Genomic DNA, 54,095 nt, shown 5'->3' with positions numbered 1-54,095 from the left:
GGCAGCGGGCCGGGGTGTGGGCGCAGATCCTCACCGGGCTGCAAGCTCTCGCCGATGCGGCCGGGCTGATCACCTGGGATGTCAGCGTCGACTCGACCACCGCCCGGGCGCATCAGCACGCCGCCGGCGCCCGGCGTGACAGCGGATCGCAGGTGCAGCCGCCGGGTGGTGTCGGACCGGCCGAGCCGGACGATCACGCGTTGGGCCGGTCGCGGGGCGGGTTCACCACGAAGTTGCATCTGTCCTGTGAGCAGGGCTGCCGGCCGATGTCGTTGCTGGTAACGGCCGGCCAGTGGGGCGACAGCCCGCAGTTCGTGGCGGTGTTGGAAGGCATCCGGGTGCCCCGGCTCGGGTCCGGGCGGCCCCGGACCAGGCCGCGAACCGGCGTAAGAAGGGCTCGGCCGGTGGTCGCCCACCGGCCTTCGACCCCGCCGACTACCGGTTGCGTAACGCTGTCGAACGGGGCATCAGCCTGCTCAAACAGCATCGGGCCGTAGCCACCCGGTTCGACAAGCTAGCCGTGCGCTACCTGGCCACCGTGCAGATCGCCGCGATCAACAGGTGGTTATGAACCCATCTTCTACTGAGCTTTTGAGGTCAGGGTCAGGGTGGTGCCAGTCCGCTGGTGGTGAGGAATCCGAAGGCGAGGGTGGGCCGGTACTGCATGCGTTTGAGACGGTTCTTGGTGATGCGGAGTAGGTCGTCGATGCCGCCGGGGGCGAGGTTGGTCATGCCGCGTTTGAGGCTGGACCACATGTTCTCGACCGGGTTGAGTTCGGGGGCGTAGCCGGGCAGCCGGTAGACGCGCAGTCAGGGTCGGGCGGCGATGAGGGCGCGCATCTTGGCGGACTTATGGGCGGGCAGTCCGTCCCAGAGCAGCACGATCGGGCCGCGTAGTTGCTGGTGGGCGGTGTCGAACAGGTCGGCGAAGTGGTCTTCGCCGAAGCCTTTCGGTTCGCCTTTACGTCCTCGGTGGACCATGGCGCGGTAGATGATGCGCGGCCGTTGTCCGGTGCGATAGGCGACGATTCCGGCGAAGGAGAGTTTGCGGCCGCCGCGGCCGGCGACCTTGACGATCGGGGTGGTGCCTCGCCGGGCCCAGGTGCGGGCCCAGGCTGGTCTCAGCGTCATGCCGGACTCGTCGGCGAAGGGCTGGTCCAGTGCCTGGATGCCGGCGCGGTTCTCGGTCACGGATGCGGCCACGACGATGACTACCAGCAGGAAGCCCAGCGTGTCTGTGACTACGCTGCGCTTACGGCCGACGATCTTTTTGGTGGCGTCGGTTCCTTGCGTCGCAGTCGGCGGGTTGGTGAATGTCTTCACGCTCTGCGTATCGATTACGGCAGCGGTGGGCTGCGGATCGCGGCCGGCTTTGACCCTGGCGAGGGCGGTCAGATCGACATTGAGATGGGCGAATATCAGCCGCCGAATAGCGGACGAAACAACACTTACCCAGAGAGGTACGTACTAGTAGATCAAGTACAAATTGAATGCCCTCTGATGTTGTATCCACAACGCGCAGACGATCATGCGGTGGCCGCACCTATTCCGGCGGATCCGAAGCTACATCACGAACGGCGGCTGCCGCAGTTAGTCACAATGAGAACCGGCCCCGTTCAGCGCTTCCGCTAGCACCGGGGCCGTTTCCCTAGCCTGTGACGCATTTAAACTTCTGCAACTTCCCGACGGGATTATGGTCGAGTCATCTCATTTTCTAAGCTTTGCGGATCCTTATAGCCTCTGATAAGCCCATAGTCGCATCACGAAGAGCATCGGCGCTGGACACCGTAGATGCAGCTCGCGAGCCTCGCGACCTCTGCCCTATCGCTGAGATTAGCACTAGCTGCATGCTGCCAGATCAAACACTCGCATCAGGGTAGTCAAAAAATGAGCCTTACTGGAGCCATTTCGAACCGTACCCTACTTGAATAAACGACCGCGGCTTACCTGAAGGAGTTAGGCGCTTCTTCTTGCGTAGCAGGTTCGCCCGGTAGAACATACCTGGAATTCCACAATCGGGTTAGCGGCGCTTCCTACCCGCTGGATGCCACAACCGGCCGATGCACCATTGGAGTCTCCAACCCGCCCCGAGGCTCCCGAGCGAAGCCAATAGTTGACGCTATAGCCATAACCGTCAGCAACGGTATCGCATGCATCAATGATTTGATGACTGTCTCGAACCTGCCCGTAGCCGCAGTCGGTCAAACCGGCCGCCCCGCAGAACTTTGGGCCGTACTCTCTGACGTCGTGGGCGTATGCGGGTGTGCCCCAGGCTAGCGTCAAAGCGCTCAAAGCAAGGCCAGTTGCAGCCGTAACGGCGCCCATTGCGGTCTTCCTCACATCTCTCCTTTAGGTCGAGATATCCATTCTGCACGCTTTAACGCGCGAACGCAGCCTAGCGGAAGACCAAATAGCCGTCAATGTATCTATTTGTGAGCTTCGTGGCACTCGGTTATGTAGCAGCTTGGCGTTGGCGGGTCCGCCGCAGCTGAGGCACTCGAGCATTCCAGCAACCGCGGTCCAGTGGATCATGTGCTCGGCCACTGCGTCGACGACCAGGACGCCGTCGGGGCCGCCGCGCCGGTCGACGACCCGCCGTACGCTCAGCCGCACGCCGTGCCGCTTGGCGAGGCGGGCTCGCTGGGCGCTGGTGTATTGCTCAGATTCAACTGGTCGTCGCAACATCGGCCTGTTAAGAGATCGTAGATGTTCGTCGAGGGCTTCGGCGGGAGTCGTCCAGCACCATCGTGTTCGACGCACCTCGGCACGGCCGCGGCTTCTTCGAAGCCCTCATCGTCGACAACCTCGACCTCGGCCGCCCGCACAACGTCGAAATCATCTTCGGCCGCAAGGTCCGCCGCGACACCCGCGGCACCTTCCGCACCGCCATCGACCGCCGCGACAACGGCGGCGTGCTGCTCAACGTCTTCTACAAACACTCCCGGATCAAGCAATACCTCAAAGACGGCCGCGCCCTGCGCATCGAGACCGTCGTCAACACACCCCGCGACCTGGGCTGCCACGCCCGGCTACCCAAGCTGGACGACCTGCAGGCCAAGGCCCGTGCCGACAACAACCGCTACACCCTCACCCCGGACGGCATCCGCATCGCGATCTTCTACACCAAGGTCTACAACCGGCTCCTGGTCCCACTCACCAGCGCCGACCAATTCCAAGCCCCACCGGACCTACGCGCCGCACTGGTCACCATCACCCGCAACGTCGACGACTGCGACCACGCCCGCCTGCCCCGCGCCGCCTGAAACTTGCCTCCATTATGAAGAAACTAGAGACCAGAGAGCGCTGGGCGCCCGGGCGTGACCTTGACCGCACCCCGCGCTGGACTGTACCTATACGGGTCGCGCGATCACATAGGGTTTCCGATGCGTCGATCCATGGGGGAACTAAATGTCGCCATCTCGCCCTGCCCTGCTCGCTCTCGCCACCGTCGCGCTGGCCGCCGGGTGCACCACGCCGGCCACCTCGCGGTCGGCCGCGCCCGCGTCCACGCCGGGCACCGAGTCCACCTCGGCGGCCGCCGCGCCGAGCCCGTCCGGCGCCCCGGCCCGGGACCAGTTGCTCGCCGCGCTGGAGAAGTCACGCGCGAGCACCTACCGGTTCAGCGTGACCGGTGACGTGCCGGACAAGCAGAAGGTCGCCGGCTCCGGCACCTTCGACCCGAAGGCGAAACGCCTCAGCGTCAAGTACAAGATCACCGGTAAGGAGACCGAGCAGAGCCAGCGGATCGTGGTCGGCACCGACCTGTACTCGCGGGAGAAGAGCAACGAGACCTGGGTGCACCTGGACCTGAAGCGGATCAAGAAGGACTCACTGTACTGGTTCGACATGACCGACCCGACCGGCCTGTCCCGGTTCACCTCGTCGGTCGACCAGGTCCGCAGCACCGGGCCGAACGCGTACGCCGGCACCCTCGACATCGAGGGCGACAAGTTCAACGACGGCTTCCTGCCGGTCGGCACCCCGGCCATCTCGGTCTGGTTCGGCGGCAACGCCCAGTTCACCGCGACCACCGACGCGGCCGGCTGGGTCACCTCCATCGGTGTGACGCTGCGCGACAGCGACGGCGCGCTGAAGATGACCACCCGGCTCAGCGGCCACGGCAAGCCCTCCGGGGTGAAGAAGCCGTCCAACTACGGCGAGGCCTGGGACTTCTACTACGACAAGAAGTAACGGCCGGGGTCACATGTCGAAGAGGTCGGCGGCCCGGGTGGCGCGCAACAGCCACCGCAGGTGCGGCTGCGGATCGTGCAGGTGGCAGGTCGCCTGCCGGGCCTCCGCCACCCGGCGGGCCGCCACCAGCATCCGCAACCCGGCCGCGTCGCAGAAGTCCACGCCGGCCACGTCGATGTGGATCTGCCGGACCGGGTCGCCGAGACCGATCAGGTCGTGCACCTGGGTCAGGTCGTAGAGCTGGGTCTGCAACGCCTCCACCGACATGGCGTCCAGGCTGCCCTGGAGGGTGATCAGCAGACGGTCGCCCTCCCGGCTGCCGGCGATCCGTGTGCCGGTCACGACGGCGCCTCCGGACGGGCCCGGATGATCGCCCAGACCAGCTTGCCGCCGCGGGCCGGCAGGGCGCCCCACGCCGACGCCGCCGACCCGACGATCCGCAGCCCCAGGCCCCGGTCGACCAGCGACGGGCCGAGCGGGCCGGGCACCGGATCACAGACCCGGGGCAGCACCAGGTCACCGTCGTAGACGGCCAGGTGCAGCGCGGCCGCCGGCCCGGAGCCGCGCGACGACACCACCACCTCGATGTCGGTGCCGGCGTGCTCGGCCGCGTTCACCACCAGCTCGGAGATCACCAGGCGGGCCCGTTCGCACAGGTGGCCCAGGCCCCAGCCGGCGCAGGCGTCGGAGACCAGTGACCGGGCCTGCATCGCGGCCGCCGGGTCCGGGGGCAGCGCCAGGTGCAGCCGGTCCGGCAGCGCGTTGCGGCCGGCCAGCGCGGCCCGGGCCTGCGACACGGTCGCGTACAGCACCAGCCAGTCCCGGGCGCCGAGACGCCGCAGCCGCCGGGCCACCGGCGCGTTCGCCGGCACGCAGACGGCGACCGCGACCGGCGGTTGCAGGGCGGCCCCCTGGGCGCACGCGGTCAGCCACAGCGGCGCGCTCACCGCGTGCGGGTCACGCAGCCGGTGCAGGTCCACGATCACCCCGGTCGGGTGCTCGGCCAGGCATTTGTCCAGCACCGTACGGGCTTGCACCGACCGTCGCCGGTCCCAGCCGCCCCACACGGACAGCTCGATGACCGCGGTGTCCGCGTCGATGACGGCCAGCACCGAATCCGCCACCGCATCGCCGGACCACCCGATCAGGTGCGGTGAACCCGCGCTCATACCCTCTTCTCCCGGAAATCAGCGACATCGATGCCGCCGCCGCAATTCTTGGATTATCCGGGAGATAGCGTCAACGGTGATTCACCATCCGCCACGATCTACAGGGCGCTCTGCAGAGCCAGCACCCCCCGGTTGACCGCCTTGATCGCCTTGCGGGCCGTCTCCTTCACGCTCGGCGTGGCGGCGGACGCGTCCTTCAGCTGGCCGAGCAGGTCGAGCACCTGGCGGGCCCACCGGACGAAATCGCCGGCCGGCATGTCGGCGTCGTAGTGGCCGCTGGCCAGCACCCGGGCCAGCGGCTCGCCACGGGCCCAGCGGTACATCGGCCAGACGAAGCCGGCGTCGGGCTCGCGGGTCAGCGACAGGCCGTGCTCCGACTCGTCGGCCGCGATCTCGCCCCACAGCTTGGCGCAGGCGTCGACGGCGCCGCTGACCGGGCCCTTCGGCACCGAGGCGCGGTCCTCGCCCTCCCGGCGCGACTCGTAGAGCACCATCGACACGGCGGCGGCCAGCTCCTCGGGGGCCAGACCCTCCCACACGTCCTGGCGCAGGCACTCGGCGACCAGCAGGTCGGCCTCCGACCAGATCCGGCCGAGCATCCGGCCGGCCTCGGTCACCTCGCCGTCGGACGAGAGGTAGCCGCGGGCGGTCAGGACCGCGCACACCTGGTCGAACGTCCGGGCGAGCGAGCCGGTGCGCCCGGCCACCTTGGCCCGCAACGTCTCGGTGTCACGGTGCAGACGGTGCCGCCGCTCGGCCCAGCGGGCGTGCTCCTCCCGCTCCGGGCAGGAGTGGCAGGGGTGCTGCCGCATCCTCGTCTTGAGCAGCGCGATCTCGGCGTCCTCCCCCGGGTTGGCGCGGCTGCGGCCGCTCCGGCGACGGTCCGGATGCCGGTCCAGGCCGGTGGCGCTGACCTGGGCGGCCAGATCCCGGCGGGCGCCCGGCGAGCGGTGGTTGAAGTTCTTCGGCACCCGCACCCGGGCCAGCACCTCGACCTGCCCGCCGAAGTCGCCGGGGCTGACCCGGCCGGCCCACCGGTCCTGGGTGAGCACCAGCGGCCGCGGCTCCCCGAACCCACCGGTCGCCGGCTCGACGACCACGGCCAGCCCGGCCCGGCGGCCCTGCGGCACCCGGATCACGTCGCCGGTCCGCAGCCGCTCCAGTGAGTCGACGGCCGCCGACCGGCGCTGCTGGACGCCCTGGCGCGACAGCGACTTCTCCCGGTCGGCGATGGCCACCCGGATCCCGAAATACTCGTCGAAGTCGCCGTGGTGGCAGGCGGCGTCCTCGGCATACGTCTCCATCGTCTCGACGTTGCGCTGCACCTGCCGGGCCAGGCCGACCACCGACCGGTCCGCCTGGAACTGGGCGAACGACGACTCCAGCAGCTCCCGGGACTTCTCCGCGCCGACCGAGCCGACCAGGTTGACCGCCATGTTGTACGACGGCCGGAACGACGACCGCAACGGATAGGTCCGCGTGGAGGCGAGCCCGGCCACGTGACGCGGGTCCACGTCGGGGCTCCACAGCACCACGGCGTGGCCCTCGACGTCGATGCCGCGGCGCCCGGCCCGGCCGGTCAACTGCGTGTACTCACCGGGGGTGAGGTCGACGTGCGCCTCGCCGTTGAACTTGACCAGGCGCTCCAGCACCACGCAGCGGGCCGGCATGTTGATGCCCAGCGCCAGCGTCTCGGTGGCGAACACCGCCTTGACCAGGCCCTTGACGAAGCACTCCTCGACCGCCTCCTTGAAGGCGGGAAGCATGCCGGCGTGGTGGGCGGCGACGCCGCGCTCCAGGCCGTCGAGCCACTCCCAGTAGCCCAGGACCGACAGGTCCTCGGACGGGATGGCGGCCACCTTGGCCGACACGATCCGGCGGATCTCGGCCCGCTCCTCCGGGTCGGTGAGCCGCAGCCCGGCGTCGAGGCACTGCTTGACCGCCGCGTCACAGCCGGCCCGGCTGAAGATGAACAGGATCGCCGGCAGCAGCCCGGCCCGCTCCAGGCGGTCGACCACCTCGGGCCGCGGCGGGGGCTGCCAGCGGCGGGCCCGGCCGCCCCGCCCGGCCCACCCGCCGGCGCGGTCGGTCAGCTCCATGCGCCGGTCCATCTCCCGGGTGTAGCGCAGCAGCTCGGGATGGACGTCGTGCTTGCGGGCCGCGTCGGCGTCGTGGAACAGGTCGAACATCCGCCGGCCGACCAGCATGTGCTGCCAGAGCGGCACCGGCCGGTGCTCGCTGACCACCACCTCGGTCTGCCCGCGGACGGTGACCAGCCAGTCGGCGAACTCCTCGTAGTTGCTGACCGTCGCGGACAGCGAGACCAGGGTGACCGACGCCGGGAGGTGGATGATCACCTCTTCCCAGACCGCGCCCCGGAACCGGTCGGCGAGGTAGTGCACCTCGTCCATCACCACATAGGCCAGATTGCGCAGCTGGTCGGAGCCGGCGTAGAGCATGTTGCGCAGCACCTCGGTGGTCATCACCACCACCGGGGCGTCCCCGTTGATCGCGTTGTCGCCGGTCAGCAGGCCGACCTTGTCGGCGCCGTAGCGGGCCACGAGATCGTGGTATTTCTGATTGGACAGCGCCTTGATCGGCGTGGTGTAGAAGCACTTGCGCTCCCCCGAGCGCAGCGCCAGGTGCACCGCGAACTCGCCGACCACGGTCTTGCCGGCGCCGGTCGGAGCGCAGACCAGGACCCCGCTGCCACGCTCCAGCACCTGGCAGGCCTCGCGCTGGAAATCGTCCAGGTCGAAGCCGACGTCGAGCATGAAATCCTCGAGGGCCGGATAGGTGGCGACCCGCGCCGCCCGCCGTCTGGATGCCGCGTACTTCTCGGCGGGACTAGTCATGACCCAAGGCTAGTTCGTGCGTACGACAATTCGCAGCACGGTATAGGGCCGCGAGGGCCACCGGGACCGGTCGGTAAGGTGCACGGCGTGCCGCTTGCCTCGAATCCTCCAAACCGTCCGGTGCGGCCCGTCGAGGCCGTGCTCTTCGACTTCCACGGCACACTCGCCCAGGTGGAGGACCCGCTGACCTGGGTGATCGCCGCGGCCGCCGCGTGCGGGACCGAACTGGACCGGGGTAGGGCGACGGTCCTGGCCGACCGTCTGACGACCGCCGGGCGGGCCGGCGGACCGCTGCCGCACCGGGTGCCGCCGCACCTGGCCGAGCACTGGGCCGACCGGGACCTGTACCCGCACAGTCACCGCGCCGCCTACACCGGCCTGGCCGCGACCGTCCACACCGACGTGGCGGGGCTCGCGGACGCCCTCTACGAGCGGCTGCTGCTGCCGGAGGGCTGGCTGCCGTACCCGGAGACCGAACCGACGCTGCGCAAACTCCACGAGGCCGGGGTGAAGGTGGCGGTGGTCAGCAACATCGCCTTCGACATCCGGCCGCTGTTCGCCGCCTGGGGGCTGGACGGGTTCGTCGACGGTTACGCGCTCAGTTACGAGATCGGGCGGATCAAGCCCGACCCGATGATCTTCTACCGGGCGTGCGGCCTGCTCGGCGTCGACCCGGAGCGGGCGCTCATGGTCGGCGACACCCCGGCCGACGCGGGCGCCGTCGACGCGGGACTGGCCGCGCTGGTGCTGCCCGCCGCCGACCCGGGCCGGCCGAACGGCCTGTCCGCGGTGCTGTCACTGGCGCTGGCCGGTCAGGCGTAACAGTCCAGGACGGTCCCCTGACGGCCCTTCTTCACCGCGTCCGCGGCCGGCGTCTCGTCCGGCGACGGGACCGCCGCCTCGGCGATCGCCTTGAGCGTCTCCCTGGCGCCGCCGAACAGCGAGGCCGCGCGGGTGGCCACCGACGGGACGCTGCTGCCGATCGAGTTCGTCATGCCCTACGGTTCGGCGCGCCCGGCGAGATCTGACCCCCGGGTCAACGGAGCAACCGGACCGCACCCGGCACACAGCTCACCTCGACCGGCAGGGGGCCGAGACGCTCGCCGTCGGCGTACCCGATGATGCCCTCCGCCTCGATCCGCACCTCGCGCGCCCGCAGCACGGTGATCCGCGGATCGGTGACGTGGGTGCCGTTGCGCAGGCGCGGCTTCAGCCGCGTGATCGCCGCGCGGCCGAGCGTGGTCGCGAAGATGACGTCGAGCAGGCCGTCCGCCGGGTCGGCGTCCGGCACGATCCGCAGCCCGCCGCCGTAGCTGGGACAGTTGCCCACCGCCACGATCTCGCCCCGCAGATGATGGACGGCGCCGTCGATGGTCACCGTGTAGTCACGGGCCCGCAGCCGGGCCAGCTCCAGCACGATCGCCAGGTCGTAGCGGCGCGGTCCGGACGGCCGGCGCATCCGGTTGGCGCGCTCGTTGACCAGCGCGTCGAACCCGCCGGCCAGGACCGCGCAGAACCATCGCCGCTCACCCCGGGCGTCGCGGGTCCGGGCCAGATCGAACCGGTGGTCCCGCTGATCACGGAGAGCCTCGGCGATCGCCTCCGCGGCCTTCAGCGGATCATGGGGTACGCCCACCGCGCCCGCGAAATCGTTGCCCGTCCCGGCCGGCACCACCCCGAAGCCCACCGGCTGCCCGGCGACCGCCTGCAGGGCCCGGTGCACCGTGCCGTCGCCACCGACCGCCACCACGGCCGCGGCCCCGTCCTCGACCGCCCGGTGGCAGGCCAGCTCGGCCTCGGCACTGCTGCCGGCGTCCAGGAGCCGGACCGTGTGCCCGGCCGCCCCGAGGGCCTGCAACACCCCCGGAAGCAGACCGCGGTGCCGGCCCCGCCCCGCCGAGGGGTTGGCCAGCACCGCGATGAAGTCGCTCGTCACAGCCGCGAAGGTACCCCCGATCGCGATCACCGCCGGTGCGGGGGTGGGTGATTCCCCGGCGCCCGCGATCCTGGTCGTCGCGGGCGGCGGGAGATCACCGCGGAGTGATCCGGCTCAGGTCATGTCGTCGAAGCGGCGTTCGATCGGCATCGGCTTCTCCACCGGCGCCGGCGCGTCGATGGCGGTGGGTGCCTCGACCGGGTCGGACGCGCCGACCGGCACCCGCTCCTCGGCGAGCGGGGAGATCGTGTCGTCGTCGAGCCCGGCGTAGATCTCCTTGCCGCGGCCCTTTCGCTTGTCGTTCAGGAACGCAACCCCGACGGCGATGAAGTACAGCACCGAGATGCAGGCCGCGAGGAGGGTCATGCCGAACGGGCCCGGGTCAGGGGTGGCGATTGCCGCGAACACGAACGCCAGGAAGACCACCGTCCGCCACCAGCTCAGCAGCCGCCGTGCGCTGACCACGCCGGTGAAGTTCAGCATAAGCAGCAGGAGCGGAAACTCGAACGCCGCGCCGAACAGCAGCAGCATGTTCATCACGAAGCCGACGTAGGAGGTGACCTCCAGTTTCGTCGGCTCGCCGATCACACCGGCCTCCATGATGAAGGAGAGGCTGTGACCGATCACGAAGTAGGCGAGCGTCGCACCGGCGAGGAACAGCGGCGTGGCCAGCGCAACGAACACATACGCCCACCTGCGCTCATGACGGTGCAAACCGGGCGCGACGAATGCCCAGAGTTGATAGAGCCAGACCGGCGCACCAACGATCAGACCCACCCACAGTGCGATCTTCAGGCGCAACATCAGCTGGTCGGTCACCGCGAGGCTGATGAACTCGCAGCTACCGGTCGCGTCCGCCGAGCTCGGCAGATCACAGTACGGTGCCTTGAGGATCGCAAAGACGTCCTGCGAGATGACAAAGCCGACGATCAGGCCGGCGACGATCCCCAATGACGCGATGAAGAGCCTGTTACGCAGCTCGCGGACGTGCTCGATGAGCGTCATGGAGCCGTCGGCGGCCTGCTGGAACTTGCTGGGTCCCTTGTTCTTCCGAAGGCTCAGTGCCATCGGCCCGGGTCAGCGGTCATTGGTGCGCTGCACCGGGTCCACGTACGGCTGGGCGGGCGGCTGCTGCGGCTGCTGGTAACCCTGCTGCTGGTACGGCTGCTGCACCTCGCCCTGGAGCGGGGTGCGGCTATGCTGCGGCTCAGCCTTCTCCGCGACGTTGTTGTCGTCGTCGACGAGGCCCTTGGTTTCCGCCTTGATGATCCGCAGCGAACGGCCGAGGGACCGCGCCGCATCCGGCAGTCGCTTCGCGCCGAAGAGCAGGATCAGCACAACAACGAGAACAATGATGTGCCATGGCTTGAGGGCGCCCATGGGAGACTCCAGTCGGTCGGATCAGGTTGCGGGGTCCATCGTACGTGTGGATCCCCGGGATGTTGCCCTCCGCATCCTTCCGGTTTCTTATGATCTTCGGAAGGTCCGGACAACGGGCCGGGAACTGCCTACCGGCGGCCGAGACCGGCTTTGATCTGCTCCACCGTCTCCTGCGCCCGCTCGGCCCGCCCCTGCACGGCGAGCATCGTCTCCTGCATCACCTCGGCCTTGGCCTGCAGGGCGAGCGCCTGCTCCTGGCGGTGCTGCAGCCGCCGGGCCGCGCGCTCCAGGACCCTCAGCCGCCCGAGCAGTCTCGTCCCGGCGACGATCATGACGATCAGCGCGACCGCCACCACGGCGATCCAGACCCACATCAGCACGCGGCCACCCTATCCGGCCGCCGGCCGGTCCGCCGCGAGGCCGTGCGGCGCGGCGTACTGGTCGAGGGCGGTCGCGGCCTGGGCACGGATCCGTTCCAGCAGCTCGGGCGGGCCCACCACGGTGACGTCACGGCCCTGCCCGGCCAGGAACCGCTGCGCCCAGCCGAGGTCGGTGACCCGCATCGTGACCAGCCACTCCGGGCCCTCCCGGACGACCTGCTCGACCGGGTAGTACTCGGTGATCCAGCGCCCGCCGCGGCCCACCCGCAGGGTGACCAGCGGCAGCTCCGGGCCGGGGTGGAAGACGCCGCCGGTGACGTCGTGCGGCACCGCGCCGACCGGCGGCGCGGACGGCTCGTCCAGCTCGGTGAACGCGTCGATCCGGTCGATCCGGAACAGCCGGGTCGCCTCGGCCCGGCGGCACCACGCCTCCAGGTAGTTGAAGCCGCCGACCATCAGCATCCGCATCGGGTCGACCACCCGATCGGTGGTCTCGTCCCGCGACGGGGTGTAGTAGGTGAGCCGCAGCGCGTTGCCGGAGGCGACCGCGGCCCGGACCTTGGCGAGCCGCTCCTGGTTCGCCGGCAGCTTGACGGCCACCGGGGCGTCCGCCAGGTCACCGGCCGCGTTCTCGATCTTGGCGAGGGCCCGCTCGATCGCGTCCCGGGTGCCGATGCCGGGCGTCTCGGCGAGCATCCGCAACGCCACCACCAGGGCGAGGGCCTCGTCCGGGTTGAGCCGCAGCGGCTTGTCCATGCCGGCGTCGTGGCTGATCGTCACGTGGTCGCCGTCGATCGCCATGTCGATCAGGTCGCCGGGGCCGTAGCCGGGCAGCCCGCACACCCAGAGCAGCTCCAGGTCCTCGCGCAGCTGCTTGTCGGTGACGGCCAGGTCGGCGGCCGCCTCGGAGATCAGGATCCCGGGCCGGGCCAGCAGGTACGGCACCAGGTTCAGCAGCCGCCCGAGCCGGTCCGCGGAGGGCGTCCGCGCGCTCATGCCGGCACCGCCGGGGTCTCGTGCCGGGTGATCATCTCTTTGAGGTGCTGGATGACGGCGTCGCGCAGCTCGGGCGGGCCGTCGGCGCGGGCGTCCGGACCGTACCCGGCGATCCGCGAGGCCAGCCAGTCCACGTCGCCGTAGCTGATGGTCAGCCGGTCGCCGTCCGGTCCCGGGGTCACCTCGGCGGCCATCCGGCGCAGCCCGGCGGCCCGGCCGGGGCGGACCGTCACGGTGGCCCGGCCGTTGCGCGCGATCGGCCCGGACGAGCGGGCCACGTGGCTGATCAGGTCCGCGCCGACGGGCGGCTCGAAGGCGCCCGGGCGGCCGGTGGCCTTGACCTCGCCGACGATGCGGGACAGGCGAAAACAGCGGGTGGCGGCCCGGTCGCGGTCGTGGCCCACCACGTACCACCGGCCGCGCCAGCAGACCACGCCCCACGGCTCCAGGCGGCGGGTGCTGGGATCGTCGACCTCGGGCACCCGGTACTTGAAGGTGACCGCGCGGCGCTCCCGGGCGGCCGAGGTGAGCGGCCCGAACGACGGGTCGACGGTCACCACCGGCTCCACGCCGAGGGTCGCCTGCGGGTCCACCTCGACGCCGGCGGCCCGCAGCTTGGCCAGCCCGGACGAGGCGGCGGCGGCCAGTCCGGCGTGCTGCCACAGGCGGGCCGCGATGCCGACGGCGGCCGCCTCGTCCGGTTCGAGAAGGATGTCGGGCAGCGCGTACTCCCGCTGGGCGATCCGGTAGCCGGGCTCCTGGTCGAAGATGCTCGCCGTACCGGTCTCCAGGGGCACGCCCAGCTCACGCAGCTCGGCCTTGTCCCGTTCGAACTTGCGCTGGAACGCCTCGTGGTCGCGTGGGTCCGACGGGTCGTGCTCGTAACCGGGCACGGTCAGGGCGATCTGCGCGGCGGTCAGGAACCGCCGCGTCGACAGGAGGCAGATGACCAGATTCACCAGGCGCTCGGTACGAGTGCGCGACACGAGTGGCAACGCTAGCAGCACCCGGTCGCGGGACTGTCAGGCGTCACTGCCCGGCGCACCTTGTAGGGTTCGCCGCATGGTGCGATGGCGGTCCGGGACGGTCCAGGCGGTGCGGCGCAGCTGGCACGGGGCCGTCGAGCTGGAGGTGAGCACCGGCGACGGCCCGCTGCGTGCCCTCGCCTACCCCGACCTGGTCGGCAGCCCGGAGCCCGGCGACCGGGTGCTGCTCAACGTCGGCGCGCTGGTGATGGGCCTCGGCACCGGAGGGTACGCGCTGGTCGTCGCCCTTCCCGACCGGCTGCCCGCGGATCCGGCCGGCGACGGCGCCACCCGCGACAACGGACACCTCGTAAAGGCCCGCTACACCCCGTTGCAGGCGATCCGGCTGGGCGTGGACGAGGAGGCGTCGCCGTACCGGGAGGTGCTGGCCGCCGCCGAGTCGATCGACGGGATGCCGGTGGTCACCGCCGACCTGCACTCGGCGCTGCCGGCGATCCTGGCCGGGGTCCACGCCGACCGGCCGGACGCCCGGGTGGCCTACCTGATGACCGACGGCGGGGCGCTGCCGGCCTGGTTCTCCCGCACTCTCGACGGGCTGCGCGGCCATCTGGCCGGGACGGTCACCACGGGGCAGGCGTTCGGCGGCGACCTGGAGGCGAGCACCGTGCACACCGGGCTGCTCGCCGCCCGGCACGTGCTGCACGCCGACGTGACCATCGTCGCCCAGGGGCCGGGCAACCTGGGCACCGGCACCACCTGGGGCTTCTCCGGGGTGGCCCTGGGCGAGGCGGTCAACGCGGTCGCGGTGCTGGGCGGGCGGCCGGTCGGCTCCCTGCGGATCTCCGACGGCGACGGTCGCGAGCGGCACCGTGGCGTGTCGCATCACAGCCTCACGGCGTACGGGAAGGTCGCCCTCGTCCCCGCCGACCTGCCGGTGCCGGACGGCCTGGAGCCCGAGCTGGCCGCCCTGGTCGATGCCGCGCTCGCCCCGCTGAGCGGGCGGCACCGCCTGGTCCGCGTCGCCACCGGCGGCCTGGACGCGGCGCTGCGGGCCGCCCCGGTCCCGCTCTCCACGATGGGCCGCAAGCTGGACCAGGACCACGGCTACTTCCTCGCGGCCGCGGCCGCGGGCCGGCACGCGGCGGCGCTGCTGGCCTGACCGGCCGCCACCTCGACCCGGTCGCCGCCCCTGCGGTCAGTCCCGTTTGCGGATCAGGGTCACCCCGTCGCGGACCGGCAGCATCACCGACTCGACCCGGTCATCGGCGACGATCAGATCGTTGAGGGCGGCCACCACCCGGTCCGCGTCGTTCGCCGGGTTCAGCACCCCGCCGCCGCGGAGCACGTTGTCGAAGACCAGCAGACCGCCGGGCCGCAGCCGGGGCACCAGCTCGGCGTAGTAGTCCGGGTAGCCGGTCTTGTCGGCGTCCACGAACCCGAAGTCGATCACCGGGTCCGGGGCGAGAGCGCGCAGCGTCTCGATCGCCGGGGCGATCCGCAGCTCGATCCGGTCGGTCAGCCCGGCACGCTCCCAGTAGTCGCGCGCCACCGACGTCCACTCCTCGGAGACGTCGCACGCCAGCAACCGGCCGCCCGGCCGCAGCCCCCGGGCGATACAGATCGACGAGTAGCCGGTGAAGGTGCCGACCTCGACCGCGTAGTCCACCCCGGTGAGCCGGACCAGCATGGTGAGCAGGGCGCCCTCGTCATGCGAGATCTGCATCCCGGCCGCCTCCGGTTCGAGCTTCGACCAGGTCTCGGCGGCCAGGTCACGCAGCACCGCGTCGGCGGGCGTGCAGTGGGTGAGAAGGTAGTCGTTGACGGCGGGATCGACGATGTCACTCATACCGCCCAGCCTGCCGCACCACCGCACGGCTCCGCTGCCCCGTCCGGCAAAGGATTCCTTCGATGCCACGACAGCCCGATTTTGATCTTCGGGGTCTCAGGACGTGATGATCAGGTAGGCCCAGCCGGCCAGAATGAGGCCGAGGACGGCGGCCAGCACCCACGTGGGGATGCGATGGTTGCCGGCACGGGCGCGCTGGATGTCGCGGTAGATCTTCTCGCGGCGGCGTTCGTGCCGGCGGGAGCGCACCTCGTGCTCGGAGCGCTCGGGTGGTTCGGGCTGGCCGGGCATCGTCATGACCCGGCCAGCCTAGCCCGCCGTGATCACATGCTGGCGATCAGCCGCTCCACCCGCTCGTCGTAGGCGCGGAACGGGTCCTTGCAGAGGACCGTGCGCTGCGCCTGGTCGTTGAGCTTGAGGTGCACCCAGTCGACGGTGAAGTCGCGCCGCTTCTCCTGGGCGTGCTTGATGAACTCGCCGCGCAGGCGCGCCCGCGTGGTCTGCGGGGGCGTCTCCTTGGCCTCGAAGATCTGCAGGTCGTTGGCGATCCGGTCGACCTGTTTGCGCTTCTCCATGAGCGCGTAGAGGCCGCGGCCCCGGCGCACGTCGTGGTAGGCCAGGTCGAGCTGGGCGATCCGCGGGTGTGACATCGGGATCTCGTGCTTGGCCTGGTAGCGCTCGATCAGCTTGTACTTGGAGACCCAGTCGATCTCGCGGGAGACCGGGTCGAGGTCGCCGCTCTCGATCGCGGCGAGGACGCGGCCCCACAGCTCGACGACCCGCTTGGCGACCGGGTCGCCGCCGCGGCGCTCGACGAACTCGGTGGCCTTCGCCAGATACTCCTGCTGGATCTCCAGCGCGGAGACCTCCTTGTTGTTCGCCAGGCGGATCTTGCGGCGGCCGGTGATGTCGTGGCTGACCTCGCGGATGGCCCGGATCGGGTTCTCCAGGGTCAGGTCGCGCATCACCACGCCGGCCTCGATCATGCGCAGCACGATGTCGGCGCTGCCCACCTTGAGCAGCGTGGTGACCTCGTTCATGTTCGAGTCGCCGACGATCACGTGCAGGCGGCGGTAGCGTTCGGCGTCCGCGTGCGGCTCGTCGCGGGTGTTGATGATCGGCCGGGAGCGGGTGGTGGCGCTGGAGACGCCCTCCCAGATGTGCTCGGCGCGCTGGGAGAGGCAGAACACCGCGCCGCGCGGGGTCTGGAGCACCTTGCCGGCGCCGCAGATGAGCTGGCGGGTCACCAGGAACGGGATGAGCACGTCGGCCAGCCGGCCGAACTCGCCGTGCCGGCTGACCAGGTAGTTCTCGTGGCAGCCGTACGAGTTGCCGGCGGAGTCGGTGTTGTTCTTGAAGAGGTAGATCTCCCCCGCGATGCCCTCGTCGTGCAGACGCTTCTCCGCGTCGACGAGCAGGCCTTCGAGGATCCGCTCGCCGGCCCGGTCGTGGGCGACCAGGTCGGTGACGGAGTCGCATTCGGGGGTCGCGTACTCAGGGTGGGAACCGACATCGAGGTAGAGGCGTGCGCCGTTACGGAGGAACACGTTGCTGCTGCGTCCCCAGGACACCACTCGGCGGAACAGGTAGCGGGCCACCTCGTCCGGAGACAGCCGCCGCTGCCCCCGGTAGGTGCACGTGACTCCGTACTCGGTCTCGAGGCCGAAAATTCGCCGTTCCATGACGAAACACTACCGGTAAGGACCGGTTCAGCGGCACCCACAACGGGCCCTTTCATGACAGCGGGGCGTGGTCCAGGCGACCACGCCCCGCGATCGTGCGAACCGACCGCTACTTCTCGGTGTCCTCCGACGCGGCCGACTCGGTCGGCTTGCCTTCGGCCGGCGCGGGCGGCGCCGCGTCGACGTCGCCCAGCTCCGCCTCCGGAACCGGCTCGTGCTCGAGCAGGGTGGTCAGCGCCGCCCCGGTGATCCGCCGGAACGCCCGGCCCGGCCGCCGCCGGTCCAGGACCGCGACCTCGAGCTGCTTCGGCGTCAGGGTGCGGGCCTGGCCGTTCTCCCCGCCGACGCTGCCGAGCGCCTCGGCGGCCAGGGCCAGGGCCACGGTCAGCTCGGCCGTCGCGTCGTGCCGCTCGCGCAGCACGTTGCCGATCGCCTCGGCCTGGCCGCCCATCGCCATGAAGCCGGGCTCGTCCATGACCGAGCCGTCGTAGGTGATCCGGTACAGCTCGTCGGACTCCGGTGAGGCGCCGACCTGCGCCACGCAGATCTCCACCTCGTACGGCTTCTGCGTCTCCGAGAAGATCGCGCCGAGGGTCTGCGTGTACGTGTTGGCGAGCGCCCGCGCCGTCACGTCACGCCGGTCGTAGCTCAGACCGACCATGTCGGCCATCCGGACGCCGCCCCGCCGGAGCGCCTCGAACTCGTTGTACCGCCCCACCGCGGCGAACGCGATCTTGTCGTAGATCTCGCTGATCTTGCGGAGGGTGGTGATGTTCTCGGCGACCAGCAGGATGCCGCCCTCGTAGGTGAGCACCACGGCCGACCGGCCGCGGGCGATGCCCTTGCGGGCGTACTCCGAGCGGTCCCGCTGGACCTGCTCGGGCGACGCGTAGAACTGCATTGCCACGGGTGGCTACCTCCTCTTTCTCGAAAAGCGCGGGTCAGCCGCCCGGGTTCTCCATACGGCCCGCGACGACCCGCTCGGCCACCGTGGTGATCTCTTCGTCGCTGAGGCGGTGGGTGCCGGACGCCGTCGCGGTCATCACCACCGGGTAGATCTTGCGGGTCACGTCCGGCCCGCCGGTCGCGGTGTCGTCGTCGGCCGCGTCGTACAGCGCCTCGACCGCCAGGTTGATCGCGTCGTCGGTGCTCAGCCCGGCCCGGTAGCGCTTCTTCAGCGCCGACTTCGCGAACAGCGAGCCGGAGCCGATCGCCTCGTAGCCGGTCTCCTCGTAGAGGCCGCCGGCCACGTCGAAGCTGAAGATCCGCCCGGCCCGCGCCGGGTCGGACGGGGACAGGTCGAAGCCCGCGAAGAGCGGCACCACGGCCAGGCCCTGCATCGCCGCGCCGAGGTTGCCGCGCACCATGGCCGCCAGACGGTTCGCCTTACCGTCGAGCGAGAGCATGGCGCCCTCGATCTTCTCGTAGTGCTCGAGCTCCACCTGGAACAGGCGGATCAGCTCGATGCCGATCCCGGCCGTCCCGGCGATGCCGATCAGCGAGTAGGCGTCGGCCGGGTGCACCTTCTTGATGTCCCGGCTGGCGATGAGGTTGCCCATGGTGGCCCGGCGGTCACCGGCCATCACCACACCGTCGGCCGTCGCGATCGCGACGATCGTGGTGCCGTGCGGCGCGATGTCCGCGGACAGGCCCGGGGGAAGCGGCCGCCGGCCCGGTAGCAGCTCCGGGGCGGCCTGGCTCAGGAACTGCGTGAAGGAGGACGTCGAAGTGCTGGTGAAGAAATCCGGTAGACGCCCGGATGGATCAAAGCCCGTCGCCACGTGGTTCCTTTCAGGTACGTGCAGTTGAAGCACAATATCCCGCCGAAGCGAGCGGTTGCGATCAACGCCATCGACATGTCTTGAGGAAATGCCGGACGCCGCCGAAACGGCGACGTCCGGTCACTTACAAGCGGACAAAACGGTCACTGACCGCCCTTTTGGACGTATCCCCTCACGAACTCCTCGGCGTTCTCCTCCAGGACGGAGTCGATCTCGTCCAGCAGGTCGTCGACGTCCTCGGTGATCTCCGCGTGCCGCTCGGCGACCTCGGGATTGGCCTCGACGGTGACGTCCTCGATCTCCTGGTCGCTGCGGCCCTTCCCGCTCTGCGACTGACCACCTGTGTCTCGGGTTGCCATGGATGCCCCCTTCTGAAGCCACCCGAAGTCCTGCACCATCGGGTTGGGAAAAACCTACCTCGCGCCTATGACGAAAAGTCCCGCCGGAACGGGTGTTTTATTACCGGCTCGTGATCACCTCGAGCAGATCCTTGGCGCTCTCACACGTGTCGAAGAGCTGGCCGACGTGCTTCTTGGTGCCCCGCTCCGGCTCCATCATGGGCACCCGGACCAGCGATTCCCGGCCCACATCGAAGATGACCGAGTCCCAGCTGGCGGCGACCACCTCGGAGGCGTACTGCGCCAGGCAGCGGCCCCGGAAGTAGGCCCGGGTGTCCTCCGGCGGCTCGTACATGGCGCGCTGCGTGTCGTCGGGGTCCAACAGGGTCTTCATCGACCCGCGGGCCACCAGGCGGTGGTAGAGGCCCTTCTCCGGGCGCACGTCCGAATACTGCAGGTCGACGAGCTGGAGCTTCGGCGAGGACCAGCCGAGGTTCTCCCGCTCCCGGTAGCCCTCCAGCAGCCGCAGCTTGGCCACCCAGTCGAGGGTGTCGGACAGCAGCATCGGGTCGCGGCCGAGCTTGTCCAGCACGTCCTCCCAGCGGTCCAGGACGTCGAGGGTCTGCTCGTCGGCGTCCTGGCCGTACCGGTCGTCGACGAACTGGCGGGCGCGCTCGTAGTAGGCCCACTGGAGGTCCAGTGCGGTGAGCCGGCGGCCGTCGCGCAGCCGCATCAGATGCCCCAGCGCCGGGTCGTGGCTGACCGCCTTGAGCTCGGAGACCGGGTCGGCGATGCCCAGCTCGCCGGTGAACACCTTCTCCTCGATCATGTTCAGCACCAGGGCGGTGGTGCCGACCTTGAGGTAGGTGGCGATCTCGGAGAGGTTGGCGTCGCCGATGATCACGTGCAGCCGGCGGTACTTGTCGGCGTCGGCGTGCGGCTCGTCCCGGGTGTTGATGATGGGCCGCTTCAAGGTCGTCTCCAGACCCACCTCGACCTCGAAGAAGTCGGCGCGGGAGGAGATCTGGAAGCCGGAGCCGCTGCCGTCCTGCCCGATGCCGACGCGCCCGGCGCCACAGTAGATCTGCCGGGTCACGAAGAACGGGGTGAGGTGGGCGACGATGTCGGCGAACGCGGTCTGCCGGCGCATCAGGTAGTTCTCGTGGGCGCCGTACGACGCGCCCTTGTTGTCGGTGTTGTTCTTGTAGAGCTGGATCCGGTGGGCGCCCGGGATGGTGGCGGCCCGCCGCGACGCCTCGGCCATCACCCGCTCGCCCGCCTTGTCCCACTTCACGATGTCGAGCGGGTTGGTCACCTCGGGCGTGCTGTACTCCGGGTGGGCGTGGTCGACGTAGAGCCGCGCGCCGTTGGTCAGTATCACGTTGGCCAGGCCGAGGTCCTCGTCGGCGAGTGCCTCCGCCGGGTCGTAGGCGGCGCCGGAGTAGGTGAAGCCCCGCGCGTCACGCAGCGGGGACTCCTCCTCGTAGTCCCAGCGCGCGCGGCCGTTGCGGTTGAGCTCGGGGCGGGCGCCGTAGGCGTTGACCACCTGGGACGACGTGACCATCGGATTGGCGCCGGGCTGACCGGGCACCGAGATCCCGTACTCCACCTCGGTGCCCATAATCCGTCGAACGCTCATGCGACCACCCTGTTCTTTAGGACCGCGCTGTCCGCCACGAGGCCAAGCCTGCTCATGCATCGAGCCTAGACGCTCTCATGGCGCTTTCCGAAGCTGCCCGTGCGCGCGTCGGCACCTTGCGTGGCGATGTTGATCATCGGGAGCCGGCGGGCGGGCGATCGGGCCGGACGCTCCACGTACCGGTGACCTGCCCAGGCCGTGCCGAGGGCACCCGCCGTGAGCAGCGGCGCGCCGATCAGCGGCCGGCCGGCGGCGTGGACGGCCGCCGCGAGGACCGGGACATAAAGCAGATAGCGCAAATAACCGACCGGGCCGGGCCACGCCGGCGGGCGCTGTTCGCTCAGCGCGTAGCCGGGCCGGGCGACTGTCGAACGAGGACGGGGCCGGAGGGAGAACCCTCCGGCCCCGTCCACCGCACGTGCTGGTTACAGGTACTGACCGGTGTTGGTGGCGGTCTCGATGGACCGGCCGGCCTCGGCGCCCTTGCCGCCGGAGACGAGGGTACGGATGTAGACGATCCGCTCGCCCTTCTTGCCGGAGATCCGGGCCCAGTCGTCGGGGTTGGTGGTGTTCGGCAGGTCCTCGTTCTCCCGGAACTCGTCGACGCAGCTGTCGAGCAGGTGCTGCAGCCGGAGCCCCTTCTTGCCGGAGGTGAGGAACTCCTTGATCGCCATCTTCTTGCCACGGTCGACGATGTTCTGGATCATCGCGCCGGAGTTGAAGTCCTTGAAGTACAGGACCTCCTTGTCACCGTTGGCGTAGGTGACCTCCAGGAAGCGGTTCTCCTCCGTCTCCGTGTACATCCGCAGGACGACGGCCTCGATCATCGCGGCCACCGTGGCGTCCCGGTTGCCACCGTGCTCGGTCAGGTCGTCCGAGCTGAGCGGCAGGTCGGCCAGGATGTACTTGGCGAAGATGTCCTTCGCCGCCTCCGCGTCCGGGCGCTCGATCTTGATCTTCACGTCGAGACGGCCGGGCCGCAGGATCGCCGGGTCGATCATGTCTTCCCGGTTGGAGGCACCGATGACGATCACGTTCTCCAGGCCCTCGACACCGTCGATCTCGCTGAGCAGCTGGGGAACGATCGTGTTCTCCACGTCGCTGGAGACACCCGAGCCACGGGTCCGGAAGATCGAGTCCATCTCGTCGAAGAACACGATCACCGGGGTGCCCTCGCCGGCCTTCTCCCGGGCACGCTGGAAGACCAGGCGGATGTGCCGCTCGGTCTCGCCCACGTACTTGTTCAGCAGCTCCGGGCCCTTGATGTTGAGGAAGTAGCTGGTGTGCTTCTCCTCGCCACGCCGCTCGGCGATCTTCTTGGCCAGCGAGTTGGCCACCGCCTTGGCGATCAGGGTCTTGCCGCAGCCGGGCGGGCCGTAGAGCAGGATCCCCTTGGGCGGGCGCAGCTGGTGCTCCCGGAACAGGTCGGCGTGCAGGAACGGCAGCTCCACCGCGTCGCGGATCTGCTCGATCTGCGAGTGCAGGCCACCGATGTCGCTGTAGTCGACGTCGGGGACCTCCTCCAGGACGAGCTCCTCGACCTCGCTCTTCGGGATCCGCTCATAGGCGTACGCCGAGCGCGGCTCGATCATCAGCGAGTCGCCGGCGCGCAACTTGGTGATCTCGAGCGAGTCGGCGAGGAACACGATGCGCTCCTCGTCGGCGTGCGACACCACCAGCGCCCGGTCGGCCGGACCACCCGACGGGTTGTCCAGGACCTCCTTGAGCAGCACCACCTCGCCGGTGCGCTCGAAGCCGAACGCGTCGACGACGTTGAGAGCGTCGTTCAGCAGGACCTCCTGGCCCCGCTGGAGCTCGTCGGTGGCGAGCGACGGCGAGACCGCCACCCGCAGTTTGCGGCCACCGGTGAACACGTCCACCGTGCCGTCCTCGTGGGCCGTCAGGAACACGCCGTAGCCGCTGGGCGGCTGGGCTAGCCGGTCAATCTCTTCCTTGAGAGTGACGATCTGGGCCCGGGCTTCCTTGAGGGTCGCCACGAGCCGCTCGTTGTTCTCGGTCACTCGGGCCAGCTGCGCCTGCGTTGCCGCGAGCCGTTCCTCGAGCTGCCGGAGGTGTCGGGGGCTCTCCGTCAACTTCCGCCGGACCAGAGCGAGTTCCTCTTGCAGAAACGCGACCTGACTCGAGAGATCGTTGACTTCCTTCTCCGCTCGCGCGGCGCGGGAGTCCGCTTCGTCGCTACGTGCCACGTCCCACCTCCCCGGGGGGCTCGAACGTCTTGGGTCAACACTAGCCGTTCGGAAACCGATTTTGACCCATGCAACACCCTCGTCACCGACTCTTGATCGATTGGTCCGACCGCACCTGAGCCGGTCGGACAGACTTCGGGTACCGTCAGCCGTCACCGGTTGTGGGAGGTAGAAGTGTCGGCTGACACTGATGAGCTGCGTGTCTGGATCGATCAGGACCTGTGCACCGGTGACGGACTCTGCGTGCAGTACGCCCCGGAGGTGTTCGAACTGGACATCGACGGACTCGCCTATGTGAAAGACCACTCCGGCGAGTTGCGGCAGGAACCGGGGGCCCGGGTAGGGGTGCCCAGGGGCCTGCTCCTGGAGGTCGTCGACTCGGCCAAGGAGTGCCCCGGCGACTGCATCCACGTGGTCCGGGCGTCCGACGGCACGGCGGTCGCCGGCCCCGGCGCCGACTGACCGCCGCCGCGCGAGTGAAGGTGAGTGACGGTCAGAGGGTGGGACGCCCGACCAGGGACGCCACCACCCGGGAGAACTCCTCGAGCCGGGCGATCTGACCAGGCCCGCCGTCGTCCAGCGTCTTGCCGAAGCGCAGCGCGTCGTGCCGCAGCGGGGCACGGCCCTCCTCCTCGCCCACGCCGGGCGGCGGCACCGCGTCGTCGACCGAGCTGAGCAGCAGGTAGACGTCGATGCTGTCGACCCGCGCCTGCCCGTTCGGAGTGCGGGTCAGCCGCCGCCGGCAGCCCACCTCGGTGACCGTGGACAGCGGCACCACCCGCAGCGACGAGGTCATCGCGCCGGCCGGGCCGTCGCCGGGCGCCACGTCCTCCCCGTGCCACAGCACCAGCCGGCTGCCGTCGCAGACGACGACCTCCTGCCACACCCCGTTCACCTCGTTGACGAAGCGCTCCAGGGTGAAGCACAGCACCTGGGCGCCGCGCAGCACCCCGAACAGCGCCTCCAGCGCCACCTCGGGATCACGCAGGTAGGCGCGGGCCGCCGAATCCAGGTCCGGGTAGGGCGACCAGTCCGGGAAGACCGCGGGCATCTCGTTGCTGCCGCCGAAGGGCGGAGAACTCATGGCTGGCGCTCCTCCGTGTCGTCCCGATCGCTAGGAACCTACCGGACCGCGATGGAGACGGTCACTCCCCCGTCGACTCCTCCCGCTGCGCGGCGAGAGCGGCCTGGGTGGCCTTGCGGATCGCGTACGCCTCCGCGCCCTTGCTGGGCTTGCGGCGCCGCGGCGGCGCGGTGACGCCGGGCGCGAGCTTGCGCGCCGACACCAGGAAGGCGGTGTGCGCGATCATCCGGTGGTCCGGCCGCACCGCGAGCCCGTCGGCGTGCCAGTCGCGGACCAGCGACTCCCACGCCCGCGGCTCGGTCCAGCCGCCCCGCTCGCGCAGCGCCTCGACCAGTTCGGACAGCTGCGGGGTGGTGGCCACGTAGCCGATGAACACGCCACCCGGGACGAGCGACTTCTCGACCATGTCGAGCGCCTCCCACGGGGTCAGCATGTCCAGGATGATCCGGTCGAAACCGGTGATGTCGTTGCCGGCCACGTCACCGTGGTGCAGATGCCACGCCGGGTGCGGGCCGCCGAAGAACGCCTCCACGTTCTTCCGGGCCACCGCCGCGAAGTCGTCGCGCAGCTCATAGCTGTGCACCTCGCCGGAACTGCCCACGGCCCGCAGCAGCGAGCAGGTCAGCGCGCCCGAGCCGGCGCCCGCCTCGAGCACCTTGGCGCCCGGGAAGACGTCGCCCATCGCGACGATCTGCGCCGCGTCCTTCGGGTAGATCACCTGCGCGCCGCGCGGCATCGACAGCACGTAGTCGGACAGCAGCGGCCGCAGCGCCAGGTAGGCGGTGCCGCTGGACGCGGTGATCACGCTGCCGTCGGGCAGGCCGATCAGGTCGTCGTGCTCCAGGGCGCCGCGGTGGGTGTGGAACGCCTTCCCGGGCTCCAGCACGATGGTGTGCATCCGGCCCTTCGGGTCGGTCAGCTGAACGCGGTCACCCGCCCGGAACGGTCCGCGGTGCGCGGGCACCGAGTCGTCGACGGCGGTGGTCGGGGTTGTGGTCACTGCTCTTCTTTCCCAAAGGTCCGTCAGGTACGGCTCGCGCGCCTCGGTTCCAGCACGGCGGCCACGTCGGCGACCCGCAGGACGCCCACGACATCCTCGCCTGCGGTCACCAGGTACTGCGCACCCGGGTGGGCCTGCAGCGCGCGGACCACCTGCTCGCCGGTCAATCCCAGCGGCAGGGCGGTCAGCGCGTCCCGCGAACGGGAGACGCTCTCCACGCTCACCCACGGCCGCCGGTCCACCGGCACCCGCTCGGCCTGCACCGGATCCACCACCGCGGTCAGGCTGCCCGCCGAGTCCGCCACCGCCAGCACCACGTCCGGCCGCGGATCCTCGGCCCGGCGCCGCTGCGCCTCACCCAGCGGCGTGCCCGCCGGGACCGCCAGCACCGGCCGGACCAGCGCGCCCAGATCGACCAGCGGGAACCGGCCGGTCATCCGGCCCAGCCGGATCGACTGCCCCGCCCCCTGCCACAGGGTGAGCACCACCAGCAGCACGAAGATCAGCCCGAGCAGGGTCAACAGGCCGGTCAGATGCAGCGTCACCACGACCGCCGCGGTGATCAGGGCCAGCACCCGGCCCGCCCAGCCGGCCGCCACGGTCGCCCGGTTGCGGTCCTTCAGGATCGCCCACAGCGCCGCCCGCAACGCCCGGCCACCGTCCAGCGGCAGGCCCGGCAGCACGTTGAAGACCGCCACCAGCACGTTGCTCACCGCCAGCTGGAAGGCGATCTGCCCGGGCACGGTCCGCTCCGGCAGCACCAGCGCGGCCGCCGTCGCCACCCCGCCCAGCAGCAGCGACACGGCCGGCCCGGCCAGCGAGACGAGCGCGTCCACCCGGGGCGCCGGCGCGTCCCGGTCCATCTCGGTCCAGCCGCTGAGCAGCTCCAGCGTGATCCGGCGCACGCCGATCCCGAACCGGCGGGCGGTCAGCGCGTGGCCCAGCTCGTGCAACAGCACCGAGCCGAGCAGACAGACCACGAAACCCAGACCCACGAGGTACGCCCAGGGCTGCGCCAACCCCAGCTCGGCCTGCGCGTAGTTCCCATACACCACGGTGACCAGCACCCCGAGCAGCAGCATCGACGCGTTCGCATGCACCGGGATGCCGGCGACGTGCCCCACCGGCCGCCCGTCGGCCGGCGGCGGGACCTGCGGTGTCCGGCTCTGCTCCACGCGATCGATGCTACGGACACGCCCGCGCGGTACCCACCCCGCGTTTTTCGTCGTACCCCTGGCCTAGCCTCTTGAGACATGACGGCGCTCTCTCCCATGGCTGCCCAGCCGGTCTCCCCACCCCCGCAGCCCGGTGACCCGGCCCCCGCCTCCGTTCCCGGCCAGGTCACGGCCGCCGACGGCCCGGCGCCGGGCGGGCGCGGCCGCCGGATGGCGGCGCCGTCCGGGCCGTCGTTGTCGCCGTCGCGGGCCGCCGACTTCAAGACGTGCCCGCTGCTGTTCCGCTTCCGCACGGTGGACAAGCTGCCCGAGACGCCCTCCGCCGACCAGGTCCGCGGCACCCTGATCCACGCCGTCCTGGAACGCCTGTTCGACCTGCCCGCCGCCGACCGCACCCCGGAGGCCGCGGCCGCGCTCGTCGCCCCCGAGTGGGAGAAGCTGGTCGCCCAGGAGCCCGAGCTGGCGTCATTGTTCGCCGCCGAGCCACCCGTGGCCGCCGGGCCGTCCGGTTCCCCCGCCGCCCGGTCGGCCGGCACACAGACCGACCCCGCGACGGACGGCGGCGTGAGCGACCCTGCGACGGACGGCGAGCTGAGCAACCCGGCGGCCGGCGGCCGGCTGAGCGATCCTGCGGCCGGCGGGCAGAGCGGCCCCGCGGCCGGCGGCCAGCTGAGTGACCCTGCGGCCGGCGGACAGAGCGGCCCCGCAGCCGGCGGCCAGCTGAGTGACCCTGCGGCCGGCGGACAGAGCGGCCCCGCAGCCGGCGGCCAGCAGAGCCCAGCAGCTGGCGGTGGGCTGATGCGTGACCCGGCGGCGGTGGCGGCCGAGGCCGACGCGACCGGCCAGGCCGCGCTCGTCGACGTTCCGTCCGGTGCCGCCGAAGCCGCGCGGATCGCGGCCTTCCTCTCCGGCGCCCGCGACCTGCTGGCCGGCTACTTCGCGGTGGAGGATCCACGTCGCCTGGAGCCCGCCGAGCGGGAGAGCCTGATCTCCACGATGATCGGCGACGAGTTGCTGCTGCGCGGCTACATCGACCGCCTCGACGTCTCCCCGGCCGGTGACCTCCGGGTCGTCGACTACAAGACCGGCGGTGCACCCCGCCAGGCGTTCGAGGGCCGGGCCCTGTTCCAGCTGAAGTTCTACGCCCTGGTTCTGTGGCGCACCCGCGGCGTGGTTCCCCGGGCGCTGCGGCTGCTCTACCTGAAGGACGCCGAGGCCCTCGACTACAGCCCCGAGGCCGGTGAGCTGGAGCGTTTCGAACGCACCCTGCTCGCCCTCTCCCAGGCGATCGAGCGCGCCAAACGCGACCGCGACTTCCGTCCCAAGCCCAGCCGCCTCTGCGGCTGGTGCAGCCACCAGAGCCTGTGCCCGGAGTTCGGCGGCACCCCACCGCCCTATCCGGAGACCGCCGCGATCACCGACCTCACTTCCGGCGCCGAGCCGGACCGGGTCGCCACCCTGCTCCGGGACGACCCTCTTGGCTGACTCCGCCCACCTCCGCCATCCGCACCCCACCGGCCGATGAAACCGCTCCGGGTGCTTCTCGCCGACGCCGCCCCACTCCAGCGGGCGGGTCTGCGAGCCGTTCTCACCGGGCCGCACGGCGGCGTGGGCACACCGGCATCGCACGGCGAGCCGGTAGGCGTCCCCACACCGGCGTCGCACGGCAGGCCGGCGGGCACGCCCACATCGGCACCGCAAGGCGAGCCGATAGGCGCATCCACACCGGCACCACAGGGCAAGCCGACAAGCGCACCCACACCGGCACAACACGGCAAGCCGACAAGCGCACCCACACCGGCACCACACGGCAAGCCGACAAGCGCACCCACACCGGCACAACACGGCAAGCCGACAAGCGCACCCACACCGGCACAACACGGCAAGCCGACAAGCGCACCCACATCGGCACCACACGGCAAGCCGGTGGACGTGCCCTCACCGGCATCACCCGGCGAGCTGGTGGGCGTCCCCGGGCTGGCGGAGATCGTCGTCGCCGGGGAGACGGGTGACGGGGCCGAGGCGGTCGATCTGGCCCGGCGGTTGCTCCCCGACGTACTGATCGTCGATGTAGCTCTTCCGCGCCTCGACGGGCTGGCCGTGACCAGGGCGGTCACCGAGGCACGGCTGGCGGTCCGGGTTCTGGTCCTGACCGAGCGCGACACCGACGACGAGGTGGTGGCGGCCGTCGCCGCCGGGGCGAGCGGCTATCTCTGCAAGGACACCCCACACGACGAACTGATCGCCGCGGTCCGGGCGGTGGCCGCCGGTGGCGCGGTGATCGCCCCACCGATCCTGGCCCGGGTCCTGACCCGGCTGGCCGGGGCGTTGCCGACGGCCGCGGACGGTTCGGCCGCCGCCCGGCTCGGCCCGCTGACCGGCCGGGAACGCGAGGTGCTGGTGCACGTGGCCCGCGGCCGGTCCAACGCCGAGATCGCGACGATCCTCGGCGTGGGCGAGACGACGGTGAAGACCCACGTCGGCCACGTCCTCACCAAGTTGCGTCTGCGCGACCGCACCCAGGCCGTGGTCCTCGCCTACGAGACGGGCCTGGTCCGCCCCGGCATCTGACCCCCGGCCCGGCCCCGCCCGGCACAGACCGACCCGTCCGGCCCGGCACAAACCGCCCCACCCGGCCCCTGACAGAGCGGCGCGTCGACCCGGCAGCTGACCGGCGCCCGGCCCGGCACAGACCGGCGCGGTTCGACCCGGCACAGACCGACCCACCCGGCCCGGCACACACCGCGCCGCCCGGCCGGCACAGACCGACCCGTCCGGCCCTGGCACAGAGCGGCGCGTCCGGCCTGGCGCAGACCGGGCCGTAGGGTGGGCCGCGGCGTGGAGAGTGGGGTGGCGACGGCTCGGATCAGGTGAGAAGGCCGGCCAGGAAGAGCGGGTCCACGCCGGTCAGTGACGTGCGCAGATGTACGCCGTCGACCGGTTCGAGTTCCAGTTCGGCCGGGACCGCCAGCACCGCCGCCCCGGCCGCCGTGGCGCTGGCCACCCCGCTGGGCGAGTCCTCGATGGCGACGCACGACCCGATCGGCACGCCGAGCAGTTCGGCGGCGGTCCGGTAGGGCTCCGGGTCGGGTTTCGGCCGTTCCACCTCGTCGCCGCAGACGATGACGTCGAAATTCTCGGCACCGAGGGTCTTGAGGGCCACCTCGACGAGCCGCCGCCCGGTGGACGTGACGAGCGCTGTCGGGATGCCGGCGGCCCGCACCGCGAGCAGCAGTTCCATGGCGCCGGGCCGCCACACCAGGCCGTCCGCGAACAGGTCCCGCACCCGCGCGCTGAGCCACGCCACGTCGGGCGCCTCGGGGCGGTCCGGCTGGCCGAGGTCCTCCCGGAAGATCCGCATGCTGTGCGCCATGCTGGTGCCGACCATGGCGAGGCGGGCGGTCTCGGAGAGCCTCCCCCCGGCGTGCACGGCGAGCTCGGCCAGGGCGATGCCCCAGATCCGCTCGCTGTCGACCAGCGTCCCGTCCATGTCGAAGAGCACCGCGGCAGGTTTCACCGGACCATTCTGGGTGGGCCGGGCGCCCGGCGCCGACCGGATGTGACGGAGCCGACCGTCACAGCCCGCAGGCGTTCAGCGAGTTGTTGTAGCCGTTCGCGAACGACTGGAACCGCTGGGCCGGCGACCCGTGCGACCCGGGCGCGAACCACGGCTGATCAGGGTCGTCGCCGACCGCCGCGAGCCCGTCGGACAGTTCCTTGGCGTCGTTCTCCTGCATGCTCAGCGCCTTCTGCCGGACCATGTCGCCGATGAACGCGCCGGACATGCAGTCGGCCTGCAGCTCCTGTTCGATGGTGAACTGTTTGCGGATGCCGAGGCGGTCCTGGATGCCGTGGGCGTACTCGTGGCCGAGCAGGTAGAACACGAACGCGTCACCGATCTGCTGGAACGCGTCGAAGGCCCAGTTCACGTCGTACGCGATGAAGTCGCCGGCCGGGCAGTAGACGGCGTTGTTGAGCGGCAGCGGCTCCCCGCCGCACGCCACCTCGCCCTCCTGCTGGTACGGCACCACCTGGCGCACCGGCTGGAAGGAGCCGCCGAGCCGCTGCGCCCAGTAGCGTTCGGCGACGACCTGGGAGGCCTGCATGTCCTTGGCGAACTCCTCGGGGGTGTCGGTGCCGTCGGGGTCGACCGAGCCGGTGACGTCGACGGTGGGCGCCGGGCCGGTCGGTTCGGGCCCGGGGGTGGGCGTGGTGGTCGGCAGGCAGGCCGCCAGCAGCAGGGCCGCCGAGATCGCGGCGAGAAGGGACATGAGCGGTACCGGTCGAACGCGCATGTGTTCCTCCAGAGCGGGGCGGTGTTTCCACGTTAGACCCGGTCCGCCTCAGGGGCTTCCCTGAGAGTTCCCTGGGTGCCTCCCCGAGGCAAATCTCCCCCTCCTCTACCCCCGCAGGGGGACGCCCGGGAGGTTTTCCGCCGCAACACTGGGCCGGACACGAACGAAACCCACAGGGGGAGACACGGTGGTGGCACCGACGAATGCCGGCGGGCCGGTGGCGGCGCGAGCGGACGCGATCTGGAAGGTGTACGGCTCGGGCGAGGCCCGGGTGGCGGCGCTGCGGGGGGTCAGCGTGGAGTTCGGCAAGGGCCGTTTCACCGCGATCATGGGCCCGTCCGGCAGCGGCAAGTCCACGCTCATGCACTGCCTCGCCGGGCTCGACACGGTGGACGAGGGCACCGTGCACGTCGGCGGCACCGAGATCAGCCGGCTGAACGACAAGGCGCTGACCCGCCTGCGCCGGGACCGGATCGGCTTCATCTTCCAGCAGTTCAATCTGCTGCCGACGTTGAGCGCCGCGGAGAACATCCGGCTGCCGCTGGACATCGCCGGGCGCAAGGCCGATCCGCAGTGGTGGGACACGGTGATCAACACGGTGGGGCTGAGCGACCGGCTCGGTCACCGGCCCAGCCAGCTCTCCGGCGGCCAGCAGCAGCGGGTGGCGTGCGCGCGGGCCCTGATGGGTCGCCCCGACGTGATCTTCGCGGACGAGCCGACCGGCAACCTGGACTCCCGTTCCGGCGCCGAGGTGCTGTCGTTCCTGCGGTCCAGCGTGCGCGAGCACGGCCAGACCATCGTGATGGTCACCCACGACCCGGTGGCGGCGAGCTACGCCGACCGGGTGGTGTTCCTCGCCGACGGCGCGATCGTCGACGAGCTGGCCGGCCCGACCGCGGAGACGGTGCTGGACACCATGAAGAAGCTGGACGGCAAGAGCGACCCGGTGATGCTCTGATGCTGCGCGCCACGCTGAAGAGCCTGCTCGCCCGCAAGTTGCGGCTGGTCCTGTCCGGTCTGGCCGTGCTGCTCGGCGTGATGTTCGTGTCGGGCGCCCTGGTGCTCACCGACACCCTCAACCGCACCTTCGACTCGATCTTCTCCGAGGCCTTCGCCTCGACCGACGTCTCGGTCACCGCGAAACCGCGGGTCGAGGTCTCCGAGATGGAGGGCGAGGAGGTCGCCGCGCCGCTTCCGGCCTCGGTGGTGGAGACCATCAAGACCCAGGAGGGGGTACGGTCGGCGACCGGCCGTGTCGACGCGGACGGGGCACGGGTGATCGCGTCGGACGGCAAGGTGCTCACGTCGTTCGGGCCGCCGCGGATCGGCTCGAACTGGACCGGCACCGACGAGATCATGGAGATGCGCGCCGGCCGCGGCCCGGAGGCCCCCGGCGAGATCGCCATGAACGCGACCACCGCCGAGCTGGCCGGCTTCACCGTCGGTGACCGTGTCTCGGTGCTCACCCAGCAGCCGAAACGGGAGTTCACCCTGGTCGGCGTCTGGGGCTACACCGGCGGACGGGACAGCATCAGCGGTGTCCAGGAGGTCGCCTTCACCACGCCGGTGGCGCAGGAGCTGATGCTCGGCGAGAAGGACGTGTTCACCTCGGTGACCGTCCGCACCGCCGACGGCGTCACGCCGGAGCAGCTGCGCGACCGGATCGCCCCGGTGCTCGGCGCCGGCTACGAGGTGAAGACCGGTGAGCAGCTCGCCGAGGACAACTCCTCGAGCCTCAAGGAGGGCATGGGTTTCTTCAACCAGATCCTGCTGGGCTTCGCCGGCATCGCGCTGTTCGTCGGCATCTTCCTGATCCTCAACACGTTCTCGATCGTGGTGGCCCAGCGGACCCGGGAGCTGGCCCTGCTCCGGGCGATCGGCGCCAGCCGCCGCCAGGTGATCAACTCGGTGCTGGTGGAGGCCGTGGTGGTCGGCGTGATCGCCTCGGTCCTCGGTCTGGCCGCCGGGGTCGGGGCGGGCGCCGGGCTGGGCGCGCTGTTCAGCGGCATGAGCGGCGGCATGGACCTGGCCCCGATCGGGGTGCCGCTGTCCGCGGTGATCAGCTCGTTCACGGTCGGCATCCTGGTGACCGTGGTGGCCGCGGTGCTGCCCGCGCTGCGCGCCTCACGGATCTCGCCGGTCGCCGCGATGCAGGACGTCGCCACCCCGGACCGGCCGCTCACCAAGCTGACCGTGGCCGGCACCGTGGTGACCGCGGCCGGGGCGGCGGCTCTGGGCACCGGGTTGTTCGCCGACTCCGGCGACGCCACGCTGTACCTGATCCTCGGCGGTGTGCTGGTCACCTTCATCGGTGTCGCCCTGCTCACCCCGCTGATCGCGCGGCCGGTGGTGTCCCTGCTGGGCCGGCTGTTCTCCTGGTCGGTGCCGGGGCGGCTGGGCCGGCTCAACTCGGGCCGCAACCCGCGCCGCACCGCGATCACGGCGGCCGCCCTGATGGTCGGCATCGCCCTGGTCACCGGTGTGACCGTGGTGATGGACTCGGCGAAGAGCAGTCTCAAGGCCGAGGCGGCACGGATCCTCAAGGCCCAGATCATGATCAGTGGCGATCAGGGCGGGCCGCGTCCGCCGACGTACGATCCGGCCGTCCTGGACAAGGCCGAGCGGATCCCCGGGGTGCGGGCGGCCGCCGGCCTCTACAACGACCTGGTGGCGGTCGGCGACGACCGGACGTACGTGGCCGCCACCGAGGACCTCTCCCGGATGGCGGAGGCCTACGGCACCACGGCCGCGAAGCTGGGTCCCGGCGAGATCGCGGTGAGCGCGCCGGAGGCCACCGAGCGCGGCTGGCGGACCGGCTCGACCACGACGATCCAGACGGCGAGGGGTGAACCGCGGACGTACACGGTGGTGAACGTCTTCCCCGAGAACGCGCTGCCCGGCAGCATCATCCTGCCCGCCGAGGCGATCAAGGGCTTCGGCATCACCCAGCCGGTCCTCGGGTTCATCCGCCTGGACGACGGTGTCGCGGTGTCGTCGGTGCTGCCGCAGGTGAAGGCCCTGGTCGCGGACAGTCCCGAGGTGACCGCCACCGACCAGCAGACCTTCGTCGACGATCAGGCCGCGGTCTTCGACCAGATCATCACGATGATCCAGATCCTGCTGGGCCTGGCCATCCTGATCGCGGTCCTGGGCGTGGTCAACACCCTGGCCCTGTCCGTCCTGGAACGCACCCGGGAACTGGGCCTGCTCCGCGCCGTCGGCCTGGGCCGTGCCCAGACCATGCGCATGATCACCGTCGAGGCCGTGGTGATCGCCGTCTTCGGCGCCCTCCTCGGCGTGGCGGTCGGCGCCGGCATGGGCAGCGCGGTCGCCCGTGCCCTGGAGAACGACGGCATCACCGAGATCGTCCTCCCCTGGGCCCGCATGGGCACCTACCTGGTCCTGGCCGCCCTGGTCGGCGTCTTCGCCGCCGTCCTCCCGGCGATCCGGGCCGCCCGCCTCAACGTCCTGGGCGCCATCGCCCACGACTGACCCGTCGGTGAACGTCCCGCGCCCACCCGGGCGCACGATCCGGCCCCGGCCCCGTGCCGGGGCCGGCCCGTTCCCGGAACACGGCCGCCCGCCACCCGGACACATCAGCACCCGGGCCCGGCCGGTCACACCCCCGGCCGGCTCCCGGAGTCGTCTCGGACCGGCTGGACCACCGATCTCCGCCCGGCGGCGCCTCGCGGGCGGGACCACGCACGGGGATCGCGGTGCGCTGCGGGACGGGGAGGATGCGGTCGGGGACGGCTTGTTCCGTACCGGGAAGGGTTGGAGGCGGAGGCGTCGCTCGGGGAACGACCCCGTCAGACCTTGCTGGGCAGGCGCCGGTGCAGTTCGGCGAGCAGGACCTCCGGTCCGGGGGACATCAGGCCCACGTCGATGACGTAGGCGAAGTCGCCGCCCCGGCGCCGCACCCGCGGAGGGCCGCCCTTGCCGGGCAGCCGGGTGGCGTAGTCCTCGGCGATCGGCGTGATCACCAGGTCGGTGAACGGGCCACGGCCGTGCAGGGCCACCGCGGCGATCCCGGACCAGGGCAGATGGACCGGCTGCCGCCCGGTGCCGGCGAAGTCGATCCCGTGTACCGAGGTGTGCAGCCAGCCCAGCCGCCGCCAGACGACCAGCATGAGCACAGCCGCCACGGTCGCCGGGACGACGAGGCTGGCCTCGAAGAAGACCACGAGGTCGGACGCCCTCGGGCGATATCCGGTGGCCATCCGGACACCGATCGTGATCAGCAGCAACGGTAGCCAGGCGGCGGCCAGCACCCACAGCGCGGTCACGTAGAACATGCCGCGGGCCTGGATGAAGCTGACGGTGTCGTCGGTCGGCCCGAGCACTTGATCCAGATGATCAGCCATATGCCGATTATGTTCTGATAAATGCTTCGTTTTCGGCGGAATAGGTCCGGGTGGTCAGCCACAGCTTGTAGATGAGCAGCAGCTCGAACGCGGTCAACAGAACCGCCGCGACCACGGTGAACGGCACGACCAGGCCGGTCAGCGGGCCGAGCACGAAGACGAACATCATGAACTCGATGCCGCTGAACACGTGCGCCCGGATCCGGTGCGCCAGCAGGAACCCGCGCACCCGGCCGAACAGCCCGAACCGGGCGCGGAAGTCGCCGTGCACGTCGGCCGGCTCCGGGCCGTCGCCGCGCATCAGCTCCCGGATCTTGCCCATCTGGAGCGCGTTGAGGTAGCGGAACAGATCGAGGAAGATCACCAGCCCGGCCAGCCCGATCCAGAACGGGTCACCGGTGCGCTGCCACTGCCCGCCGAACAGCCCGAGCGCGCAGATCACCACGCGCAGCCGGTCGAAGACGTAGTCCAGCCAGACGCCGAACACCGAGCCGGTCCCGTTCAACCGGGCGATCTTGCCGTCCAGGCAGTCGACCAGGAACGCCACGTGGAACAGCAGCGCCCCGGCGATCAGCCAGCCGGCCCGGAAGCACGCGGCGGCGCCCACCCCGACGCCGAACGCCAGGAGGCTGAGCCGGTTCGGCGTCACCCACCGCCACGGCGCGATCAACCGCACCAGGTGCACCGCCACCGGATCGACGAGCCACACCGTCCACCAGGAGTCCCGCCGCTTGTAGGTGCGCTCCCGGATCTCGTCGACCGTCAATCGGGGGGTCATGCGGGCGACATTACCGCTAGTGAGCAAGGTCGATACAGATCGTCACTCCTGAGGTGCCCGGCGCGGCCATCGGGTACGCACCGCCGCGCGCACGTAGGCTGTTCCCCATGAGTGAGTTCGACGGCCTCCCCATCCTCCGTTCTCCCGTGGCCATCGCCGCCTTCGAGGGCTGGAACGACGCCGCGGACGCTTCCACCGCGGCCGTCGAACACCTCGAGCAGGTGTGGGAGGCGCGCGAGGTCACCAGCATCGACCCGGAGGACTTCTACGACTTCCAGGTGAGCCGCCCGACGATCACGATGGCCGAGGGCGAGACCCGGAAGATCGAGTGGCCGACCACCCGGTTCACGGTGGCCAGCCCGCCCGGCGCGGACCGGGACGTGGTGCTCATCCGGGGCATCGAGCCGAGCATGCGGTGGCGGACGTTCTGCGAGTCGGTGCTGGAGATCTGCCACAGCCTCGAGGTGAACCGGATCGTCCTGCTCGGGGCGCTGCTGGCCGATGTGCCGTACACCCGGCCCCTGCCGATCAGCGGCACCGCCAGCGACCGCGAGACAGCCGAGAAGTACAAGGTCGTCCCCACCCGGTACGACGGCCCGACCGGCATCGTCGGCGTGCTGCAGGAGGCGGCCACCCGCGCCGAGCTGGACGCCCTGTCGTTCTGGGTGCACGTCCCGCACTACGCGAACAACCCGCCCTGCCCGAAGGCCACGCTGTCGCTGCTCAGCCGGATCGAGGACGTCCTCGACCTGCCGGTGCCGATGGCCGACCTGGCCGAGCAGGCCGACGACTGGGAGAAGAAGGTCCGCGCCGCCGCCGAGCAGGACTCCGAACTCGGGGAGTACGTGCGGGAGCTGGAGGAGCGGGTCGGTGACGCCGGGATCCAGCCGCTCACCGGCGACGAGATCGCCAGCGAGTTCGAGAAGTACCTGCGCCGGCGCGGAGGTTCGGCCGGCCCCACCGCCGGATCCTGGTGAGACGCCGACGGCGGGTGACCCCAGCCGGAGTCACCCGCCGTCACGGAAGACCAAAATCAGGACGACTTCTCGTAGGAGAGAACGAGGTCCTGGAAACCACTCCACTCCGCCTGGGTGAAGACCAGCGGCGGTTGCTCGGGATTCTTGCTGTCCCTCAATCTGATGGTGCCATCAATCTGGGCAACCTCGATGCACCCGGAAGTCGCACAGAACGAACTGCGCTGCCACGCCATTGTGGTGTCTTTCATCTCGCACCTTTCTGGACATGTCAGGACCCGTTGTCCTGATCCCTGCCGGGCGCTCGGGCGATACGCGCGCGCAGGTCATAGGCCCGCGCTAGGATGAGTGCCCGGCTCGCATTCTCGTCGAGCGACTGTTTCCAGAAACGCTCGAAGACATCCATGTGGAAATTTACCTCCGGCGCGTCCTCTACCATTTCGTCCCGCGTGTAGGACTCTCTATAGAGAACCGCGTCGTCGGGCGGGTCGCCACCGAGATGGATGACCGCGAATGCACCGAACATGCCCATCACCGCGCCGTCGTCCATGGGCAGCACGCGGACATGCACGTTGGGCCGGGATGCGGAGGCGGCGAGATCATCGAACTGGTCGGCGGTCGTCGACATCCCGCCCACCATCCGCCACAGCGCTGATTCATCGAAGAGCAGGCGGTACTCCGGCGCACCGTCCTGCTCGATCACCCGCCGGCGGCGGTCCAGCCGCACCTCCCGGCGGACCCGGCGCTGATCGGCGCTGAGATTGGCGCCGTACCACGCCAGGGTCGCCTCGGCGGTGGCCGGCGTCTGCAGATGCCCCGGCACCATGGTCGGCTGATACTCCCGGATGGAGGTCGCCGCCATCTCGAACTGCATCAGCTGGAGCAGACCGGACGGGAGGTGGTCGCGGTGCTCGGGGGCGGTCCAGTACCGCTCGCGGCGGGCCGTCCGCGCCTCCTCGACGAGCTCGGCGATCCGGGTCTCGTCGGTCACCTGGTACATGGTGAGAGCGGCGCGCAGATCGGTCGGCGAGACGGTCACCTCGCCCAGCTCGATCCGCTGCACCTTGGACAGCGACCAGCCGAGCTTCTTGGCGACCTCGCTCTGGCTGAGCCCGGTGCGCTCACGGGCCGCGCGCAATGCCAGACGCACCCGCCGCCTGGAGACGGCGGGCAGGTCGTCGCGCGCAGCCGACATTCAGCCTCACCAAACGCTTAAATCGTCGCGAATCGACCGTGACTGCGACCTGGCATTCTGCCGTGTCGCTTACGGCTTGCCGAAGGATACCCCAGCCCTCACCGGGCGACGGAACCACTCAGGGGCGACGAAACTCCAGGCAGCGGACCAGTCCACGGCAGAAGCCGGTGAACTCGCGCTCGTCACGGGAGGAGAAGACCTCGACCACCCGGCCGTGGTAGGTGGCCCGCAGCTGCCACCACCGGCCGGCCCGGGGACGCAGCCAGTACAGCGCGTTGACGGCCAGGACACCCGACACCAGGACCGCCAGCAGCCCGGACGCCGGCCCCACCAGGGGCACCGCGACAACCGCCGCGACCAGCGCGGACACGCCGAGGAACTGCCGGCCGGCACCCTCCGGGCCGGGATCGAAACGCACGATGTGGAGCTCCGTCATCTCGGCCACCAGGAACCGCCGGTGGCTCTCCCTGGAGACCTCGACGATCTGCTCCGTGATGACGGCTCGCGGACCCTTGTAGAAGACCGGCACCTCCCACCCTCCCCTCGGGTTCTCCCCCCGGAGAAGGACCCTCTCCGGGGAGAGAAGGCCGGGGCGGCACTCAGTTGCCGCTGAGTGCCGCCCATCCACCGACCCGTCCTTAACGTGCACTCAGTATGGGGTCCAACCGCCCGTGTCCGCCAGACTCCTGAGAGCCATATAGCTGATAGCCGAATTCACTCATGGTTTCATTCGGCGCGTCGCGTGACGACACCACCACCGCTGCCGCATCCTAGGAACCTAGCTGGAAAGGGGACGGTCATGACCATCAATCCGGGCGCCGCCGAGTTCCCGCATCGGCAGATCGCGGCTCAGCTGCGCGAACGCATCCGTCGCGGTGACTGGCAGCCGGGCGAGCGCCTGCCCTCCATCCCGGCCATGGCGGAGATGTTCGGCGTCGCGAAGCAGACCGTGCAGCGTACCGTCGACCAGCTACGGGTCGAGGGCATCCTGATCACCAAACCCGGCTCCGGCACGTACGTCCGGGGCACCCGCCGCCGCCTGAACCGGCTCTCCCGCGGCCGGTACGGCGCCCACCGCGGCTACCACGCCGACCTGGCCGCCCGCTACCGCCAGCAGCTCACCGCCGTCGGCCGGGAACCCGCCCCGCCCGAGGTGGCCGACGCCTTCGGGGTCCGCGACGGCACCGAGATGCTGGTCCGGCGGCACGTCGTACGCACCGACGACGCGACCGTGGAGGTGGGCGCCTCCTGGTTCCGGGTGACCGACGCCAGCGGCACCACCCTGGAGCGTCCCGAGGCGTTCGGCCGGCCCCTCTACCAGGAGGCCGAGGAGGTGCTGGATCGCAGGTACACGACGGCCACCGACACGATCAGCGCCCGCCAGCCGAGCCGGGAGGAGGCCGAGATCCTCCAGATCCGGCCGGACACCCCGGTGCTCCATCTGCTACATGTCGCCTTCGACGAGACCCGTAAGCCGATCGAGGTGGCGCAGGCGACCTGGCCGGGACCGATGACCACGCTGACCGAGGAGTACCGGATCCCCTCGCCGGCCGCCGACCCCGGCCCCGACCCGGGCCTAGCGCTGGCCTGACAGCAGCTCCGTCACGGTGGCGGCGAACCGGTCCGGCTCCTCCGACATCGGATGGTGGCCGGACTCCGGGAAGACCACGAGGCGCTTGTCCGGCGATCGCAGGGCGGCGTACCAGGTGGCGAACGGCTCCGCCAGACTGCGCATCTCCCGGCCGCCCTGCACGAACCAGGCCGGGATCGCCAGCTCCGGCACGTCCCGGCGCAGGTCGACGTCCTGCAGGTTCGGGTAGAGGGCGTCCCAGGCGTCCAGCATCGTCGTCATCACGTGCGCCTTTCCCAGCGGGGTGTACTCGGGGACGCCCAGGTCCAACGGCGGGCCGGCGATCCCGTACACCTCCGGGGCGTGCAGCTGGAACGGCTCGTGGTCGAAAACGTCCGGCCACGGCGGCGGGCCCTGGGCGGTCAGCCGCTCCACCAGGTCGTCGCGGCCGCCGGACCGGGCCCACGCGAGCATGTCCGCGTACAGGATCCGGTCGCTGTCGCGCAGGCTCACGGCCTGGCCGATACCCAGATAGGCCTGGTAGAGACCGGGCCGCCGGTGCGCGGCCGTGACCGCCGGGATCGAGCCACCCGAATGGGCGGCCAGCACGATCCGGTCCCGGCCGAACCGTCCGCGCAGGTGCTCGGTGACCGCGACGATGTCGGCCACCTCGCTGTCCAGGGTGAGCGGCGCCCCGCTACGGCGTTCCAGGGTGGCCACCACGAAACGCTCCTCCAGAGCGGGCAGGCGCCGCCGCAGCGTGCCGATCATCGACCCGCCCGGCGGGCCGGGCACGAACAGCAGCACCGGCGCCGCCGGGACCCGGCCGCGGATCATCACCCGCAGACCGTCGACCTCGGCCAGTTCGGCGACGCCACCGGGAATCCGCTCGGTCCGCGCCGGCACGGCCACCGCCACGGTGACCAGCGCCAGCCCGGCCGCGGCCAGGCCGAGCGGGATCCGGCGCCGGACGCCGCCGCCCCACGCCGCGCCGGCCGCCATCGGGAACAGCGCCAGCAGCCCGTGCACGCCACGCCCGGTGATCAACACCAGAGAACCCAGCACGCTCGGGTGCGGCGCGTCCACCGAGGGGCCGGTCACGCCGATCCGCGTCAGTTCGAAGGCGATGGCGTACGCGAGAGGCGCGCCCACGATCATCCAGCGGGTCCCGGCCACGCGCCCGGCCAGGACGCCCACCACCAGGCTGATCACGATCGACCAGAGGGCCTGGCCGCCGGTGAGCGGGCCGCGTGGCGTCCACAGGGCGGCGGCCACTCCCCAGGCCACGGGAACGAGGACGGCGAGAGATCTCTTCATGCCCGGCAGCATGGGACCCCGCCGTGTCCACACACACCGGACGGCGGACGGGGTCCGGGCCCTACTTTGGTAGGTGCCGGCGGCCACGCCCGTACCCCTAGGGTTTGCGGCATGCTCCTCGCCCTGCTGGTGCCGGACCCGGCAGCGCCCCGCGCGGCGTCCCGCAACCGCCTCGCCGACGCCGTCGCGATCGTGGCGGCGCTGACCTACGGCCTGGGCATGATGCTGCTCGGTGACGCCACCCGGCCCGGCGCGGCGCTGCCCTGGCCGGCCGACGTGGCGGTGGGGCTGGCCGGCGCGGCCGCGCTCACCCTGCGGCGACGGCATCCGCTCGCGGTGACGGCGGCGCTGCTGCCGTTCGGCGCGGTGTCGGTGACCGCCACCGGGCCGATCACGGTGGCGCTGTTCACCGCCGCGATCCGGCTCCGGCTTCCGGTCCTGGTCGTGCTCGGGGCGGTCAACGTCGGCACCGCCGGGGTCTACTTCGCGCTCCACGACGGCCCGGAGTTCGGCATCTGGGTCGACCTCGTGGTCCGTGGTGTGGTCACCGTGGCGGCGCTCGGCTGGGGGCTGTTCGTGCAGGCGTACCGGCGTCTCACCACCTCCCTGCGCGACCACGCCGCCCGCCTGGAGTCCGAGCAGCGGCTGCGCGAGGACCGGGCCAGACTGACCGAACGCGCCCGGATCGCCCGCGAGATGCACGACGTCCTGGCCCACCGGATGTCGCTGATCAGCCTGCACGCCGGCGCTCTCGAGGTGCGCGGCACGGTGTCGCCGGAGGAGCTCACGCTCGCGGCCGGGGCGATCCGCGGCAGCGCGCACGAGGCCCTCGAGGAGCTGCGGGCCGTGATCGGTGTGCCGAGCGGGCGTCCCGAGCCGCCGCAGCCCGGCCTCGGCGACATGGACGAGCTGGTCGGCGGCGCGCGGGCCGCCGGGATGACCGTCGACTACCGCAACGAGCTGCCCGCGGACATCCCACCGGAGGTCCTCGGCCGCGCCGTCTACCGCATCGTCCAGGAGGGACTGACGAACGCCCGCAAACACGGCACGGAGCCGGCCGCCACGGTGCGCCTGGCGGGTGCCGCCGGTCACGCTCTGCGCGTCACGATCACCAACCCCTTCACCGGTACGCCGTCCGCGCGGCCGCCGGGCGCCGGGCTGGGCCTGGCCGGCATCGCCGAACGCGTGGCCCTGGCCGGCGGCCGCGTCACCCACGGCCCGGTGAACGGCAGCTTCCGCCTGGACGCCTCCCTGCCGTGGCCGGCATGACCCCCGGGCGGCCCATCCGGCTGGTGATCGTCGATGACGACGCGCTGGTCCGGGCCGGGTTGCGGATCCTGGTCGGTGGGTCGCCGGACATCGAGGTGGTGGCCGAGGCCGGCGACGGCGCGGAGGCGGTGACCGCGGCCGGGGCACACTGGCCGGACGTCATCCTGATGGACATCCGGATGCCCCGGGTCGACGGTCTGGTCGCGACCCGCCGGATCCGCGGCCGGCCGAACGCGCCGGAGGTGATCGTGCTGACCACCTTCGACGCCGACGAGTACGTGCTGGAGGCGCTGCGCGGCGGGGCCGCCGGGTTCCTGCTGAAGGACACGCCGCCCCGGGAGATCCTGGCGGCGGTCCGGTCGGTCGCGGCCGGCAGCGCCTCCCTCTCCCCCACGGTGATCCGCCGGCTGATCGACCACGTCGCCGACCCGGAGGCCGGGACCCGCCGGGCCCGCGCCCGGACCCGGCTGGCCGCCCTCACCGACCGGGAACGCGAGGTGGCCGTCCTGGTCGGCCACGGCCGGTCCAACGCCGAGATCGCCACCGAACTGCGGATGAGCGTCCCCACCGTGAAGGGCCACGTGTCCCGCCTCCTGAGCAAGCTGACCCTGAACAACCGCGTCCAGATCGCCCTGCTGGTCCACGACGCCGAACTCCTCTGAAACCCGGCCGGGCGCGCCGCCCCCCGGCGCGCCCGGCCGGGTGGTCAGGCCGGCGTGGGGACGGGCGCCGGATCCGGGCTTGGGGAACGGCCCAGGTCGCGGGCCATCAGGCCGAAGCCGGCCAGGAGCAGCAGGGGCCCGGTGACGCCGATCGGGCCGAGGCCCAGGCCGAGGAAGGCGACGATGCCGGCCACCACCAGGGCGGCCGTCCACCAGCGGGTGGCCCGGCTCACCGCGGCGCCGACCGCCACCGCGATCAGGCCGAGCATGCTGAACACCATGGACGGCAGGGCCCAGCCGAAGGTGAAGGCGGCGAACCCTCCGAGGGTCTCGGCCACCCGGTCGGCGGTCGCGGCGTCCAGCACCTGGCGGGCGGCCAGGTCGGCGCTGTCGCCCAGCATCAGGCCACTGAAGTGGATCAGGGCGAGGACGGTGATCCCGGCCGCCACCCGTGTGAACCGGTTGGCGCGGGACGCCACGGCGAGCACGGCGGGCACGAAGAACACCCACCCGAGGTGCAGGAACAGGGCGCTGATCTGGGTCTGCACCGGCTTGGCCACACTGTCGGCGAGGTCGCCGCTCCCGTCCGGCACCGTGGCCATTCCCAGCGCGAACAGCGCCGGTGCGGCGTACAGGGAGAAGAGGCCGAACCGGCGCCGGAAGGTCCCGAAGCCGTCCCGCTCGGCGGTCGCGGCGGCAGTGGGCCGGACCAGACGCCGGGCCGCCGCGCCGTAGGCGCCGATCAGCACGACCGGGCCGAGCAGGCAGAGCGGCACCGGCGAGATGGCGAACGCCAGGTAGAGGGCGGTGCCGAGCAGGGCGGCGCCGGCCGTCCACCAGTCGATGACCCGGCCGCGGGCGGCGGCGATCGGGGTCAGCACGAGCGACAGTCCCCAGCCGATCAGGCCCGGCCACTGCCAGCCGGCCACCGTGACGCTCAGCGCGAGGAAGCGCTCGTCGACCGCCCGCACCTGCGCGTCCGGGAGGTTCTGCTCCAGGGCGAGCAGGACGAAGTCGTTGGCCATCAGCGCCGAGAACGTGGTCAGGCCGACGATCACGCAGACCCACGCGACGCGGGCCGGCACCGCGCCCCGCTCCCGGATCGGCGTGAGCAGGCCGAGCAGACCGGGTACGAAGAGCACCCACGCCCAGTGCAGCAGGATCGAGTGCGCCTGCACGGCGCCGGGATGCTGCCGGTAGATCCCGTATCCCTGGTCGTCGCCGAGCGCCGGGTCCAACCCGGTCGCCACGGTCAGGGCGATCGGCGCGGCCACCAGGCACGCCGCCGCGGCTTTCCGCCACATGATCGATTCCTCCCCCTCGTCGGTGGTACGGGCGGCAACGTTAGGGACGGCCGGACGCGGGCGTCGCCCCTATTCGGGGTGATCCGAGGTCCCCCTCGAGGGGGACGGCGGCGTCCTCCCGGGGGTGGGTTCGGCGCGGTGGCGCGGCACCGTACCTTCGACGCGTGTTGCGGGACGTGGTGCGGCGGATCAGCTGGAGTGACGTGGCCCTGGCGGCCGCGTTCGTGGTGTTCGCGCTGCTGGAGGAGTTGCTCATCCGGATGCCGGGCGGCTGGTGGCCGTTCCTGCTGGCGGTCTACGCGGTGCTGATCCTGGTGCGCCGGCAGTTCCCGCTGACGGCGATGGCCCCGCACGGCATCGTCGTGATCAACACGTTCTACGTGGAGTTCTCCTTCGACGGGGAGAAGACGGTCAACTTCCGGCTGTGGCAGGTGGTCGCGATGGTCATCTGCTCGTACGCGGTGGGCCGCTGGGTGCCACCGTCCGGCCCGGACCGGCGGGTGACCCGGCGCGGGCTGACCGGCGCGCTGCTGATCGCCTACACGGTGGTGAGCTACTACCTCAACAATCCGGGCGACCCGATGGCCGACATCTTCTTCCCGGGGACTCCGTACGTCCTGGGCATCGTGGTGGCGGCCCAGGCGCGGAAGCTGGCCGAGGCGGCGGCGGTGCGGGCCGAGTTCCGGGAGCGGCAGGCCCGTGAGGCGATCATGGAGGAGCGGGTGCGGATCGCCCGCGAGCTGCACGACATGGTGGCGCACAGTGTCACGGTCATGGTGATCCAGGCCGGGGTGGTGCGGCGGCGGATGGACGCGGAGCTGCCGGTCGACCCACAGCTGCTCCGCGGCATCGAGGAGGCGGGCCGGGACGCGGTGGTCGAGTTACGCCGTACTCTGGGGCTGCTGCGCGGCGAGGGCGGGGACGGCACGGCCCAGGCGCCGGCCGGTCTGGAGCGGCTGGAGGATCTGGTCGGGCAGGTTCGCGAGGCGGGGCTGCGGGTGACCGTCCAGCGCGAGGGCGACCCGGTGCCGCTGCTGCCGGCCGTGGACCTGTCGGCCTATCGGATCCTCCAGGAGGCACTGACCAACGTGCTGAGACACGCGCACGCGAGCCACGCCGAGCTGACCGTCGACTACCGGGCCGACGGTCTGCATCTGGGGGTGGTCAACGACGGGCCGCCGGCCGCCCCGGCGACCGGCGGCGGGCAGGGGCTGATCGGGATGCGGGAGCGGGTGACGCTGTTCGGCGGCGATCTGACCGCCGGGCCCCGGCCGGGTGGCGGGTTCTCGGTCACGGCCCGCCTGCCGGTCACCGCCCGGGAGGCCCGCCCGTGACGATCAGTGTGGTGATCGCCGACGACCAGCGGATGCTGCGGGCCGGGTTGCGCATGGTGATCGAGACCGAGCCCGACATGAACGTGGTCGGCGAGGCGAGCGACGGCGTGGAGGCGGTCGCGGTGGCGCGGCGGCTACGGCCGGACGTGGTGCTCATGGACATCGCCATGCCGCGCCAGGACGGGTTGTCCGCGACCCGGGCGCTGCTGGCCACCCCGCATCCGCCGCGGGTGATCGTGCTGACCACCTTCGACACCGACGAGAACCTGTTCCGGGCGTTGCAGGCGGGGGCCAGTGGTTTCCTGCTGAAGGTGTCCTCACCGGAGCACCTGATCACCGCGATCCGGGTGGTGGCGGGCGGGGAGGCGCTGCTCGACCCGGCGGTGACGACCCGGGTGATCTCGGCGTTCGCCGGGCGGCCGGGGCCGGAGCCGCCGCCCGAGGTGGGTGAGCTGACGCCGCGGGAGCTGGACGTGCTGCGGCTGATGGCCCGGGGGATGTCGAATTCCGAGATCGCGGCGGCGCTGACCGTGGGCGAGGCGACGGTGAAGACGCATGTGGCGCGGGTGCTGATGAAACTCGGGCTGCGGGACCGGGTGCAGGCGGTCGTCTACGCGTACGAGTCGGGGCTGGTCCGGGCCGGCGGCGGATGACGCCCCCAGAAGTTTTCGACGCCCGAGGCGCCGGTGCGGGCCTCGGGCGTTTGTCCCTGACGGTGGTGCCGGGGGTTGGTGCGGCGATCAGTTGAAGATCGGCCCAGGCGTCCGGCGCTGGCCGCCGAAGGCGTTCTGGGTCTGGTCGATCAGGCTGATGTTGATCAGGCCGTGCTGCTCGACGTAGGCGCTCTGGTCCGCCACGTTCATGGTCGCGCCGCGCTGCGGTGCGGCGTAACCAGCGGGACCGTAGGCGGCGGGACCGTAGCCGTAGGGACCGTAGGCCGGCGCGATCGGGCCGCAGCCGCAGGAGACAGGCGCCGCCTGAGCCGGGGCGGACACTGCCAGAGCCGCGCCGGTCGCCATGAGGAAGCCGCCGAGAGTCAAAGCCGTCTTACGCATGTTTCTGCCTTTCCAGTACTAGTTTTGGACAGGTTGCCGGAGACCGGCCGAACTGACGCCCGAAGCGCCATTGGCGCTTCGGGCGTCAGTCGAACAACGAATCCACTACGCGAGTGGAAACGGCATTGTCACCAGGGGAAGACGTTGACGTCGTCGCCGGCCTGGGTCTGGTTCTGGTCGGTGATGCTGAAGTTGTACTTGCCGATCTGGTTGGTGTACGCCTTCTGCGAGGCGACGTTGGAGACGTACGGCTGCTGGTAGTAGTACGGCTTGTTGTAGCCGCAGTAGGTGCTCTGGATGTAACCGCACGTCGGGGTGCTCGGGGCAGCCTGGGCGGGGGCGGACACTGCCAGGGCGGCGCCGGTCGCGAGGAAGAGCCCACCCAGGTACAGAGCCGTCTTACGCATGTCGTTTCCTTTCGGATTCGGGGTTTGGCTTGTTGTGCCAAGGAGAATCTTGGACGGAAGGACCCGCGATCGCTGGGATTTGGACGAACAACTTCTGCCATTTCACCTATTAGAGGAAAACCCCGAAACCCGGCGCGGATCTGGCTAGGGTCACGCGGGGCGTTCCTCTTCCTGAACGGCTCCCGGGTACGCGAAAGGCCCCCGTCCCAGCGTGGACGGGGGCCTTTTCTGAATGGCCTTACAAGCGCACGCCGAGAAGGGCGTCCACCGTTCGTGTCATCAACTGCGGCGCGCCGGAGTCGTCGCCGACACCGGTCAGCGCCGCCTCCGCCCAGGCGTCCACGAGAGACAGCGCGGCGGGCGCGTCCAGGTCGTCGGCGAGCGCCTCGCGGACGGCCGCCAGGAGGCCGGCTCCGGACGGCCCGGACGGCGCCGCGGCCGCCTCCCGCCACCGGGCCAGCCGCGACTGGCCCTGCTTGAGCACCTCGTCGGTCCAGTCCCGGTCGGCGCGGTAGTGCTCGGAGAGCAGACCGAGCCGGACCGCCATCGGGTCCACCCCGTCGCCGCGCAGCCGGGACACGAAGACCAGGTTGCCGCGCGACTTCGACATCTTCTCGCCGTCCAGGCCGATCATCCCGGCGTGCACGTAGTGCGTGGCGAACGGCTCCGCCCCGGTCAGCACCTCGGCGTGCGCCGCCGAGCACTCGTGGTGGGGGTAGAGCAGGTCACTGCCGCCGCCCTGCACGTCGATGGTGTCGCCGAGCAGCCGGAGCGCGATGGTGGCGCACTCGATGTGCCAGCCCGGGCGGCCGGGGCCGAGTTCGCCGCCGTCCCACACCGGCTCGCCGTCCCGGGCGCCGCGCCACAGCAGCGGGTCGAGCGGGTCCCGCTTGCCGGCCCGGTCCGGGTCGCCGCCGCGCTCCGCGGACAGCAGCGTCATCTCGTCGCGCGACAGGTGCGACTCGTAGCCGAACCGGGGCGCGGCGGAGATGTCGAAGTAGACGTCGCCGGTGCCGTCGCCGAGCTGGTACGCGGCCCCTTTCCCGATCAGTTCGACGACGTGCTCGACGATTCCCGGAATGGACTCGACAGCGCCGACGTAGTGCGCGGGCGGAATGATCCGCAGCGCCTCCATGTCCTCCCGGAACAGGGCCGTCTCCCGCATCGCCAGAACGATCCAGTCCTCGCCGTCGCGCGCGGCGCGCTCCAGCAACGGGTCGTCGATGTCCGTCACATTCTGCACATATCGGACATCGTTTCCGAGGTCCCGCCACATGCGATTCACCAGATCGAAGGTGATCATCGTGGCGGCATGGCCGAGGTGGGTGGCGTCGTACGGCGTGATGCCGCAGACGTACATCGTCGCGCTGCCGGCCGGCGTGCTGGGCTGCGCCGACGCCCGCGCCGTGTCGTACAGCCGCAGCGGGGACCGCGCGGGCGAATCCGGCAGGGTGGGTACGTCGTGGCCGGTCCATGCATCCATGAAAGGAGCCTAACCAGCGGCCCCGGACGGCACCCCGGGGCGTGAGCTAAACCTCTAGATCGGCGGCCAGGGAATAGCCGGCCAGTCGGACGGCGGCTGGGGGAACCGGGCCGCCCGCAGCAGCCGCTTCACCCGCAGCCCGGCATGCTGCACCTCGGCGACGGTCAGATGCTCCTCGAGCGCCGCGCCGAGCGGCCCCGCCAGCCGCTCGCCGAGCCGGGTGAGCACCGCCGTGCCCTCATCCGGCAGCGGCCGGCCGGTCCAGCCCCAGAGAACCGTGCGCAACTTGTTCTCCACGTGGAAGCTGACCCCGTGGTCCACCCCGTGCAGGCCGCCGGTGGCCGGATAGAGCACGTGCCCGCCCTTGCGGTCGGCGTTGTTGATCACCGCGTCGAAGAGGGCCAGCCGGGCCAGGCGCGGGTCGTCGGCATGGGCCAGCGCGAAGGCGTCGCCGTCGTCGTCGCGCGCCGCGGCCACCGGGATCCAGCCGGGCGGCACGTCGTACGCCGGGACGAACCCGATCAGCGCGGGCGCCTCCTCCGGCTCGTCGATCCAGAGTTGCAGCGCCCCGGGGCCGAGCGGCCCGTCCCGCAGGATGGTGGGCGGCACCAGATCCCACCCGGTGGCCCGGGAGACCAGGTAGGCCGCCACCTCACGGCCGGCCAGCGTGCCGTCCGGGAAGTCCCACAGCGGGCGCTCGCCGCGCACCGGCTTGTAGACGCAGCGCCGGGTCAGCCCGTCCAGGCTGATCTCGGCGCGCAGAGTGGTGTTGGAGGCGTCGACGAGACGCCCCTCGATCTCGATCCGCCCGCGCCCGAGCAACTCGAGCGCGTCGGCCTCGGCCAGCACCGACGTCGGCTCCGCCGTCACCGGTGGTAGCCGTTGTGCCGGGGACAGAGGTGACCGGCCGGGTCGAGCGGCTGGCCGCAGAGCGGGCACGGCGGCCGCCCGGCGGCCACGACCCGGCGGGCCCGGTCGATGAACGCGCGGGTCGCCTCGGGCGTGAGCCGCACCCGGAGCCGGTCCAGATCGTCGTCCGGCTCGTCGTCGTCGCTCTCCTCGTCGTCCTCGTCGTCGAGCGGGCTCCCGGAGAGGTCGGCATCCGGTTCGCCGGCCTCGATCGCCTCGATCACGACGGTGCTGGTGTCCACGTCGAAGGCCAGACCCAGCGTGCCGACGCGGAACTCCTCGTCGACCGGGGTGTCGAGCGGCTCGTTGTCGTGCGCGACCGTCACCGCGGTCTCCGGCAGCGTGACGCCGAACCGCTTGTTCGCCTCGAGGAGCAGCTCCTCCAGCTTCTCGGCGAGCAGCGACACCTGGACCTTCTCCAGCGCGACGCTGATCACCCGGCCGCCACCGCGGGCCTGGAGATAGAAAGTGCGGTCCCCCGGCTCGCCCACCGTCCCGGCGACGAACCGCTCCGGCGGCTCGAAGGCATGCACTTGGTGGGTCATGCCGACAACCCTAGCCATCCGCGGCGGTGACCGCGCGGGCCAAGGTCCCCGGTTCGCCGAGGGCGCAAACCGGCCCACGCTGCGACTATGCGGCGATCACGGAGCGTCGTCAGACACCGCCTCCGGCGCCACCACCCACGGCCGCGTCACTCTCCGCGGCCCGCTCCCGGCCATCGATCTTCGGGGGTACGAGGGAGCCCAGCTCACCGGTCTCGTTGAGGCGCACCACGAACGGCCGCCCCGCGGTGTACCGGATCGCGGTGATCGACGCCGGGTCGGCCACGATCCGCTGGAACTGGTCGAGGTGCAGGCCCAGCGCGTCGGCCACGATGGCCTTGATCACATCGCCGTGGCTGCACGCCAGCCAGACCGCGTCCGCGCCGTGCTCGGCGGTGATCTTCGCGTCCCAGGAGCGGATCGCCTCGACCGCCCGTGCCGACATCGCGGCCATCGACTCGCCGTTCGGGAAGACGACCGCGCTGGGGTGGTGCTGGACGACCTGCCAGAGCGGCTCCCCGGCCAGCTCCTTGAGCTGCCGGCCCTCCCAGTCGCCGTACCCGCACTCGGTCAGTCCCTCGTCCAGGGCCGGCTCGGCACCCGGCACCGCCAGCCCGACCGTCTGCCGGCAGCGGACGAGCGGGCTGGAGACCACCGCGGCCAGCGGCAGCCCGTCCAGGCGGGCGGCCACCCGGGACGCCTGGGCACGGCCGGTGTCGTCCAGCTCGACCGGCCGGCGCCCGGCGAGTTCCCCGGAGGCGTTCGCGGTGGTCCGGCCGTGCCGCAGCAGGAGTACGGTGGCCACTAGCGGCCCACGCCGGAGGAGTCGAAGGCCTCGGCCACGATCCGCAGCGTCCGCAGGCCGCTCTCCAGATCACCCACGTAGGGGCTGATCGACAGCGTGCCGACCCCGGCCGCCGCGTACTCCTCGATCCGTTTCCGGACCTGCTCACGGGTGCCGATGATCGAGGTGCGCTCGATGAACTCCCGGGGCATCGCGGCCGCCGCCTCGGCCGGCTTGCGGCTCAGGTAGAGGTCCTGCACCGCCTTCGCCTCGTCGGCGTAGCCCAGCCGGACCGCGAGCGCGTTGTAGAAGTTCTGTTCCCGGCTGCCCATCCCGCCGACGTAGAGCGCCGCGTACGGCCGGATCACGTCGGCGCAGGCGTCCAGGTCGTCGCCGATCGCCACCGGCACGCTGGCCACCACGTCGAAACCGGACAGCCCCAGCCCGCGCCGGGCCCGGCCGGCCGCGATGTGCCGCAGCTGGTCGCCGCACGCGTCCGGGGCCAGGAAGATCCCCAGCCAGCCGTCGGCGATCTCACCGGCCAGCTCCAGGTTCTTCGGGCCGACCGCGGCCAGATAGACCGGGATCTCGGTACGCGCCGGGTGGAAACCCAGCCGCAGCGGCTTGCCGGCGCCGCCGGGCAGCGGCAGCGTGTAGTGCTCGCCCTGGTAGGACACCGCCTGCCGGGACAGCGCCTGCCGGACGATGTCCACATACTCCCGGGTACGGGCGAGCGGCTTGGCGAACCGCACACCGTGCCAGCCCTCGGACACCTGCGGGCCGGAGACGCCCAGACCGAGCCGGAACCGCTTGCCGGACAGGGTGTCCAGGGTGGCGGCCGTCATCGCGGTCATCGCCGGGGTCCGCGCCGGGATCTGCATGACGGCCGCGCCCAGGTCGATCCGCTCGGTCTGGCCGGCGATCCAGGCCAGCATGCTCACCGTGTCCGAGCCGTACGCCTCGGCGGCCCAGACCACCGAGTAGCCGAGCCGGTCCGCCTCCCGCGCCATGGCGAGATGATCGGCGGGAGTGCTCCACGCCGTCTGGTAGCCGAGGCTGAGTCCGAGCCGCACGAGCTGCCCTCCCGAGATCTTGACGGTTCCCGGGCAAGCCTACTGACCGAAGCCCGACCCGTTTCGGTCCGGTAACCGACCCACCCGGCCGATGCTCGAGCATTTCGCGAAAGGGCTGGTCTGAATAAGGTTCACTCATGCATCAGCGACCGCTCGGCCGAAGCGGGCTAGCGGTTTCGCGGCTCGCGCTCGGCACCATGACCTGGGGCCGGGACACCGACCCCGACGACGCGGCGGATCAGCTGAAGATCTTCCTGGAGGCGGGCGGCACGCTTCTGGACACCGCCGACGTGTACGGCGACGGCGACGCCGAGTCGGTGATCGGCTCGCTGCTCGACCACCTGGTCCCCCGCGACGAGGTGGTGATCGCCACCAAGGCGGGCCTCACCCCGCACCGCTACCGCCCGCGCGACGGCTCCCGCGGCAACCTGCTGCGGTCGCTGGACGCGTCGCTGCGCCGGCTCGGCACCGACTACGTCGACCTGTGGCAGGTGCACGGGTACGACGCCCAGACCCCGTTCGAGGAGACCCTGGCCGCGCTCGACCACGCGGTGGCCAGCGGCCGGGTCCGCTACGTCGGCGTGTCCAACTTCGCCGCCTGGCAGACCGCCCGGGCCGCCACCTGGCAGGCGGCCTACCCCGGCCGCGCCCCGATCGTGGCCGCCCAGATGGAGTACTCCCTACTGGAACGCGGCATCGAACGGGAGATCCTGCCGGCCGCCGCCGCCCTCGGGTTCGGCGTGCTGGCCTGGTCGCCACTGGGCCGCGGGGTGCTCACCGGCAAGTACCGCAACGGCCGCCCGCTCGACTCCCGGGCCGCCTCCGAGCACATGGCCCCGTTCGTCCAGACCTACCTGGAGCCGCGCAGCTCCAGCATCGTCGAGGCGGTGGTCACCGCGGCGAGCGGCCTGGGCGTGTCCCCGCTGGAGGTGGCCCTGGCCTGGATCCGCGACCGCCCAGGTGTGGCCGCCCCGGTCCTCGGCGCCCGCACCGCCGGCCAACTGGAGGGCGCCCTGCGCAGCGAGCACCTCACCCTCCCGGCCGAGATCGCCTTCGCCCTCGACGACGTCTCCGCGATCGAGGTCGGCTACCCCGAACGCGAGGGCGCCGGCCACCCCCACAGCTACCACGGCTGACCGCGCGTTCGATCCGGGCCGGCCGGAGGCTCACGGCCGTGCCCCGAGCGGCCCCGCCGATGACCAGGGCGATCGCCGGGTGGGTGAATAAGCGCTGGTCAGCGCTTGTCGTCGGTCGGGGTGGGGAGCATATTAGACGCCATGGACTACGAATACGCGCCGCTACGGTTGCCTTCGAATGTCGATCGACTGACCGCGGCGGCGCAGCTCGCCATCCAGGCCGAGTTCTCCGGCTGGGAGCTGGCCAGGGTGCAGCTCTTCGCCGACGGGAGCCGCAAGGTGATGCTCCGCCGTCGCCTCCAGCCCACCCCGCAGCCCGGCCTCAGTTACTGACAGGGCCCGCCCGCCCGACGCGGACGGGCCCTGGTCCGTCAGTGGTGGTGGTGACCGGCGTGGTCGTGATCGTGGTCGTCCTCGTCGGGCAGGAACGGGTGCTCGTCGAGACGGCCGACCAGCAGGTCGCCCTCGACCGGAGCGAACGGGCCGCTGCCGTCCGCGTCGTCGAAGGCCTCCAGGTCCAGCGGCTCGGTCACCTCGGTGACGGTGAGCAGGCCGTCGAGCGGCTCCAGTTCGGGCACGTCGAGCGAGGCGAGCGACCCGTCGCCGGCCTGCAGCAGCTCGAGCACGGCCTCGCCGACCGACTCGACGGGGCCGGAGTCCTCGTCCTCGGGGACGGAGCTGCGCCGGGCCGCCTCGGCGACCCGCAGCAGGGCGGCGACGCTGGGCACCCGGTAGTCGCGGCGCTGCCGGACCGAGACGACCTGCGGGTACGGGTCGGCGCCCGGCTTGCCCGCGGACTCGCCCAGCTGACCGAACCGGCGGTCCGCCTCGTCCGGGTCGATGGCCTCGACGTCCCACGGCGTGACTTCGCCGAAGGCGTCCAGCAGCTTCTCGTCGTACGCGAAGGAGGCGTTGTTGAGATCGACATACGCCTGCCAGACGTCGTCGTCGTCGATGCGGCCGGCGGCCGTCTTGACGGCGGCGAGATGCGCTCGCGCC

The 54,095-nt window shown here is 71.2% G+C and carries 56 protein-coding genes and 4 pseudogenes (1 of these 60 only partly in view); 19 read left to right on the top strand and 41 right to left on the bottom strand.

Annotation, left to right across the window (positions count from 1 at the left end; all coding sequences use genetic code 11):
* Positions 1-571, top strand: a pseudogene (locus J5X75_RS46480) (transposase family protein); the annotation flags it as partial.
* A gap of 32 nt (positions 572-603) precedes the next feature.
* Here J5X75_RS46480 and J5X75_RS45715 read toward each other — a convergent pair.
* Complete coding sequence (locus J5X75_RS45715) at positions 604-732, bottom strand: hypothetical protein (RefSeq protein ID WP_274383559.1); 129 nt, start codon at positions 730-732, stop codon at positions 604-606.
* A gap of 3 nt (positions 733-735) precedes the next feature.
* A pseudogene (locus J5X75_RS45710) lies at positions 736-1,395 on the bottom strand (IS630 family transposase); the annotation flags it as partial.
* A gap of 1,352 nt (positions 1,396-2,747) precedes the next feature.
* On the opposite strand from J5X75_RS45710, the gene J5X75_RS36035 reads away from it, so the two are divergent.
* Both J5X75_RS36035 and J5X75_RS36030 read left to right on the top strand, forming a co-directional pair.
* Complete coding sequence (locus J5X75_RS36035; protein ID WP_208468214.1) at positions 2,748-3,263, top strand: hypothetical protein; 516 nt, start codon at positions 2,748-2,750, stop codon at positions 3,261-3,263.
* A gap of 145 nt (positions 3,264-3,408) precedes the next feature.
* On the top strand, positions 3,409-4,191 hold the full coding sequence (locus J5X75_RS36030) for a hypothetical protein (RefSeq protein WP_208468215.1): 783 nt from the start codon (positions 3,409-3,411) through the stop codon (positions 4,189-4,191).
* A 9-nt stretch (positions 4,192-4,200) separates the two neighbouring features.
* Here J5X75_RS36030 and J5X75_RS36025 read toward each other — a convergent pair whose 3' ends face one another.
* From J5X75_RS36025 to J5X75_RS36015, 3 genes are all read right to left on the bottom strand, one after another.
* Positions 4,201-4,533, bottom strand: coding sequence for an STAS domain-containing protein (locus J5X75_RS36025; RefSeq protein WP_208468216.1), 333 nt, complete (start codon positions 4,531-4,533; stop codon positions 4,201-4,203).
* Positions 4,530-5,360: an ATP-binding protein gene (locus J5X75_RS36020; RefSeq protein ID WP_208468217.1), complete on the bottom strand. Its 831-nt coding sequence runs from the start codon at positions 5,358-5,360 to the stop codon at positions 4,530-4,532. Before J5X75_RS36020 ends, J5X75_RS36025 begins: the two co-directional genes overlap by 4 nt.
* 98 nt (positions 5,361-5,458) lie before the next feature.
* Positions 5,459-8,215 carry a DEAD/DEAH box helicase gene (locus tag J5X75_RS36015; RefSeq protein WP_208468218.1) on the bottom strand — a complete coding sequence of 919 codons (2,757 nt, stop codon included), beginning with the start codon at positions 8,213-8,215 and terminating at the stop codon, positions 5,459-5,461.
* A gap of 78 nt (positions 8,216-8,293) precedes the next feature.
* Between J5X75_RS36015 and J5X75_RS36010 the strand changes: the two genes are divergently transcribed.
* The gene (locus J5X75_RS36010; RefSeq protein WP_307798110.1) at positions 8,294-9,037 is read left to right on the top strand and encodes an HAD family hydrolase; all 744 of its coding nucleotides are present in this window, start codon (positions 8,294-8,296) and stop codon (positions 9,035-9,037) included.
* Here the strand turns inward: J5X75_RS36010 and J5X75_RS36005 are convergent.
* The 7 genes from J5X75_RS36005 to J5X75_RS35975 form a co-directional block, all read right to left on the bottom strand.
* Positions 9,028-9,210 (bottom strand): hypothetical protein, encoded by a 183-nt coding sequence (locus J5X75_RS36005; RefSeq protein WP_208468219.1) that lies wholly within the window; start codon positions 9,208-9,210, stop codon positions 9,028-9,030. The genes J5X75_RS36010 and J5X75_RS36005 overlap by 10 nt on opposite strands.
* Positions 9,211-9,251: 41 nt before the next feature.
* Entirely contained in the window at positions 9,252-10,181 is a 930-nt protein-coding gene (locus tag J5X75_RS36000; protein ID WP_372450889.1) for a diacylglycerol/lipid kinase family protein, read from the bottom strand.
* An 84-nt stretch (positions 10,182-10,265) separates the two neighbouring features.
* On the bottom strand, positions 10,266-11,219 hold the full coding sequence (gene tatC, locus J5X75_RS35995) for a twin-arginine translocase subunit TatC (protein WP_208468221.1): 954 nt from the start codon (positions 11,217-11,219) through the stop codon (positions 10,266-10,268).
* A gap of 9 nt (positions 11,220-11,228) precedes the next feature.
* Positions 11,229-11,531, bottom strand: coding sequence for a Sec-independent protein translocase subunit TatA (gene tatA / locus J5X75_RS35990; protein ID WP_208468222.1), 303 nt, complete (start codon positions 11,529-11,531; stop codon positions 11,229-11,231).
* A 128-nt stretch (positions 11,532-11,659) separates the two neighbouring features.
* Positions 11,660-11,905, bottom strand: coding sequence for a hypothetical protein (locus tag J5X75_RS35985; protein ID WP_208468268.1), 246 nt, complete (start codon positions 11,903-11,905; stop codon positions 11,660-11,662).
* Between the two features lie 15 nt (positions 11,906-11,920).
* Positions 11,921-12,907 (bottom strand): helix-turn-helix transcriptional regulator, encoded by a 987-nt coding sequence (locus J5X75_RS35980; RefSeq protein ID WP_208468223.1) that lies wholly within the window; start codon positions 12,905-12,907, stop codon positions 11,921-11,923.
* Positions 12,904-13,893: a helix-turn-helix transcriptional regulator gene (locus J5X75_RS35975; protein ID WP_208468224.1), complete on the bottom strand. Its 990-nt coding sequence runs from the start codon at positions 13,891-13,893 to the stop codon at positions 12,904-12,906. The genes J5X75_RS35980 and J5X75_RS35975 overlap by 4 nt, the downstream gene beginning before the upstream one ends.
* 76 nt (positions 13,894-13,969) lie before the next feature.
* Between J5X75_RS35975 and J5X75_RS35970 the strand changes: the two genes are divergently transcribed.
* Entirely contained in the window at positions 13,970-15,052 is a 1,083-nt protein-coding gene (locus J5X75_RS35970; protein ID WP_208468225.1) for a DUF3866 family protein, read from the top strand.
* Between the two features lie 36 nt (positions 15,053-15,088).
* On the opposite strand, the gene J5X75_RS35965 is transcribed toward J5X75_RS35970, so the two are convergent.
* From J5X75_RS35965 to arc, 9 genes are all read right to left on the bottom strand, one after another.
* Positions 15,089-15,739 carry an O-methyltransferase gene (locus J5X75_RS35965; protein WP_208468226.1) on the bottom strand — a complete coding sequence of 217 codons (651 nt, stop codon included), beginning with the start codon at positions 15,737-15,739 and terminating at the stop codon, positions 15,089-15,091.
* 96 nt (positions 15,740-15,835) lie between these two features.
* Positions 15,836-16,036 (bottom strand): hypothetical protein, encoded by a 201-nt coding sequence (locus J5X75_RS35960; RefSeq protein ID WP_238488132.1) that lies wholly within the window; start codon positions 16,034-16,036, stop codon positions 15,836-15,838.
* Between the two features lie 26 nt (positions 16,037-16,062).
* Positions 16,063-17,421, bottom strand: a complete 1,359-nt coding sequence (pafA, locus tag J5X75_RS35955; protein ID WP_208468227.1) for a Pup--protein ligase — start codon at positions 17,419-17,421, stop codon at positions 16,063-16,065.
* 109 nt (positions 17,422-17,530) lie between these two features.
* Positions 17,531-18,328, bottom strand: a complete 798-nt coding sequence (prcA, locus tag J5X75_RS35950; RefSeq protein WP_208468228.1) for a proteasome subunit alpha — start codon at positions 18,326-18,328, stop codon at positions 17,531-17,533.
* A gap of 34 nt (positions 18,329-18,362) precedes the next feature.
* A complete protein-coding gene (gene prcB / locus J5X75_RS35945; RefSeq protein ID WP_208468229.1) occupies positions 18,363-19,202 on the bottom strand; it encodes a proteasome subunit beta in 840 nt (279 codons plus the stop codon).
* A gap of 143 nt (positions 19,203-19,345) precedes the next feature.
* Positions 19,346-19,561, bottom strand: coding sequence for a ubiquitin-like protein Pup (locus tag J5X75_RS35940; protein WP_106320381.1), 216 nt, complete (start codon positions 19,559-19,561; stop codon positions 19,346-19,348).
* A gap of 100 nt (positions 19,562-19,661) precedes the next feature.
* The gene (gene dop, locus J5X75_RS35935; RefSeq protein WP_372450890.1) at positions 19,662-21,179 is read right to left on the bottom strand and encodes a depupylase/deamidase Dop; all 1,518 of its coding nucleotides are present in this window, start codon (positions 21,177-21,179) and stop codon (positions 19,662-19,664) included.
* A gap of 65 nt (positions 21,180-21,244) precedes the next feature.
* Positions 21,245-21,478: a hypothetical protein gene (locus J5X75_RS35930; RefSeq protein WP_208468230.1), complete on the bottom strand. Its 234-nt coding sequence runs from the start codon at positions 21,476-21,478 to the stop codon at positions 21,245-21,247.
* 126 nt (positions 21,479-21,604) lie between these two features.
* Positions 21,605-23,386, bottom strand: coding sequence for a proteasome ATPase (gene arc, locus J5X75_RS35925; protein WP_208468231.1), 1,782 nt, complete (start codon positions 23,384-23,386; stop codon positions 21,605-21,607).
* A gap of 174 nt (positions 23,387-23,560) precedes the next feature.
* Here arc and J5X75_RS35920 point away from each other — a divergent pair, with 174 nt between their 5' ends.
* On the top strand, positions 23,561-23,848 hold the full coding sequence (locus J5X75_RS35920; RefSeq protein WP_208468232.1) for a ferredoxin: 288 nt from the start codon (positions 23,561-23,563) through the stop codon (positions 23,846-23,848).
* Positions 23,849-23,879: 31 nt separating this feature from the next.
* Here the strand turns inward: J5X75_RS35920 and J5X75_RS35915 are convergent, their stop codons facing one another.
* The 3 genes from J5X75_RS35915 to J5X75_RS35905 form a co-directional block, all read right to left on the bottom strand.
* Positions 23,880-24,470 (bottom strand): hypothetical protein, encoded by a 591-nt coding sequence (locus tag J5X75_RS35915; RefSeq protein WP_188126163.1) that lies wholly within the window; start codon positions 24,468-24,470, stop codon positions 23,880-23,882.
* Positions 24,471-24,531: 61 nt separating this feature from the next.
* Positions 24,532-25,470, bottom strand: coding sequence for a tRNA (adenine-N1)-methyltransferase (locus tag J5X75_RS35910; protein ID WP_307798111.1), 939 nt, complete (start codon positions 25,468-25,470; stop codon positions 24,532-24,534).
* 23 nt (positions 25,471-25,493) lie between these two features.
* Positions 25,494-26,645 carry a site-2 protease family protein gene (locus J5X75_RS35905; RefSeq protein WP_372450891.1) on the bottom strand — a complete coding sequence of 384 codons (1,152 nt, stop codon included), beginning with the start codon at positions 26,643-26,645 and terminating at the stop codon, positions 25,494-25,496.
* Between the two features lie 210 nt (positions 26,646-26,855).
* On the opposite strand from J5X75_RS35905, the pseudogene J5X75_RS46585 reads away from it, so the two are divergent.
* The 3 genes and pseudogenes from J5X75_RS46585 to J5X75_RS44930 all read left to right on the top strand — a co-directional run.
* A pseudogene (locus J5X75_RS46585) lies at positions 26,856-27,125 on the top strand (RecB family exonuclease); the annotation flags it as partial.
* Between the two features lie 273 nt (positions 27,126-27,398).
* A pseudogene (locus tag J5X75_RS44935) lies at positions 27,399-28,130 on the top strand (RecB family exonuclease); the annotation flags it as partial.
* Positions 28,131-28,577: 447 nt separating this feature from the next.
* A complete protein-coding gene (locus J5X75_RS44930; protein ID WP_307798112.1) occupies positions 28,578-29,216 on the top strand; it encodes a LuxR C-terminal-related transcriptional regulator in 639 nt (212 codons plus the stop codon).
* A gap of 295 nt (positions 29,217-29,511) precedes the next feature.
* Here J5X75_RS44930 and J5X75_RS35890 read toward each other — a convergent pair whose 3' ends face one another.
* On the bottom strand, positions 29,512-30,147 hold the full coding sequence (locus J5X75_RS35890) for an HAD family hydrolase (RefSeq protein ID WP_208468274.1): 636 nt from the start codon (positions 30,145-30,147) through the stop codon (positions 29,512-29,514).
* A 73-nt stretch (positions 30,148-30,220) separates the two neighbouring features.
* Positions 30,221-30,940, bottom strand: coding sequence for a neutral zinc metallopeptidase (locus J5X75_RS35885; protein WP_208468234.1), 720 nt, complete (start codon positions 30,938-30,940; stop codon positions 30,221-30,223).
* 190 nt (positions 30,941-31,130) lie between these two features.
* Between J5X75_RS35885 and J5X75_RS35880 the strand changes: the two genes are divergently transcribed.
* Together J5X75_RS35880 and J5X75_RS35875 are read left to right on the top strand one after the other, a co-directional pair.
* On the top strand, positions 31,131-31,898 hold the full coding sequence (locus J5X75_RS35880) for an ABC transporter ATP-binding protein (protein ID WP_208468235.1): 768 nt from the start codon (positions 31,131-31,133) through the stop codon (positions 31,896-31,898).
* Positions 31,898-34,432 (top strand): ABC transporter permease, encoded by a 2,535-nt coding sequence (locus J5X75_RS35875; RefSeq protein ID WP_208468236.1) that lies wholly within the window; start codon positions 31,898-31,900, stop codon positions 34,430-34,432. The genes J5X75_RS35880 and J5X75_RS35875 overlap by 1 nt, the downstream gene beginning before the upstream one ends.
* A 317-nt stretch (positions 34,433-34,749) precedes the next feature.
* Here the strand turns inward: J5X75_RS35875 and J5X75_RS35870 are convergent, their stop codons facing one another.
* Both J5X75_RS35870 and J5X75_RS35865 read right to left on the bottom strand, forming a co-directional pair.
* Positions 34,750-35,304 (bottom strand): hypothetical protein, encoded by a 555-nt coding sequence (locus tag J5X75_RS35870; protein ID WP_208468237.1) that lies wholly within the window; start codon positions 35,302-35,304, stop codon positions 34,750-34,752.
* A 7-nt stretch (positions 35,305-35,311) separates the two neighbouring features.
* A complete protein-coding gene (locus J5X75_RS35865) occupies positions 35,312-36,082 on the bottom strand; it encodes a CDP-alcohol phosphatidyltransferase family protein (protein ID WP_208468238.1) in 771 nt (256 codons plus the stop codon).
* A 107-nt stretch (positions 36,083-36,189) separates the two neighbouring features.
* Between J5X75_RS35865 and J5X75_RS35860 the strand changes: the two genes are divergently transcribed.
* Entirely contained in the window at positions 36,190-37,059 is an 870-nt protein-coding gene (locus tag J5X75_RS35860; protein WP_208468239.1) for a PAC2 family protein, read from the top strand.
* Between the two features lie 56 nt (positions 37,060-37,115).
* Here J5X75_RS35860 and J5X75_RS35855 read toward each other — a convergent pair whose 3' ends face one another.
* From J5X75_RS35855 to J5X75_RS35845, 3 genes are all read right to left on the bottom strand, one after another.
* Positions 37,116-37,307 (bottom strand): DUF397 domain-containing protein, encoded by a 192-nt coding sequence (locus J5X75_RS35855; protein ID WP_208468240.1) that lies wholly within the window; start codon positions 37,305-37,307, stop codon positions 37,116-37,118.
* A gap of 20 nt (positions 37,308-37,327) precedes the next feature.
* Complete coding sequence (locus J5X75_RS35850; protein WP_208468241.1) at positions 37,328-38,251, bottom strand: helix-turn-helix domain-containing protein; 924 nt, start codon at positions 38,249-38,251, stop codon at positions 37,328-37,330.
* 118 nt (positions 38,252-38,369) lie between these two features.
* Positions 38,370-38,780 (bottom strand): DUF6232 family protein, encoded by a 411-nt coding sequence (locus J5X75_RS35845; protein WP_208468242.1) that lies wholly within the window; start codon positions 38,778-38,780, stop codon positions 38,370-38,372.
* Between the two features lie 270 nt (positions 38,781-39,050).
* Here J5X75_RS35845 and J5X75_RS35840 point away from each other — a divergent pair, with 270 nt between their 5' ends.
* Entirely contained in the window at positions 39,051-39,842 is a 792-nt protein-coding gene (locus J5X75_RS35840; protein ID WP_208468243.1) for a GntR family transcriptional regulator, read from the top strand.
* On the opposite strand, the gene J5X75_RS35835 is transcribed toward J5X75_RS35840, so the two are convergent.
* Positions 39,828-41,138 carry an alpha/beta fold hydrolase gene (locus J5X75_RS35835; protein ID WP_208468244.1) on the bottom strand — a complete coding sequence of 437 codons (1,311 nt, stop codon included), beginning with the start codon at positions 41,136-41,138 and terminating at the stop codon, positions 39,828-39,830. The genes J5X75_RS35840 and J5X75_RS35835 overlap by 15 nt on opposite strands.
* Positions 41,139-41,249: 111 nt before the next feature.
* Here J5X75_RS35835 and J5X75_RS35830 point away from each other — a divergent pair, with 111 nt between their 5' ends.
* On the top strand, positions 41,250-42,407 hold the full coding sequence (locus J5X75_RS35830; RefSeq protein ID WP_208468245.1) for a sensor histidine kinase: 1,158 nt from the start codon (positions 41,250-41,252) through the stop codon (positions 42,405-42,407).
* Positions 42,404-43,069, top strand: coding sequence for a response regulator transcription factor (locus tag J5X75_RS35825; protein ID WP_208468246.1), 666 nt, complete (start codon positions 42,404-42,406; stop codon positions 43,067-43,069). Before J5X75_RS35830 ends, J5X75_RS35825 begins: the two co-directional genes overlap by 4 nt.
* Positions 43,070-43,113: 44 nt before the next feature.
* Here J5X75_RS35825 and J5X75_RS35820 read toward each other — a convergent pair whose 3' ends face one another.
* Complete coding sequence (locus tag J5X75_RS35820; RefSeq protein WP_208472083.1) at positions 43,114-44,373, bottom strand: hypothetical protein; 1,260 nt, start codon at positions 44,371-44,373, stop codon at positions 43,114-43,116.
* Between the two features lie 164 nt (positions 44,374-44,537).
* Between J5X75_RS35820 and J5X75_RS35815 the strand changes: the two genes are divergently transcribed.
* Positions 44,538-45,707, top strand: a complete 1,170-nt coding sequence (locus J5X75_RS35815) for a sensor histidine kinase (protein WP_208472082.1) — start codon at positions 44,538-44,540, stop codon at positions 45,705-45,707.
* Positions 45,704-46,360, top strand: coding sequence for a response regulator (locus J5X75_RS35810; protein ID WP_208472081.1), 657 nt, complete (start codon positions 45,704-45,706; stop codon positions 46,358-46,360). The genes J5X75_RS35815 and J5X75_RS35810 overlap by 4 nt, the downstream gene beginning before the upstream one ends.
* Before the next feature lie 87 nt (positions 46,361-46,447).
* On the opposite strand, the gene J5X75_RS35805 is transcribed toward J5X75_RS35810, so the two are convergent.
* The 7 genes from J5X75_RS35805 to J5X75_RS35775 form a co-directional block, all read right to left on the bottom strand.
* Positions 46,448-46,762, bottom strand: coding sequence for a hypothetical protein (locus J5X75_RS35805; protein WP_208472080.1), 315 nt, complete (start codon positions 46,760-46,762; stop codon positions 46,448-46,450).
* 128 nt (positions 46,763-46,890) lie between these two features.
* Complete coding sequence (locus J5X75_RS35800) at positions 46,891-47,169, bottom strand: hypothetical protein (RefSeq protein WP_208472079.1); 279 nt, start codon at positions 47,167-47,169, stop codon at positions 46,891-46,893.
* A 238-nt stretch (positions 47,170-47,407) separates the two neighbouring features.
* Positions 47,408-48,652 (bottom strand): cysteine--1-D-myo-inosityl 2-amino-2-deoxy-alpha-D-glucopyranoside ligase, encoded by a 1,245-nt coding sequence (gene mshC / locus J5X75_RS35795; RefSeq protein WP_208472078.1) that lies wholly within the window; start codon positions 48,650-48,652, stop codon positions 47,408-47,410.
* Between the two features lie 54 nt (positions 48,653-48,706).
* Positions 48,707-49,522 (bottom strand): SCO1664 family protein, encoded by an 816-nt coding sequence (locus J5X75_RS35790; RefSeq protein WP_208472077.1) that lies wholly within the window; start codon positions 49,520-49,522, stop codon positions 48,707-48,709.
* On the bottom strand, positions 49,519-50,106 hold the full coding sequence (locus J5X75_RS35785; RefSeq protein ID WP_208472076.1) for a DUF3090 domain-containing protein: 588 nt from the start codon (positions 50,104-50,106) through the stop codon (positions 49,519-49,521). The genes J5X75_RS35790 and J5X75_RS35785 overlap by 4 nt, the downstream gene beginning before the upstream one ends.
* A gap of 109 nt (positions 50,107-50,215) precedes the next feature.
* Complete coding sequence (locus J5X75_RS35780) at positions 50,216-50,908, bottom strand: histidine phosphatase family protein (RefSeq protein ID WP_208472075.1); 693 nt, start codon at positions 50,906-50,908, stop codon at positions 50,216-50,218.
* The gene (locus J5X75_RS35775) at positions 50,908-51,960 is read right to left on the bottom strand and encodes an LLM class F420-dependent oxidoreductase (protein ID WP_208472074.1); all 1,053 of its coding nucleotides are present in this window, start codon (positions 51,958-51,960) and stop codon (positions 50,908-50,910) included. Before J5X75_RS35775 ends, J5X75_RS35780 begins: the two co-directional genes overlap by 1 nt.
* A gap of 137 nt (positions 51,961-52,097) precedes the next feature.
* Between J5X75_RS35775 and J5X75_RS35770 the strand changes: the two genes are divergently transcribed.
* Positions 52,098-53,096, top strand: coding sequence for an aldo/keto reductase (locus J5X75_RS35770; protein WP_208472073.1), 999 nt, complete (start codon positions 52,098-52,100; stop codon positions 53,094-53,096).
* 141 nt (positions 53,097-53,237) lie between these two features.
* Complete coding sequence (locus J5X75_RS35765; RefSeq protein WP_208472072.1) at positions 53,238-53,429, top strand: DUF5703 family protein; 192 nt, start codon at positions 53,238-53,240, stop codon at positions 53,427-53,429.
* A gap of 38 nt (positions 53,430-53,467) precedes the next feature.
* On the opposite strand, the gene J5X75_RS35760 is transcribed toward J5X75_RS35765, so the two are convergent.
* Positions 53,468-54,095, bottom strand: the 3' portion of a protein-coding gene (locus J5X75_RS35760) for a hypothetical protein (protein WP_208472071.1). The gene runs 53 nt beyond the window's last position; 628 of the gene's 681 nt are visible here — the last part of the coding sequence; its start codon lies beyond the right edge, outside the window; the stop codon is at positions 53,468-53,470.

It is taken from the genome of Actinoplanes flavus (genome assembly GCF_017592555.1).
GTDB lineage: Bacteria > Actinomycetota > Actinomycetes > Mycobacteriales > Micromonosporaceae > Actinoplanes > Actinoplanes flavus.
This window is presented reverse-complemented; position numbering and strand designations above follow the sequence as displayed.

Excerpts from the sequence above, each read along its gene's own strand:
- J5X75_RS35965 (WP_208468226.1), bottom strand. The coding sequence starts at position 15,739 with ATGAGTGACATCGTCGATCCCGCCGTCAACGACTACCTTCTCACCCAC.
- J5X75_RS35835 (WP_208468244.1), bottom strand. The coding sequence starts at position 41,138 with ATGAAGAGATCTCTCGCCGTCCTCGTTCCCGTGGCCTGGGGAGTGGCC.
- J5X75_RS35980 (WP_208468223.1), bottom strand. The coding sequence starts at position 12,907 with ATGAGCGCGCGGACGCCCTCCGCGGACCGGCTCGGGCGGCTGCTGAAC.
- J5X75_RS35875 (WP_208468236.1), top strand. The coding sequence starts at position 31,898 with ATGCTGCGCGCCACGCTGAAGAGCCTGCTCGCCCGCAAGTTGCGGCTG.
- tatC (WP_208468221.1), bottom strand. The coding sequence starts at position 11,219 with ATGGCACTGAGCCTTCGGAAGAACAAGGGACCCAGCAAGTTCCAGCAG.
- J5X75_RS35830 (WP_208468245.1), top strand. The coding sequence starts at position 41,250 with ATGCTCCTCGCCCTGCTGGTGCCGGACCCGGCAGCGCCCCGCGCGGCG.
- J5X75_RS35800 (WP_208472079.1), bottom strand. The coding sequence starts at position 47,169 with ATGCGTAAGACGGCTCTGTACCTGGGTGGGCTCTTCCTCGCGACCGGC.
- J5X75_RS36020 (WP_208468217.1), bottom strand. The coding sequence starts at position 5,360 with ATGAGCGCGGGTTCACCGCACCTGATCGGGTGGTCCGGCGATGCGGTG.
- J5X75_RS35960 (WP_238488132.1), bottom strand. The coding sequence starts at position 16,036 with ATGACGATGCCCGGCCAGCCCGAACCACCCGAGCGCTCCGAGCACGAG.
- J5X75_RS35805 (WP_208472080.1), bottom strand. The coding sequence starts at position 46,762 with ATGCGTAAGACGGCTTTGACTCTCGGCGGCTTCCTCATGGCGACCGGC.
- tatA (WP_208468222.1), bottom strand. The coding sequence starts at position 11,531 with ATGGGCGCCCTCAAGCCATGGCACATCATTGTTCTCGTTGTTGTGCTG.
- J5X75_RS36005 (WP_208468219.1), bottom strand. The coding sequence starts at position 9,210 with ATGACGAACTCGATCGGCAGCAGCGTCCCGTCGGTGGCCACCCGCGCG.
- J5X75_RS35940 (WP_106320381.1), bottom strand. The coding sequence starts at position 19,561 with ATGGCAACCCGAGACACAGGTGGTCAGTCGCAGAGCGGGAAGGGCCGC.
- J5X75_RS35765 (WP_208472072.1), top strand. The coding sequence starts at position 53,238 with ATGGACTACGAATACGCGCCGCTACGGTTGCCTTCGAATGTCGATCGA.
- J5X75_RS35915 (WP_188126163.1), bottom strand. The coding sequence starts at position 24,470 with ATGAGTTCTCCGCCCTTCGGCGGCAGCAACGAGATGCCCGCGGTCTTC.
- J5X75_RS45715 (WP_274383559.1), bottom strand. The coding sequence starts at position 732 with ATGACCAACCTCGCCCCCGGCGGCATCGACGACCTACTCCGCATCACC.
- dop (WP_372450890.1), bottom strand. The coding sequence starts at position 21,179 with ATGAGCGTTCGACGGATTATGGGCACCGAGGTGGAGTACGGGATCTCG.
- J5X75_RS35850 (WP_208468241.1), bottom strand. The coding sequence starts at position 38,251 with ATGTCGGCTGCGCGCGACGACCTGCCCGCCGTCTCCAGGCGGCGGGTG.
- J5X75_RS35770 (WP_208472073.1), top strand. The coding sequence starts at position 52,098 with ATGCATCAGCGACCGCTCGGCCGAAGCGGGCTAGCGGTTTCGCGGCTC.
- J5X75_RS35820 (WP_208472083.1), bottom strand. The coding sequence starts at position 44,373 with ATGTGGCGGAAAGCCGCGGCGGCGTGCCTGGTGGCCGCGCCGATCGCC.
- J5X75_RS35885 (WP_208468234.1), bottom strand. The coding sequence starts at position 30,940 with ATGCGCGTTCGACCGGTACCGCTCATGTCCCTTCTCGCCGCGATCTCG.
- J5X75_RS35840 (WP_208468243.1), top strand. The coding sequence starts at position 39,051 with ATGACCATCAATCCGGGCGCCGCCGAGTTCCCGCATCGGCAGATCGCG.
- J5X75_RS35825 (WP_208468246.1), top strand. The coding sequence starts at position 42,404 with ATGACCCCCGGGCGGCCCATCCGGCTGGTGATCGTCGATGACGACGCG.
- J5X75_RS35855 (WP_208468240.1), bottom strand. The coding sequence starts at position 37,307 with ATGAAAGACACCACAATGGCGTGGCAGCGCAGTTCGTTCTGTGCGACT.
- J5X75_RS35860 (WP_208468239.1), top strand. The coding sequence starts at position 36,190 with ATGAGTGAGTTCGACGGCCTCCCCATCCTCCGTTCTCCCGTGGCCATC.
- J5X75_RS36015 (WP_208468218.1), bottom strand. The coding sequence starts at position 8,215 with ATGACTAGTCCCGCCGAGAAGTACGCGGCATCCAGACGGCGGGCGGCG.
- J5X75_RS35785 (WP_208472076.1), bottom strand. The coding sequence starts at position 50,106 with ATGACCCACCAAGTGCATGCCTTCGAGCCGCCGGAGCGGTTCGTCGCC.
- pafA (WP_208468227.1), bottom strand. The coding sequence starts at position 17,421 with ATGGAACGGCGAATTTTCGGCCTCGAGACCGAGTACGGAGTCACGTGC.
- J5X75_RS35985 (WP_208468268.1), bottom strand. The coding sequence starts at position 11,905 with ATGTGGGTCTGGATCGCCGTGGTGGCGGTCGCGCTGATCGTCATGATC.
- J5X75_RS35970 (WP_208468225.1), top strand. The coding sequence starts at position 13,970 with ATGGTGCGATGGCGGTCCGGGACGGTCCAGGCGGTGCGGCGCAGCTGG.
- J5X75_RS36030 (WP_208468215.1), top strand. The coding sequence starts at position 3,409 with ATGTCGCCATCTCGCCCTGCCCTGCTCGCTCTCGCCACCGTCGCGCTG.
- mshC (WP_208472078.1), bottom strand. The coding sequence starts at position 48,652 with ATGGATGCATGGACCGGCCACGACGTACCCACCCTGCCGGATTCGCCC.
- J5X75_RS35865 (WP_208468238.1), bottom strand. The coding sequence starts at position 36,082 with ATGACCCCCCGATTGACGGTCGACGAGATCCGGGAGCGCACCTACAAG.
- J5X75_RS35870 (WP_208468237.1), bottom strand. The coding sequence starts at position 35,304 with ATGGCTGATCATCTGGATCAAGTGCTCGGGCCGACCGACGACACCGTC.